The organism is Micromonospora sp. NPDC049240 (assembly GCF_040647835.1).
Lineage (GTDB): Bacteria > Actinomycetota > Actinomycetes > Mycobacteriales > Micromonosporaceae > Micromonospora.
In genome coordinates, this window is sequence record NZ_JBEZCX010000014.1 from 104,326 (window position 1) to 161,093 (window position 56,768).

At 74.4% G+C, this 56,768-nt stretch carries 52 protein-coding genes (1 of these 52 running past the window's edge); 27 read left to right on the plus strand and 25 right to left on the minus strand.

The features are described from left to right. Positions 1 to 76: 76 nt before the first annotated feature. From AB0B02_RS22135 to proC, 3 genes are all read left to right on the plus strand, one after another. Complete coding sequence (locus AB0B02_RS22135; RefSeq protein ID WP_357303028.1) at positions 77 to 580, plus strand: pyridoxamine 5'-phosphate oxidase family protein; 504 nt, start codon at positions 77 to 79, stop codon at positions 578 to 580. Between the two features lie 179 nt (positions 581 to 759). Continuing rightward, positions 760 to 1,788 carry a 6-phosphofructokinase gene (locus AB0B02_RS22140; RefSeq protein ID WP_281938502.1) on the plus strand — a complete coding sequence of 343 codons (1,029 nt, stop codon included), beginning with the start codon at positions 760 to 762 and terminating at the stop codon, positions 1,786 to 1,788. Positions 1,789 to 1,866: 78 nt separating this feature from the next. Beyond that, positions 1,867 to 2,679 (plus strand): pyrroline-5-carboxylate reductase, encoded by an 813-nt coding sequence (proC, locus tag AB0B02_RS22145; RefSeq protein ID WP_281936675.1) that lies wholly within the window; start codon positions 1,867 to 1,869, stop codon positions 2,677 to 2,679. A gap of 39 nt (positions 2,680 to 2,718) precedes the next feature. On the opposite strand, the gene AB0B02_RS22150 is transcribed toward proC, so the two are convergent. Together AB0B02_RS22150 and AB0B02_RS22155 are read right to left on the minus strand one after the other, a co-directional pair. Next, entirely contained in the window at positions 2,719 to 3,438 is a 720-nt protein-coding gene (locus AB0B02_RS22150; RefSeq protein WP_281936673.1) for a 5-formyltetrahydrofolate cyclo-ligase, read from the minus strand. Positions 3,439 to 3,447: 9 nt separating this feature from the next. Then, a complete protein-coding gene (locus AB0B02_RS22155) occupies positions 3,448 to 3,642 on the minus strand; it encodes a hypothetical protein (RefSeq protein ID WP_281936671.1) in 195 nt (64 codons plus the stop codon). Positions 3,643 to 3,817: 175 nt separating this feature from the next. On the opposite strand from AB0B02_RS22155, the gene AB0B02_RS22160 reads away from it, so the two are divergent. Then, entirely contained in the window at positions 3,818 to 4,291 is a 474-nt protein-coding gene (locus AB0B02_RS22160) for a helix-turn-helix domain-containing protein (RefSeq protein WP_357303033.1), read from the plus strand. A gap of 308 nt (positions 4,292 to 4,599) precedes the next feature. Then, positions 4,600 to 4,950 (plus strand): DUF2203 domain-containing protein, encoded by a 351-nt coding sequence (locus AB0B02_RS22165; RefSeq protein WP_281936668.1) that lies wholly within the window; start codon positions 4,600 to 4,602, stop codon positions 4,948 to 4,950. 87 nt (positions 4,951 to 5,037) lie between these two features. Here the strand turns inward: AB0B02_RS22165 and AB0B02_RS22170 are convergent, their stop codons facing one another. Further along, positions 5,038 to 5,721 carry an NADPH-dependent F420 reductase gene (locus AB0B02_RS22170; protein WP_281936666.1) on the minus strand — a complete coding sequence of 228 codons (684 nt, stop codon included), beginning with the start codon at positions 5,719 to 5,721 and terminating at the stop codon, positions 5,038 to 5,040. Between the two features lie 214 nt (positions 5,722 to 5,935). On the opposite strand from AB0B02_RS22170, the gene AB0B02_RS22175 reads away from it, so the two are divergent. Beyond that, positions 5,936 to 6,742, plus strand: coding sequence for an SGNH/GDSL hydrolase family protein (locus tag AB0B02_RS22175; RefSeq protein ID WP_107159882.1), 807 nt, complete (start codon positions 5,936 to 5,938; stop codon positions 6,740 to 6,742). Between the two features lie 56 nt (positions 6,743 to 6,798). Here the strand turns inward: AB0B02_RS22175 and AB0B02_RS22180 are convergent, their stop codons facing one another. Further along, entirely contained in the window at positions 6,799 to 7,287 is a 489-nt protein-coding gene (locus AB0B02_RS22180; RefSeq protein WP_357303038.1) for a glutathione peroxidase, read from the minus strand. Positions 7,288 to 7,431: 144 nt separating this feature from the next. Here AB0B02_RS22180 and AB0B02_RS22185 point away from each other — a divergent pair, with 144 nt between their 5' ends. Next, positions 7,432 to 9,072, plus strand: a complete 1,641-nt coding sequence (locus AB0B02_RS22185; RefSeq protein ID WP_357303041.1) for a glycosyl hydrolase family 18 protein — start codon at positions 7,432 to 7,434, stop codon at positions 9,070 to 9,072. Positions 9,073 to 9,138: 66 nt separating this feature from the next. On the opposite strand, the gene AB0B02_RS22190 is transcribed toward AB0B02_RS22185, so the two are convergent. Beyond that, a complete protein-coding gene (locus tag AB0B02_RS22190; protein ID WP_357303044.1) occupies positions 9,139 to 10,116 on the minus strand; it encodes a helix-turn-helix domain-containing protein in 978 nt (325 codons plus the stop codon). A 220-nt stretch (positions 10,117 to 10,336) separates the two neighbouring features. Between AB0B02_RS22190 and AB0B02_RS22195 the strand changes: the two genes are divergently transcribed. The 3 genes from AB0B02_RS22195 to AB0B02_RS22205 all read left to right on the plus strand — a co-directional run bounded on the left by AB0B02_RS22195 (position 10,337) and on the right by AB0B02_RS22205 (position 13,466). After that, positions 10,337 to 10,831: a hypothetical protein gene (locus AB0B02_RS22195; RefSeq protein WP_357303047.1), complete on the plus strand. Its 495-nt coding sequence runs from the start codon at positions 10,337 to 10,339 to the stop codon at positions 10,829 to 10,831. Between the two features lie 91 nt (positions 10,832 to 10,922). Then, positions 10,923 to 12,329: a class II 3-deoxy-7-phosphoheptulonate synthase gene (locus AB0B02_RS22200; protein ID WP_281936657.1), complete on the plus strand. Its 1,407-nt coding sequence runs from the start codon at positions 10,923 to 10,925 to the stop codon at positions 12,327 to 12,329. Between the two features lie 117 nt (positions 12,330 to 12,446). After that, a complete protein-coding gene (locus tag AB0B02_RS22205) occupies positions 12,447 to 13,466 on the plus strand; it encodes a GntG family PLP-dependent aldolase (protein ID WP_357303051.1) in 1,020 nt (339 codons plus the stop codon). 144 nt (positions 13,467 to 13,610) lie between these two features. Here AB0B02_RS22205 and AB0B02_RS22210 read toward each other — a convergent pair whose 3' ends face one another. Further along, complete coding sequence (locus tag AB0B02_RS22210; protein WP_357303054.1) at positions 13,611 to 14,489, minus strand: deoxyribonuclease IV; 879 nt, start codon at positions 14,487 to 14,489, stop codon at positions 13,611 to 13,613. Continuing rightward, positions 14,486 to 16,471: a Stk1 family PASTA domain-containing Ser/Thr kinase gene (gene pknB / locus AB0B02_RS22215; protein WP_357303057.1), complete on the minus strand. Its 1,986-nt coding sequence runs from the start codon at positions 16,469 to 16,471 to the stop codon at positions 14,486 to 14,488. The genes AB0B02_RS22210 and pknB overlap by 4 nt, the downstream gene beginning before the upstream one ends. 143 nt (positions 16,472 to 16,614) lie before the next feature. Between pknB and AB0B02_RS22220 the strand changes: the two genes are divergently transcribed. Next, entirely contained in the window at positions 16,615 to 16,995 is a 381-nt protein-coding gene (locus AB0B02_RS22220) for an Rv2175c family DNA-binding protein (protein ID WP_281936653.1), read from the plus strand. A gap of 142 nt (positions 16,996 to 17,137) precedes the next feature. Here the strand turns inward: AB0B02_RS22220 and AB0B02_RS22225 are convergent, their stop codons facing one another. Together AB0B02_RS22225 and AB0B02_RS22230 are read right to left on the minus strand one after the other, a co-directional pair. Then, a complete protein-coding gene (locus AB0B02_RS22225; protein ID WP_357303060.1) occupies positions 17,138 to 18,220 on the minus strand; it encodes a polyprenyl synthetase family protein in 1,083 nt (360 codons plus the stop codon). Positions 18,221 to 18,229: 9 nt separating this feature from the next. Continuing rightward, on the minus strand, positions 18,230 to 18,874 hold the full coding sequence (locus tag AB0B02_RS22230; protein WP_357303063.1) for a helix-turn-helix transcriptional regulator: 645 nt from the start codon (positions 18,872 to 18,874) through the stop codon (positions 18,230 to 18,232). A 223-nt stretch (positions 18,875 to 19,097) separates the two neighbouring features. Between AB0B02_RS22230 and metF the strand changes: the two genes are divergently transcribed. Continuing rightward, positions 19,098 to 20,015, plus strand: coding sequence for a methylenetetrahydrofolate reductase [NAD(P)H] (metF, locus tag AB0B02_RS22235; RefSeq protein ID WP_281936646.1), 918 nt, complete (start codon positions 19,098 to 19,100; stop codon positions 20,013 to 20,015). Positions 20,016 to 20,064: 49 nt separating this feature from the next. Then, positions 20,065 to 20,754, plus strand: coding sequence for a CDP-alcohol phosphatidyltransferase family protein (locus tag AB0B02_RS22240; protein ID WP_281936644.1), 690 nt, complete (start codon positions 20,065 to 20,067; stop codon positions 20,752 to 20,754). A gap of 65 nt (positions 20,755 to 20,819) precedes the next feature. Here the strand turns inward: AB0B02_RS22240 and crtI are convergent, their stop codons facing one another. Genes crtI through AB0B02_RS22290 form a run of 10 tightly spaced genes read right to left on the minus strand, consistent with a single transcriptional unit; the run spans position 20,820 to position 29,734 of the window. Continuing rightward, positions 20,820 to 22,307: a phytoene desaturase family protein gene (gene crtI, locus AB0B02_RS22245; RefSeq protein WP_281936642.1), complete on the minus strand. Its 1,488-nt coding sequence runs from the start codon at positions 22,305 to 22,307 to the stop codon at positions 20,820 to 20,822. Between the two features lie 12 nt (positions 22,308 to 22,319). Continuing rightward, positions 22,320 to 23,447, minus strand: a complete 1,128-nt coding sequence (locus tag AB0B02_RS22250) for a glycosyltransferase family A protein (protein WP_357303068.1) — start codon at positions 23,445 to 23,447, stop codon at positions 22,320 to 22,322. Beyond that, positions 23,444 to 24,250, minus strand: coding sequence for a carotenoid biosynthesis protein (locus AB0B02_RS22255; RefSeq protein ID WP_281936639.1), 807 nt, complete (start codon positions 24,248 to 24,250; stop codon positions 23,444 to 23,446). Before AB0B02_RS22255 ends, AB0B02_RS22250 begins: the two co-directional genes overlap by 4 nt. Continuing rightward, entirely contained in the window at positions 24,247 to 24,807 is a 561-nt protein-coding gene (locus tag AB0B02_RS22260) for a GNAT family N-acetyltransferase (protein ID WP_281936637.1), read from the minus strand. The genes AB0B02_RS22255 and AB0B02_RS22260 overlap by 4 nt, the downstream gene beginning before the upstream one ends. Then, positions 24,804 to 25,535 carry a monooxygenase gene (locus AB0B02_RS22265; protein ID WP_357303073.1) on the minus strand — a complete coding sequence of 244 codons (732 nt, stop codon included), beginning with the start codon at positions 25,533 to 25,535 and terminating at the stop codon, positions 24,804 to 24,806. The genes AB0B02_RS22260 and AB0B02_RS22265 overlap by 4 nt, the downstream gene beginning before the upstream one ends. Then, positions 25,532 to 26,026, minus strand: a complete 495-nt coding sequence (locus tag AB0B02_RS22270; RefSeq protein ID WP_281936633.1) for a YbaK/EbsC family protein — start codon at positions 26,024 to 26,026, stop codon at positions 25,532 to 25,534. Before AB0B02_RS22270 ends, AB0B02_RS22265 begins: the two co-directional genes overlap by 4 nt. A gap of 49 nt (positions 26,027 to 26,075) precedes the next feature. Then, the gene (locus tag AB0B02_RS22275; RefSeq protein ID WP_357303077.1) at positions 26,076 to 26,978 is read right to left on the minus strand and encodes a TetR/AcrR family transcriptional regulator C-terminal domain-containing protein; all 903 of its coding nucleotides are present in this window, start codon (positions 26,976 to 26,978) and stop codon (positions 26,076 to 26,078) included. Between the two features lie 4 nt (positions 26,979 to 26,982). Beyond that, positions 26,983 to 27,798 (minus strand): FAD:protein FMN transferase, encoded by an 816-nt coding sequence (locus AB0B02_RS22280; RefSeq protein WP_281936629.1) that lies wholly within the window; start codon positions 27,796 to 27,798, stop codon positions 26,983 to 26,985. Continuing rightward, on the minus strand, positions 27,795 to 28,316 hold the full coding sequence (locus tag AB0B02_RS22285; protein ID WP_281936627.1) for an FMN-binding protein: 522 nt from the start codon (positions 28,314 to 28,316) through the stop codon (positions 27,795 to 27,797). The genes AB0B02_RS22280 and AB0B02_RS22285 overlap by 4 nt, the downstream gene beginning before the upstream one ends. A 20-nt stretch (positions 28,317 to 28,336) precedes the next feature. Next, positions 28,337 to 29,734, minus strand: coding sequence for a ferredoxin reductase family protein (locus AB0B02_RS22290; RefSeq protein WP_357303080.1), 1,398 nt, complete (start codon positions 29,732 to 29,734; stop codon positions 28,337 to 28,339). Between the two features lie 566 nt (positions 29,735 to 30,300). Between AB0B02_RS22290 and AB0B02_RS22295 the strand changes: the two genes are divergently transcribed. The 9 genes from AB0B02_RS22295 to AB0B02_RS22335 all read left to right on the plus strand — a co-directional run bounded on the left by AB0B02_RS22295 (position 30,301) and on the right by AB0B02_RS22335 (position 41,158). Beyond that, entirely contained in the window at positions 30,301 to 30,828 is a 528-nt protein-coding gene (locus tag AB0B02_RS22295) for an SAV_6107 family HEPN domain-containing protein (protein ID WP_281936623.1), read from the plus strand. A gap of 133 nt (positions 30,829 to 30,961) precedes the next feature. Then, a complete protein-coding gene (locus AB0B02_RS22300; protein ID WP_281936621.1) occupies positions 30,962 to 31,699 on the plus strand; it encodes a hypothetical protein in 738 nt (245 codons plus the stop codon). Further along, on the plus strand, positions 31,696 to 33,456 hold the full coding sequence (locus tag AB0B02_RS22305) for a DNA polymerase Y family protein (protein ID WP_357303084.1): 1,761 nt from the start codon (positions 31,696 to 31,698) through the stop codon (positions 33,454 to 33,456). Before AB0B02_RS22300 ends, AB0B02_RS22305 begins: the two co-directional genes overlap by 4 nt. Positions 33,457 to 33,741: 285 nt before the next feature. Continuing rightward, a complete protein-coding gene (locus AB0B02_RS22310) occupies positions 33,742 to 37,122 on the plus strand; it encodes an error-prone DNA polymerase (protein WP_357303087.1) in 3,381 nt (1,126 codons plus the stop codon). 99 nt (positions 37,123 to 37,221) lie between these two features. Further along, positions 37,222 to 37,401, plus strand: coding sequence for a hypothetical protein (locus tag AB0B02_RS22315; RefSeq protein WP_107162619.1), 180 nt, complete (start codon positions 37,222 to 37,224; stop codon positions 37,399 to 37,401). A gap of 17 nt (positions 37,402 to 37,418) precedes the next feature. Beyond that, positions 37,419 to 38,150, plus strand: a complete 732-nt coding sequence (locus tag AB0B02_RS22320) for a methyltransferase domain-containing protein (RefSeq protein ID WP_281936617.1) — start codon at positions 37,419 to 37,421, stop codon at positions 38,148 to 38,150. Then, entirely contained in the window at positions 38,147 to 39,310 is a 1,164-nt protein-coding gene (locus AB0B02_RS22325; RefSeq protein WP_281936615.1) for a nucleotide pyrophosphatase/phosphodiesterase family protein, read from the plus strand. Before AB0B02_RS22320 ends, AB0B02_RS22325 begins: the two co-directional genes overlap by 4 nt. Positions 39,311 to 39,381: 71 nt before the next feature. Beyond that, the gene (locus tag AB0B02_RS22330) at positions 39,382 to 40,644 is read left to right on the plus strand and encodes a DNA polymerase IV (RefSeq protein WP_357303092.1); all 1,263 of its coding nucleotides are present in this window, start codon (positions 39,382 to 39,384) and stop codon (positions 40,642 to 40,644) included. A gap of 115 nt (positions 40,645 to 40,759) precedes the next feature. Beyond that, positions 40,760 to 41,158: a DUF3040 domain-containing protein gene (locus AB0B02_RS22335; RefSeq protein WP_107162615.1), complete on the plus strand. Its 399-nt coding sequence runs from the start codon at positions 40,760 to 40,762 to the stop codon at positions 41,156 to 41,158. 190 nt (positions 41,159 to 41,348) lie between these two features. Here AB0B02_RS22335 and AB0B02_RS22340 read toward each other — a convergent pair whose 3' ends face one another. Genes AB0B02_RS22340 through AB0B02_RS22350 form a run of 3 tightly spaced genes read right to left on the minus strand, consistent with a single transcriptional unit; the run spans position 41,349 to position 46,195 of the window. Then, entirely contained in the window at positions 41,349 to 43,814 is a 2,466-nt protein-coding gene (locus tag AB0B02_RS22340) for a DUF3488 and transglutaminase-like domain-containing protein (protein WP_281936610.1), read from the minus strand. Between the two features lie 16 nt (positions 43,815 to 43,830). After that, on the minus strand, positions 43,831 to 45,129 hold the full coding sequence (locus AB0B02_RS22345) for a DUF58 domain-containing protein (protein WP_357303096.1): 1,299 nt from the start codon (positions 45,127 to 45,129) through the stop codon (positions 43,831 to 43,833). Position 45,130: 1 nt separating this feature from the next. Then, the gene (locus AB0B02_RS22350; protein WP_357303099.1) at positions 45,131 to 46,195 is read right to left on the minus strand and encodes a MoxR family ATPase; all 1,065 of its coding nucleotides are present in this window, start codon (positions 46,193 to 46,195) and stop codon (positions 45,131 to 45,133) included. Between the two features lie 326 nt (positions 46,196 to 46,521). On the opposite strand from AB0B02_RS22350, the gene leuS reads away from it, so the two are divergent. Further along, on the plus strand, positions 46,522 to 49,362 hold the full coding sequence (gene leuS / locus AB0B02_RS22355; protein ID WP_357303102.1) for a leucine--tRNA ligase: 2,841 nt from the start codon (positions 46,522 to 46,524) through the stop codon (positions 49,360 to 49,362). A gap of 394 nt (positions 49,363 to 49,756) precedes the next feature. Here leuS and AB0B02_RS22360 read toward each other — a convergent pair whose 3' ends face one another. Genes AB0B02_RS22360 through AB0B02_RS22370 form a run of 3 tightly spaced genes read right to left on the minus strand, consistent with a single transcriptional unit; the run spans position 49,757 to position 52,429 of the window. Beyond that, complete coding sequence (locus AB0B02_RS22360; protein WP_281936602.1) at positions 49,757 to 50,473, minus strand: VTT domain-containing protein; 717 nt, start codon at positions 50,471 to 50,473, stop codon at positions 49,757 to 49,759. Then, positions 50,470 to 51,192 carry a glutamine amidotransferase gene (locus AB0B02_RS22365; RefSeq protein WP_107162608.1) on the minus strand — a complete coding sequence of 241 codons (723 nt, stop codon included), beginning with the start codon at positions 51,190 to 51,192 and terminating at the stop codon, positions 50,470 to 50,472. Before AB0B02_RS22365 ends, AB0B02_RS22360 begins: the two co-directional genes overlap by 4 nt. Continuing rightward, positions 51,182 to 52,429 carry a MurT ligase domain-containing protein gene (locus AB0B02_RS22370; RefSeq protein WP_281938499.1) on the minus strand — a complete coding sequence of 416 codons (1,248 nt, stop codon included), beginning with the start codon at positions 52,427 to 52,429 and terminating at the stop codon, positions 51,182 to 51,184. Before AB0B02_RS22370 ends, AB0B02_RS22365 begins: the two co-directional genes overlap by 11 nt. Before the next feature lie 356 nt (positions 52,430 to 52,785). On the opposite strand from AB0B02_RS22370, the gene mraZ reads away from it, so the two are divergent. The 4 genes from mraZ to AB0B02_RS22390 form a co-directional block, all read left to right on the plus strand. Further along, on the plus strand, positions 52,786 to 53,217 hold the full coding sequence (gene mraZ, locus AB0B02_RS22375; protein ID WP_281936599.1) for a division/cell wall cluster transcriptional repressor MraZ: 432 nt from the start codon (positions 52,786 to 52,788) through the stop codon (positions 53,215 to 53,217). A 204-nt stretch (positions 53,218 to 53,421) separates the two neighbouring features. Continuing rightward, entirely contained in the window at positions 53,422 to 54,480 is a 1,059-nt protein-coding gene (rsmH, locus tag AB0B02_RS22380) for a 16S rRNA (cytosine(1402)-N(4))-methyltransferase RsmH (RefSeq protein ID WP_107162627.1), read from the plus strand. Then, positions 54,477 to 55,061 (plus strand): hypothetical protein, encoded by a 585-nt coding sequence (locus AB0B02_RS22385; protein WP_281936597.1) that lies wholly within the window; start codon positions 54,477 to 54,479, stop codon positions 55,059 to 55,061. Before rsmH ends, AB0B02_RS22385 begins: the two co-directional genes overlap by 4 nt. 3 nt (positions 55,062 to 55,064) lie before the next feature. After that, positions 55,065 to 56,768: the 5' portion of a penicillin-binding protein 2 gene (locus AB0B02_RS22390; RefSeq protein ID WP_357303110.1), read on the plus strand. 504 nt of this gene lie beyond the right edge of the window; only the first 1,704 of its 2,208 coding nucleotides appear in the window; it begins with the start codon at positions 55,065 to 55,067; its stop codon lies beyond the right edge, outside the window.

Below are 56,768 nucleotides of genomic sequence, written 5' to 3' on the forward strand. Positions count from 1 at the left end.
TCGGCACGGCAGGTTTGACCCGTTCTGCCCGGGGCACCGGAGGCGGCATCACGCCGATCCGAGACAGGAGTGCCCCATGAGCAACGAACCGACCAGCGCCGCGGACGCCCGGCGCAAGGTCACCGAGCTGATCCGGGACGCCCGGATCTGCCTGCTCACCACCAGCGCCGTCGACGGGCGACTGGTCAGCCGGCCGATGGGCCTCCAGGAGGCCGACTTCGACGGCGACCTGTGGTTCTTCGCGTACGCCGACTCCGCCAAGATCCGGCAGATCCGGGTGAACCCGCAGGTCAATGTCGGCTTTTCCGACCAGAAGCACAACGCCTGGGTGTCGGTGGCCGGCACCGCCACCGAGGAGTGGGACGCCGACCGCGCGAAGGACCTGTGGAACCCGCTGCTCAAGGCGTGGTTCCCGGACGGCCTCCAGACGCCGGGGATCACCCTGATCAAGGTGCACGCCGGCTCGGCGGAGTACTGGGACTCGCCGAGCAGCACGGTGGTCAACCTGCTCGGTTTCGCCAAGGCGGCGGTGACCGGGAAGCCGCCGAAGGCGGGGGAGAACCACGAGGTCGGCTACTGACCGGTAGCCGGTCCGGCGGGCGGGACGGGCCGGGGCTCGGTGCCGGCGTACACGTGCGCCGACTACAGTTCGCAGTGACGGCCCGCCCCGGGCCGGCAATGGCGCCGATGGTCTGATCCGACACATATCCTGGGGCTTAATCCGGGCTTCACCTGATGCTTCAGGAGGATGAGCAGATCATGCGTATCGGCGTGCTCACCGGCGGCGGCGACTGCCCTGGTCTCAACGCGGTGATTCGGGCGGTGGTCCGCAAGGGCGTCGCCACCTACGGTCACGAGTTCGTGGGCTTCCGGGACGGCTGGAAGGGCCCGCTCGAGGGGCTGACCAAGCCGCTGGGCATCGCGGAGGTGCGCGGCATCCTGCCGCGCGGCGGCACCATCCTCGGCTCGTCCCGCACCAACCCGTTCAAGATTGAGAACGGCGTGGAGCGGATCAAGGAGAACCTGGCCGCGCAGGGCGTGGACGCGCTGGTCGCGATCGGCGGCGAGGACACCCTCGGCGTCGCCACCAAGCTCCACGAGCTGGGCGTCAACGTGGTCGGCGTGCCGAAGACGATCGACAACGACCTGGGTGCCACCGACTACACGTTCGGCTTCGACACCGCGGTCAACATCGCCATGGAGGCGATCGACCGGCTGCACACCACCGCGGAGAGCCACCACCGCACGCTCGTCGTCGAGGTGATGGGCCGGCACGCCGGCTGGATCGCCCTGCACGCCGGCCTCGCCGGTGGCGCCAACGTGATCCTGCTGCCGGAGCGGCAGTTCGACGTCGAGCAGGTCGCCGGCTACGTCGAGAAGCGCTTCCAGCACCAGTACGCCCCGATCGTCGTGGTCGCCGAGGGCGCCCAGCCGCTGGACGGCCAGATGGTGCTGCACAACCAGGAGCTCGACTCCTTCGGCCACGTCCGCCTCGGCGGCATCGGCCAGTGGCTCGCCGAGCAGTTGGAGGCGAAGACCGGCAAGGAGGCCCGCACCGTGGTGCTCGGCCACATCCAGCGCGGCGGCACCCCGACCGCGTTCGACCGGGTGCTCGCCACCCGGCTCGGCCTCCAGGCCATCGACGCGGTGCACGAGGGCGACTGGGGCAAGATGGTCGCGATGCAGAGCACGGACATCGTCCGCGTCCCGCTGGCCGAGGCCACCCGCGAGCTGAAGACCGTCCCGCTGGAGCGCTACGAGGAGGCCGAGGTCTTCTTCGGCAGCTGAGGTGCAAGGAGGGGCCCCTTGTTAACGCCTGGTGCATAGCAGGGGCCCCTTCTAACAGTCGTCTGACGAGGAGGCGCAGTGGGCGGGAACACGGTCGCGGTGATCGGCGCGGGCAAGATCGGCGAGTTGATGCTCTCCGGGCTGCTGCGCTCCGGCTGGCCGGTGGACCGGCTGCTCGCCACCGCGCGCCGACCGGCCCGCGCGCAGGAGCTGACCGAGCGCTACGGCGTGCGGGTGGTGGACAACCCGACCGCCGTGGACGAGGCCGATGTGCTGGCCGTCTCGGTCAAGCCGCAGGACGCCGCCGCCCTGCTCGACGAGATCGGCCCGAAGGTCCCCGCCGGCAAGCTGGTCATCTCGCTCTGCGCCGGCCTGCCCACCGGCTTCTTCAACCGGCGGCTGCCCGAGGGCACCCCGGTGGTCCGGGTGATGACCAACACCCCGGCGCTTGTCGACCAGGCGATGAGCGCGATCTCGCCCGGCGCGCACGCCACCGCGGCGCACCTGGCGCTGGCCGAGGAGATGTTCTCCCCGCTCGGCGCCACCATCCGGGTGCCCGAGTCGCAGCAGGACGCGGTGACCGCGCTCTCCGGCTCCGGCCCCGCCTACTTCTACCTGCTCGTCGAGGCCATGATCGACGCCGGCATCCTGCTCGGGTTGCCGCGTCAGGTGGCGCACGAGCTGATCGTGCAGACCGCGATCGGCTCCGCGATGATGCTGCGCGACTCCGGCGAACACCCGGTGAAGCTGCGCGAGGCGGTCACCTCGCCGGCCGGCACCACCATCTCCGCGATCCGGGAGCTGGAGAACCACGGCGTACGCGCGGCCATGTTGGCGGCGCTGGAGGCGGCCCGCGACCGCGCCCGCGAACTCGCCGCCCAGGTCGACTGAGACCGCGTGAGAGCCGCCTCCGATCTGTGATTCAGTCGATCAGCCGCCCGTCGATGATGCTTTGAGAATCGGGATGGCGTCGATCTTCCGGGCGCTGAGGTTATCCCAGTAGATGCCGGTCGGGCGTGGCCGTCGCCGGCACTCGATCACCTCATCCGGGGTGATGATCAGGTCGAGGCCGACGTCGTGCGACGACTCGGGGAGCGGCCCGTCGACGATCTGCAAGGCGTGGACCGTCGTTGCGACGATGGTGGATGGACCGACCAAGCCAGCCTCGATGAGCAGGGCGACCTCGATGTCCGAATAGCCCGCGCCCTTCCCTATCCGCACGCCGTCACGGTTGACCGCGACGCTGCCACACACCACCAGGTCCACCGGCCGCATCTCGCTGATGCTGACCTTCGGCGCGTGGTCCGCCGCGCCGCTGCCAGTCGTGACGTCGGCGGGAGCTGCGTTCAGGTTGGCGGGATCGAGCAGATAGAAGGGACGGATGTCGGCGATCTTCGGCACCGCCATGTAGAGGAGCTTGCCATCGGCAAGCGCTCGTAGCCTCACCGGCAGTTGAGCCGTGTCCGGGTTGGACTTGATGACGTTGGCACGACGCCACACCTCATGTTGCGCAAGCCGCTCGGCGGCCAGTTGGGCTCCGACGAAGTTGGGGATGCGTCCCTCAGCGCCGGGGGGAAGTGCCTGACCAGCCTGTTCCAGTCGTGACCAGACGGCCTCGCGCACCTCGCGTTTCTCCTGCTCAATGTTCATGCGCTCTCCTCAGGACGCCATCAGGGCGAGCGTCCGGTCCATGATCTCTTCGACGTCCCGCCGGCCCCGCCATGGTCGCAGCTCTCGGCCTGCGGCGAACAGGACGTTGACCGCGCCACCTCCGCGACTTTCCTCGACGGCGTCGATTGCCTGGTGCAGCGTCTCGGTCGCGCCGTCAAGGTCGCGCTGCCTAAGGCGAGCCAACGCGAGATTGCCGAGGACAATGGCATGCGATGGTGGCCGGGGCGCGGCTGCGGCTGCTCGCCGCCGGGGTGCCGGCCGAGCGCATCCACCTGCCGACCGAGCCCGTCGGCTGAGCCTATCGCTTTTTTCGTTTTGGCGGCTATCGTGGTGACGAGATCGATCCACGGAGGATCTTGTGACGGTGGTACCGGCAGGCGGGTCGGCGCCCGACGGTGACGAACTGGGGCGCTTTGCCTCGCGATCACTCCGGGGGCGGCGGCTGCAACTGATCGTCGACGGCGGAGAACCGATCGACGTGCCACCCGTGGTGGGCGAGGCCCTCGCCGAAGTCGTGTCGATCCTCGGTAGAGGGCGGCCGGTGCGGGTGATGGCGGAGAACGTCGAGCTGTCGACCGGAGAGGCCGCCGCGATTCTCGGCGTGACCCGCCCGACGGTGGTCAAGCTGATGAACGATGGCGTTCTGCCCTACACCCGTCCCAACTCCAGCCGCCGGGTCGCGTTGCACGACGTGCTGGCCTACAAGGAGCGCCGGTCGAGAGCGCGCCGCGAGGCTCTGGACGAGTTGACGGCGGACGCTATCGACATGGGCGTCTACGACGAGGCGATCAGGCGTGGCCGCCAGCCGTCGGACAACCAGCCGGACGAGTGACGATCACTGATGATCGTTGCCGTGCTGGACGCCTGCGTCCTTGTGCCCAGCGTCCTCGCCGACACCCTGCTGCGCTGCGCCGAAGCTCAGTGTGGACGACGTTCTGAGCGGCCTGGCCGGATGTCGGGCAATCCGGTTCGCGCATCGGGTCTCCCCCCGACTAGCCTCCGGTCGTTGGAACGTCCGCGGTTTGCCGCCGCCCGATTATCATGCACGGTTCTGATGATTGGGTTAGGCATCCTGCCCTGCTGGCGTCGGCCACGTCGACACGGCTACGAGAGGCAGAATGTGTGCCGCATACTGACCCGGTGTTCACTCTCGCCCAGGCGCGACACCTGGTGGCCACCCTGCGTCCCCGCGTCGACGAGCTGATCAGGTTGCGGGCCGACCTCGCCGAGCTGCGGGTCGACCTGGCCGACCACGGCGCCAGCACGCTCGGCGGGCTCGCCGAGGTGAAGGCCATCGAGGCCCGGCTGCACGCCGTGGTGGACGAGTTCCACCAACACGACATCGAGGTCAAGGGCATCGCGCCGGTGCTGCTCGACTTCCCGGGTGAGCGCGACGGCCGCGCGGTGCTCTGGTGCTGGCTGGAGGGGGACACCGACGTCCGCTGGTACCACCGGGTGGAGTGCGGCTTCGCCGGCCGCCGCCCGGTCTGAACCGGCCGCCGCCCGGTCTGAACCGGTCACCGGCGGGCCCGGCGCCGCCCGGCGGCCGGGTGTGACCGGCCGCCGGACGGACGTGCGTCAGCCGTCGGCGTAGCGGCGGGCGGCGGCGAGTGCGGCGCGCAACCGCTGCGCGCCGGCCGGCGCCGGCCGCTCCCAGTCGCCGTCGGTGGCGTAGAGACCGGCGTACGCGGTGGTGTCCCGCTGGAACCGCCAGCCCTCGGCGAGCGGCCCGACGTCGACGGCGTCGTAGCCCAGCGAGTCGAGAAACGCGGTGACGGTGGCCTTGGCGGCCTCGTCGTCGCCGGCGATCGGCAGGGCGGTCCGGTCGGCCGCGCCGGCCGGGCGGCCCAGCGTCCGCAGGTGCTCGAAGTAGATGTTGTTGAAGCCCTTGACCACACGTGACTCCGGCAGGTGCCGCTGGAGCAGCTCGCTGGTGGTGGTCGACTCGTCGTCCAGCTCGGGGACGCTGCCGTCGCGTTCCGGGTAGTAGTTGTTCGTGTCGATCACGATCTTGCCGGCGAGCGGTGCGGCCGGCACCTGGCGGTAGGCCCGCAGCGGGATCGTGACGACCACCAGGTCGCCGGCGGTCGCCGCCTCCTCGGGGGTGGCCGCCCGGGCCCGGGGGCCCAGCTCGGTCACCAGGTCCTGGAGCGTCTCCGGGCCCCGCGAGTTGCTGAGCACCACCTGGTGGCCCGCGTCCACCGCGAGCCGGGCCACGGTGCCGCCGATGTTACCGCTGCCGATCAGTCCCACAGTTGTCATGTCCGGTGCCAACCCGGTCGAGGCCCCACCACATTCCCGACCGCGAAGGTAGGTTGTTCGTCCGGCGGAAACCTTCAGGTTGCTTTCTCGGATCGGCAACGATTTGTAACGACAAGTCTCTATGGGCAGGGACAGCGAATCGATGATCTTCCCTGTTTAGTGATCTCATTGATATCAATCTCTCACCACCACTTCCCACCCCCAGGAGTGCGACGTGCGGAGATCCCGTCTTGCCACCCTCGCCCTGTCCCTGGCCGCCTCGATCGGGGTCTCGCTGTCCCTGGCCGCCGCGCCCGCCCAAGCGTCCCCGTCCGACCGGTACGTCGCGCTCGGCGACTCGTACGCCTCCGGCGTCGGCGCCGACAGCTACACCTCGGAGAGCGGCAACTGCCTACGCAGCACCAACGCCTACCCGGCGCTCTACAACGCCAACATCCGGCCGGCCTCGTACCGCTCGGTCGCCTGCTCCGGCGCCACCACGGCGGACGTGATCAACGGCCAGCTCTCCGCGCTCTCCTCGACCACCACACTGGTCAGCGTCACGATCGGCGGCAACGACGTCGGCTTCGCCAACATCATGAGCACCTGCGTGCTCCAGGGTGAGACGCAGTGCGTGTCGGCCGTGAACGCGGCCATGAACGTGGCCCGCACCCAGATGCCCGGCCGGCTCGCCAACGTCTACAACGGCATCAAGAGCCGGGCCCCCTCGGCGCGTGTCGTGGTGGTCGGCTACCCGGTCTTCTACCAGCTCGGCACCGTCTGCGTCGGGCTCACCGCCACCTCCCGGGCGAAGATCAACGAGGGCATCAACCTGCTCGACGACATCACCCGCACGGCCGCCACCTCCGCCGGCTTCACGTTCGCCGACGTCCGGTCCATCTTCGTCGGGCACCAGCTGTGCAGCTACGGCACCAAGTGGCTGCACGCGTTGAACGTGCTGAACCTGACCATCTCGTACCACCCGACGGCCGCCGGGCAGTCCGGCGGCTACTACCCGGTCTTCCGGTCCGCGGCCGGCTGACCCGCGCACCGCGAGCGGCGTGCCTCCGGCGGGAGGTACGCCGCTGCGGCGTGCGCTCAGGCCGGCAGCACCTTCTCGATCGCCGCCCGCAGCTCGGGGTCGTCGGGCGTGACCTGGGGGGCGAACCGGGCGACCACCGCGCCGTCCGGCGCGACCAGGAACTTCTCGAAGTTCCAGCGCACGTCGCCGGTGTGCCCCTCGGCGTCCGGCGTGCCCACCAGCTCGGCGTAGAGCGGGTGCCGGTCCGCGCCGTTGACGTCGGCCTTCTCCGTGAGCGGGAAGGTCACGCCGTAGTTCACCTGGCAGAACTCCTCGATCTCCGCCGCGCCGCCCGGCTCCTGGCCGGCGAACTGGTTGCACGGCACCCCGAGCACGGTGAGCCCGCGCTGCGCGTACGCGTCGGCGAGCGCCTGGAGTCCCGCGTACTGCGGGGTGAGGCCGCAGCGGGAGGCCACGTTGACCACCAGCAGGGCGCGGCCGCGGTAGCGGTCGAGGTCGGCCGGGCCGCCGGTGAGGGCGTCGATCTGCACGTCGAAAACGGTCATGCGACGAGGCTACGGGCCGTCGTCGGTCTCGCCCCGCGCCACCCGTGAAATCGACGCATCTGCATCTTGACGAACTGATGACGGCGTGAGTAGCGTCTCAGCAATCAATTTGGAAAGTTTCCTAACTGTTTGGGGAGACGCCGTATGAAGAGATCGCTCCGCCGGGCCCTCTGGGCCACCGGCGCCGTGGTCGCGCTCGCGGTCGCCGCGGTGCCCATGACCACCGCGTCGGCTGCCGGCAGCGTCACCGCCACGTTCACCAAGGTGCAGGACTGGGGGACCGGTCACGAGGGGCGGGTGACCGTCACCAACGGCACCGGCGCCAGCGTGAACGGCTGGCGCATCGAGTTCGACCTGCCCTCCGGCACCTCGATCAGCAGCTCCTGGGACGCCGACGTGACCCGCACCGGCGACCACTACGTCGCGGTCAACAAGAGCTGGGCCGGGTCGCTCGCGCCCGGAGCCAGCTTCAACTGGGGCTATAACGGCACCGGGGCGTACAAGGGGCCGCTGAACTGCACCGTCAACGGCGGCTCCTGCGCCGGTGGCGGCACCCCGACGACCGCCCCGCCGACCACCACCGCGCCGACCACCAAGCCGCCGACGACGACGGCGCCGCCCACCACGGCGCCGCCGACCACGCCGCCCCCCACCACCACGCCGCCGACCGGTGGCAAGAAGGTGGTCGGCTACTTCGCCGAGTGGGGCGTCTACGGCCGCAACTACCACGTCAAGAACATCCACACCAGCGGCTCCGCCGCCAAGCTGACCCACATCCTGTACGCCTTCGGCAACACCACCGGCGGACGGTGCAGCATCGGGGACAGCTACGCCGACTACGACAAGGCGTACACCGCGGCGGACAGCGTCGACGGCGTGGCCGACACCTGGGACCAGCCGCTGCGCGGCAGCTTCAACCAGCTCCGCAAGCTGAAGAAGATGTACCCGAACCTGAAGGTGCTCTGGTCCTTCGGCGGCTGGACCTGGTCGGCCGGCTTCACCCAGGCCGCGCAGAACCCGGCCGCGTTCGCCGACTCCTGCTACTCGCTGGTCAAGGACCCGCGCTGGGCGGACGTCTTCGACGGCATCGACGTCGACTGGGAGTACCCGAACGCCTGCGGCCTCCAGTGCGACGCCAGCGGCCCGAACGCGTTCAAGAACGTGGTCTCGGCGCTGCGGAGCAAGTTCGGCTCCAGCTTCCTGGTCACCGCGGCGATCACCGCCGACGGCAGCAACGGCGGCAAGATCGACGCGACCGACTACGCCGGCGCGGCGACCAACCTCAACTGGCTGATGCCGATGACGTACGACTACTTCGGCGCGTTCAACGCGCAGGGGCCGACCGCCCCGCACTCCCCGCTCTACTCCTACAGCGGCATCCCGCAGCAGGGCTTCTGGTCCGACGCGGCGATCCAGAAGCTCAAGACCAAGGGCGTGCCGGCCAACAAGCTGCTGCTCGGCATCGGCTTCTACGGACGCGGCTGGACCGGCGTGACCCAGACCGCACCCGGCGGCACCGCCACCGGCGCGGCCCCGGGCACCTACGAGGCCGGCATCGAGGACTACAAGGTCCTCAAGAACACCTGCCCGGCCACGGCCACGGTCGGCGGCACGGCGTACGCCAAGTGCGGCAGCAACTGGTGGAGCTACGACACCCCGGCCACCATCGGCGGGAAGATGAGCTACGCCAACACCCAGGGCCTCGGTGGCGCCTTCTTCTGGGAGCTCTCCGGAGACACCAGCAACGGTGAGCTGATCGGCGCCATCAAGGGCGGTCTCGGCTGAGCCGAGGGCCGACGCACCACCCACCCGGCGGGGAGGGGCCGCACCAGCCCCTCCCCGCCCGCGTGGTCAACCCCGGGCGGCCCGTTGCCGGTGCTCGCCCGGGGACCACCCGTAGGCGCTCCGGAACGCGCGGCTGAAGTGCGCCGGGTGCGTGAACCCGCACCGGGCGCCGATCTGCGCGACGGTCAACCGCCGCAGCGCCGGGTCGGCCAGGTCCCGGGCCGCCCGCTCCAGCCGGCCGGCGCGGATCAGGCCACCGACCGTCGTACCGGTGCCCTCGAAGAGCCGGTGCAGCGACCGCAACGACAGGTGGTGCGCCGCCGCGACGGCGGCCGGGGAGAGCCCCGGATCGGTCAGGTGCCGCCGGACGAACGCCGCCACCCGCACCCGGAGCCCGGTGACCCGGGTGTCGACCGGCAGCTCCCGCGTGACGTCCAGCCGCCCGGCCAGGGCGCCGGCGATCAGGTCCAGCGCGATCCGGTCGAGGTGCGGGACGTCGGCCGTCGCGTACTGCTCCGGGTGCGCGACGATCCGCCGCAGGAACGCGGCGAGCAGCGCGCCCATCCCGGTGCGCGCCGGGATCCCGGCGGCGAACAGCTCCGCCAGCCGGTGCGGGGCCACCGGCAACGCCCGGTGCGGCACCAGGACGGTCAACGTCTCCACCGCCGCCGACGGCGTCGCGCCGTCCGCCCGCAACCGGGAGCCGTGTGGTCGGACGGTGTCGACGAGAGTGAACGCCGACGGGTCGAGCGGCGCCTCGCGGCGCTGCTGGGTCACCACCCCGCGCCCGGACAGCGGCAGGGCGAGGTGGTACAACTCCGGATCGCCGCTGTCGATCATGCGCGCGGAGCGGATGAGTTCCAGGGGCGGGTAACGCCACACGCCGAGGCGGAGCGTGCCGAGATCGAGCACGCGGGCCGAGGCGGTGAAGTCGTCCGTGTACGCGCTCCGGATCGTGGCCGTCGTCGACTGCCGCGCGACGAGGTCCTGCCAGAAGTCGAACCGTTCGGCCGGGGGCAGCCACGCGGTGTCGACGGATGTCACGGTGAGGATGGTTCGTCACCTCCGGGAAGCGCGGTCCGGGGGCCGCCGCGCCACCCGAGACTAGTGACCGTCCGGCCGGGCCGCCGCCGGCAGGCGCGCCGCCTGGCCGAACGGGGCGATCGAGGCGAGGATGGGGGAGGCCGACGACCCGGCGCGGGTCGGTGTGACACACTCGCCGGCCGGGCACGTCACGGTGCCCCCGGCGCCGATGGGAGGATCGATGGGTCAGCAGCACCGGAGGATGGTGACCGTCGCCGTCGTGCTCGCGCTCCTGCCGGTCGCGCTGACCGCCTGCGGCGGCGACAAGAGCGCCGGGAGCGCCGAGGGCTCCGCGTCCGCGACCCAGCAGGCGCCGGCGCAGGAGGCGGCCACCAAGAGCCGGGAGCGGGTGCAGGCGTACCTCGACGCGCTGGCCGCCCGCGACGTCGCCGCCGGCCGCAGCCAGCTCTGCGCCCCGCTTCAGGCCGCCTTCGACACGGCCGCCACCGGCCCCAACGGCGACTTCGCCGACCATTTCACGGTCCCGCAGGCCACCATCACCGACGTCCGGACCGGGCCGCGTGGCCAGGAGGTGAGCGCCTCGATCACGGTCGCCGCCGGATCCGAGACGGCCACCCGTGCGCTGCTGTTCACGGTCACCCGCACCGGCGCGGACTGGTGCATCGCCGGCGAGGCCCAGGGCGGCAAATCCGCCCAGCCGGCCGGCACGCCCTGACCCGAGGCGCCGGCTGGCGTGGATCTCCCACGCACCGGAACCGTCCCCCTCGGGGTGGAGCGTCCCGGGCGGTCGCCGTACGCTTCCCTTCATGCGCCATGAGTGGCATCAGCTGAGTCACCCCGCCGTGGGCAGCACCGGTCTGCAGACCAGCCGCCCGACCGCCGACTCCGCCGAGGACGTGGCCCTCGGCCTCGACCGCTGGCGGGAGTTGCCGCGCGCGCAGACCCCGCCGTGGAACGATCCCGCGCAGGTCGCCGAGGTCTGCACCGTGCTCGACACGGTGCCGTCCGTGGTCGCGCCCTACGAGGTCGACCAGCTGCGGCGGCGACTGGCCCTGGTCTGCGAGGGCAAGGCGTTCCTGCTCCAGGGCGGCGACTGCGCGGAGACGTTCGCCGACAACACCGAGAGCCACCTGCTGGCCAACGCCCGCACCCTGCTCCAGATGGCGATCGTGCTCACCTACGGCGCGTCGTTGCCGGTGATCAAGGTGGCCCGGGTCGCCGGGCAGTACACCAAGCCCCGGTCGCTGCCCACCGACGCGCGCGGCCTGCCCGCCTACCGCGGCGACATGATCAACTCGCTGGAGGCCACGCCGGAGGCGCGGGTCGCCGACCCGCAGCGCATGATCCGGGCGTACGCGAACTCGGCCGCCGCGATGAACATGATGCGGGCCTACCTGGCCGGAGGGCTGGCCGACCTGCACGCGGTGCACGACTGGAACAAGGACTTCGTCCGGCAGTCCCCGGCCGGTGAGCGCTACGAGGCGATCGCCCGGGAGATCGACCGCGCCATCGCCTTCATCCGGGCCTGCGGGATGACCGACGAGGAGGCCCTGCGCACGGTCACGCTCTACTGCTCCCACGAGGCGCTCGCGCTGGAGTACGACCGGGCCCTCACCCGGATCTCCGACCGCCGGGCGTACGGCCTGTCCGGGCACTTCCTCTGGATCGGCGAGCGGACCCGGCAGATCGACGGGGCGCACATCGACTTCATCTCCCGGATCGCCAACCCGATCGGCGTCAAGCTCGGCCCCACCACCACGCCGGACGAGGCGATCGAGCTGTGCGAGAAGCTCAACCCGGACAATGTCCCCGGCCGGCTCACGCTGATCAGCCGGATGGGCAACCACCGGGTCCGGGACGCCCTGCCGCCGATCGTCGCCAAGGTCACCGCGACCGGCGCCAAGGTGGTCTGGCAGTGCGACCCGATGCACGGCAACACGCACGAGTCCTCCAACGGCTACAAGACCCGGCACTTCGACCGGATCGTCGACGAGGTGCTCGGCTACTTCGAGGTGCACCGCGGTCTGGAGACCCACCCGGGCGGCCTGCACGTCGAGCTGACCGGTGAGGACGTCACCGAGTGCCTGGGCGGCGCCCAGGGCATCGAGGACCTCGACCTGCCCGACCGGTACGAGACCGCCTGCGACCCGCGCCTGAACACCCAGCAGTCGCTGGAGCTGGCGTTCCTGGTGGCGGAGATGCTCCGTGGCTGACGCGAGGAGTGAGCTTGCGAGCCCCGCAGTCGGCAGCCGAAGGAATGACAGTGGCTGACGCGAGGAGTGAGCTTGCGAGCCCCGCAGTCGGCAGCCGGAGGGAATACCGTGGATAGTGTGATCGATCTTCGGACGGACACCGTGACCCGGCCGACGCCGGCGATGCGGGAGGCGATGGCCAGCGCCGAGGTGGGCGACGACGTCTACGGCGAGGACCCGACCGTCACCGCGCTCGAGGCCGAGGTTGCCGCCCGGTTCGGGCACGAGGCGGCGCTGTTCGCCCCGAGCGGCTCGATGGCCAACCAGCTCGCGCTCCAGTTGCTCGTCCCACCCGGTGACGAGCTGCTCTGCGACGCCGACGCGCACGTGGTCACGTACGAGGTCGGCGCCGCCGCCGCGTACGCCGGAATCTCCACCCGGACCTGGCCGGCGGTCGGCGCGGAGCTGGACCCCGACGTGGTCGAAGGGATGATCCGGCCGGACGGCTACTTCGCGGTGCCGACCCGGGCGATCGCGGTCGAGCAGACCCACAACCGGGGCGGCGGCGGGGTGATCCCGCTGTCGACGCTGCGGCGGATGCGCGAGGTCGCCGACGAGCACGGGGTGGCGCTGCACTGCGACGGCGCCCGGATCTGGCACGCGCACGTGGCCGACGGGGTGCCGCTGGCCGAGTACGGCGTGCTGTTCGACACGCTGTCGGTGTGTCTCTCCAAGGGGCTGGGCGCGCCGGTCGGCTCGCTGGTGGTGGGCAGCGCCGAGAAGATCGCCCGGGCCCGGTTCCTGCGCAAGCGGATGGGCGGCGGCATGCGGCAGGTCGGCGTCCTCGCCGCCGCCGGCCGGTACGCGCTGGCGCACCACGTCGAGCGGCTCGCCGACGATCACGCCAAGGCCGCCCGGCTGGCCGAGGCGGTCGCCCCGCACGGCGTGCTCGCGGCCGGGGTGCGGACCAACATCGTGCCGCTGGACCTCACCAAGCATCCGCTCGACGCGCACGCCCTCGCGGCCGCCGCCCGGGCGGAGGGTCTGTTGATCTCGATGCTCGGCCCGCGGACCGCCCGGCTGGTCACCCACCTGGACGTCACCGACGCCCAGGTTGACCGCGCCGCCGAGACCCTGACCGCCGTCCTGCGCGCCTGACGGTCGTCAGGCGCGCCTGGCCGGCACTCCGCGCCGCCTCGGTGATCAAGGAGTTCGGGTCGGTTCCGGCGCTGATCGGGACGCGAACTCCTTGATCAACGTTGGGTCGGTCGACCCCGGCCGGGCGGGTGTGTTTCGTTCCGGTCAGGGATGCAGGCGCCTGAGGGTGGCGATGTCGGCGGCGTGGCCGACGTGCTTCTCCGTGGGCGTCTCCACGAGCACCGGCACGCCGGCGGTCGCCGGATGGCGCATCAGCTCGGCGAACGCCGGCTCGCCGATGCTGCCCTTGCCGATGTTCTCGTGCCGGTCCCGGGTGGAGCCGCACAGGTCCTTCGAGTCGTTGGCGTGCACCAGCCGCAGCCGGTCGGCGCCCACGGTGGCGACCAGCGTGTCCAGCGTGGCGGTCATGCCGCCCTCGGCGGCCAGGTCGTGCCCGGCGGCCCAGGCGTGACAGGTGTCGAAGCAGACCCCGAGCATCGGATGCCGGTCCACCGCGTCCAGGTAGGGGCCGAGGTGCTCGACCCGGGAGGCCAGCGACCGGCCGCCCCCGGCGCTCGGCTCGACCAGCAGCATCGGCCCGCCGACGGCCGCGGTCTCGTCCAGCAGCGGGAGCAGCGACTCCCGGACCTGCCGCAGCGCCGCCTCCGCGTGCCCGGTGTCGACCGAGCTGCCGGCGTGGAACACCACGCCCTCGGCGCCGATGGCCCGCCCCCGGCGCAGCGCGTGGGCCAGCGTCTCGGCCGACCGGTTGACCGTCGCCGGGGTGGGGGAGCCGAGGTTGACCAGCAGCGAGGCGTGGATGAACACCGGCAGGCCACGCTCGCCGCAGCCGTCGCGGAACAACGCGTCCTGCGTCGGGTCGCCCGCCGGCAGCGCCCAGCCCCGCGAGTTGGAGACGTAGACCTGCACCACCTCGGACGCGGTGGCCTCGGCGTACGGCAGCGCCGCCCGCGCCAGCCCACCCGAGGTGGGCGTGTGGGAGCCCACCCGCCGACGCCCGCCGGTCGCCTCCGCCGGGCTCACAGGCAGGTCACCGTGACCGTGGTGCCCGGTGGCACCGGCGTGTTCTCGGCCGGGTTCTGCAGCCGGGCCACGCCGTTCGGGTTGAGCTGGATGTTGACCGGGAAGCCCTGGCTCTCCAGCGTCTGCTTGGCCTGCTGGCAGGGCATGTCGATGACGCGGGGGACGGCCACCTGGGGCGGGCCCTTGCTGATCTCCAGCTTGACCTTCGTGCCCTTCTCCACGCCGGTGCCGTCGGCCGGACTCTGGCCGAGGATCTCGTCCTTCGGCTTGTCGGAGTCCTTGTAGTTCTCCTCCGCCGTCAGCCCGAGCTTCCCGAGGATGCCCCGGGCCTCGTTGATGTTCTTGCCGACCAGGTTGGGCACGGTCACCGGGGCGCGGCCCTTGCTGAGGATCAGCGTCACCTTCGACCCGGGCTTGACCACGGTGCCCACCTTGGGGTCGGTGGCCAGCACCACCCCGGCCGGCAACGCGTCGTCGTAGCGGGAGGCGCCCTTGGCCGGTGCCAGCTTCGCGTCGGTCAGCTCGGTCTGGGCGAGTTCGAAGTCCTTGCCCACCACGTCCGGCACCGGCAGTCGCTCCGGGCCCAGGGACAGCGTCAGCGTGATGGTGCCGCCCTTGACGATCCGGGCGGCCGAGCCCGGCGCCTGCCCGAGCACGGTGTCCTTGGGCACCTTCTCGTCGTAGCGGGCGTCGGCGTAGCGCAGCGTGAAGCCGCCGCGCTGGGCCTGCGCCTCCGCCTCGGCCTTCGTCAGGCTCACCAGTTGCGGCGCGACCGTGTACCGGCCCACCCCGAACCACCAGCCGCCGACCGCGGCCACCAGGCCGAGCACCACGACCACCGCGGCGACCGCCAGCCGACCGCGCGGCGAGCCCATGATCCGGGTACGCAGGGCGGCCAGCCGGTCGCCCGGCCCCGCCGGCTCGTCGGCGCGCCGCCGGTGCGGCTGCTGTGCGCCGCCCCCCTCCGGCAGCCGCGCCCAGGCCGGCCGCTCGGCCGGGCGGACGGCGGCCACCACCTGTGTCGGCTGGCTCAACACGGCCGTGTCGTCGCTGAGCTGGCGCAGCACCGCGGTGTGCGCGTGCGGGTCGCCCAGCTCATCGCGGGCGGACCGCACCTCGGTCAGCAGCGCGCCGGCGTCGGCCGGGCGGGCCGCCGGGTCCCGTCGGGTGGCCCGGGCGACGAGCACGTCGAGGACCGGCGGCAGCGCCGGGACCAGGGTCGACGGCGCCGGCACGTCTCGGTCGACGTGCTGCCAGGCGACCTCCACCGGACGGTCGCCGTCGTAGGGCACCCGGCCGGTGAGCATCTCGAACAGCACGATGCCGGCCGAGTAGACGTCGGTGCGCGGATCGGCGTGCCCCTGGGTGACCAGCTCCGGTGCCACGTAGGCCACGGTCGCCATGAGCTGGTTGCCGTTGTCCTCCTCGGCGCTGGCCTCGACGGCCCGCGCCAGCCCGAAGTCCGCCACCTTGACCACGCTGTCGACGAGGTTGCCGCCGGCGCCGGTGGGCGCCTCGGCGACCAGGACGTTCTCCGGCTTGACGTCGCGGTGCACGAGACCGGCCCGGTGCGCGGCGGCGATCGCGGCGAGCATCTGCTCGGCGATGGCGAGTGCCTCGTCCGGGCGGAGCCGCCGCCGCTCGGCGAGCACGTCGCGCAGCGTGCGGCCACGGACGTACTCCATGACCAGGTACGGCAGGCCGGCGTGGATGCCCTGGTCGTAGACCGCGACCACGTTCGGGTGGGTGAGCCGGGCGATGGTCTTCGCCTCGTCGGTGAAACGCTCGACGAAGCCGGCCATCCGGGCCCGCGCCTGCGGCGCCTGGGTGGGATGAATGATCTTGACCGCCACGGTGCGCTCCAGGCGCTCGTCGGTGGCGGTGTACACGGTCGCCATGCCGCCACGAGCCACGCGACCGCGAATGCGGTAGCGCCCGTCGATCAGCGAGCCCAGCAACGTGTCGGCGACCTGTGTGTCCATCGGCAGGCAGTCTATGTGTCGGGAGGGTGAAGGTTGAACAGGATGCTACCGCCGGGGTACGACGCGGGTGGACCGCCACACGCCACGGGCCGGTCCGGGGGTGCCGTGCGTCGGGTGCGACGGGCACGTGGCAGGGTGTTCTGGTGACCGATTCCGTACCCGCCGAGACCGGTGCCGACCTGCCCGGACCGACCGACCCGGCCGGCTGGCTGGCGCTGCCGGACGTGGCCGAGCGCCTCGACCTGTCGATCAGCAAGGTGCACCAGATGATCCGGGACCGGGAACTGCTCGCGGTACGCCGCGACGGCGTCCGCCGGATCCCGGCCGACCTGGTGGCCAACCACATCGTGCTCAAGCACCTGCCCGGCGTGCTCAACCTGCTCGCCGACGCCGGGTACGACGACGAGGAGGCGCTGCGCTGGCTCTACCGGGAGGACCCGTCCCTCCCCGGCACGCCCGCCGCCGCCCTCTCCGGCGACCTGGCCCGCGAGGTCAAGCGCCGAGCCCAGGCCGTCGCCTTCTAACCCCACCCCACGCCCTCGTCCACCCACCCCACCCACCGGCCCCGCAGATTCACGGAAAGCGTGCCCAGTTCGCGCTCGACAGCCACGCTTTCCGTGAATCTGCGCGGATCTTGGGTGGGGGGTGAGGGACGGGGCGGGCGGGTCAGTCGGCGCGGCGGGTGGCGGCGATGGCCAGGTCGACCAGAGCCTGGCGGGCCTCGGTGTCCAGGTCGACGGCGGTCAGCGCGGCCAGCGCGCTCTCGGTCAGCGTGGCGATCCGGCGCTCGGTGCGCTCCAGCGCGCCGCTCGTGGTGATCAGCTCGCGGAGCCGGGTCACCCCGGCGGCGTCCAGACCCGGCTCGCCGAGCCCGTCCAGCAGCAGCTCCCGGCCGGCCGGGTCGAGCGTCTCCAGCGCGGCCGCCACCAGGTACGTCCGCTTGCCCTCGCGCAGGTCGTCGCCGGCCGGCTTGCCGGTGCGCTCCGGGTCGCCGAACACCCCCAGCACGTCGTCGCGGAGCTGGAACGCCTCCCCCAGCGGCAACCCGTACGCCGAATAGGCCGCGTGCACCTCGGCCGGGGCGTTGGCCAGCGCGGCGCCCAGCAGCAGCGGACGCTCGACGGTGTACTTCGCCGACTTGTACCGGGCCACCTTGCCGGCCCGCTCCAGCGAGGTGTCGCCGGTGGCCTGGGTCAGCACGTCCAGGTACTGCCCGACGGTCACCTCGGTGCGCATCTCGTCGAAGACCGGCCGGGCCCGCGCCACCGTCGCCGGGGGCAGGCCCGCGGAGTGCAGCAACTCGTCGGACCAGACCAGGCAGAGGTCACCCAGCAGGATCGCGGCGGCGTCACCGAAGGAGTCGGCGTCGCCGCCCCAGCCCGCCGCGCGGTGCCGGGCGGCGAACCGCCGGTGCACCGCCGGCTCCCCCCGCCGGGTGTCCGACCGGTCCATCAGGTCGTCGTGGATCAGCGCGCTGGCCTGGACGAACTCCAGCGCGGCCAGGGTGGCGACGACCTGGTCGGAGTCGACTCCGCCGGCCCCCCGGAAGCCCCAGTAGCCGAACGCCGGGCGCAGCCGCTTCCCGCCACCCAGCACAAATGCCTCGATCGCCTCGGCGACCGGCAGCAGACCGTCGTCGACGGTGGTCAGCCAGGCGCGCTGGCCGGCGAGGAACTCGGTGAGCGCCTTGTCGATCCGCTGGCGCAGGCCGGCACGGTCGACGGGGGAGACGGGAGCAGCGTGGGTCACGCCACGACGCTAGTCGGTTCCCGCCTGACCCGCCTCGTCGCCGCCCCGGCGCGCCGTCCGGCGCGGGACGGCCCGGGCCCGCCCCGACCCGGGCCCGCCCGGCTGCGGGGGCCGGCCGGTACGGGCGGGTGGACGCGGGCGACCCCGGCGGGCGCCGGAGTACCGAGCCGGGCAACCGGCGGCCCGGGTGCCGCCACGGGCCCGCGCGGGCCGACCGGCCGCATCGGTCGCACCGGCGGGTCCGGCGGGTCCGGCGGCCGGCTCGGGCAGGTGACCGGCGGTGTCGGTCGCACGGGCGGGTCCGGCGGCCGGCTCGGGCAGGTGACCGGCGGTGTCGGTCGCACCGGTGGAGCCGGTGGCCGGTTCGGGCCGGCGACCGGCCGGCCCGCGGCGGAGCCGGCGGCTGCGGGCCACGGCCTCGGTGATCAGCTCGCCCGGGACGCCGAGGACCCGGGCCAGCCAGACGGACCAGAAGTCGCCGGGGAGCCGGAGTTGGCGCTCCCACCGGGACACCTCGTGCCGGGTGAGCGTGGGCACGCCGGCGGCGGCGCACAGCTCGGCGGCGATCCGCTGCTGGCTCCAGCCGCGGGCGGCCCGCAACTCGGCCAGGAGCGGCCCGAGCTGGCGGGGGCCGGACGGCGGGGACGGGGACATCGGGACCTCCGGGGCGACGGCGCGGTGGCGACGCGGACGCCCGGCCGTGCCGCACCGGCGCGTCGCCGTCGGGGCGACCCCCGCGCGGGCCCCCGGGCCGGCCACCCGCCGTCCCGCCGCGCTGCCGTCGTTCCTACTCCGGGGGTGCGACGTTCCGGTATCGACCCGTTCGTGGACTGGGAAGGTTCTCGGCACAGCGGCCCGGTCCGGCTACAGTCGGTCCGTGGCGCTCGGTCTACCCTCGGTCCTCCCCAACCCCCAGCCGGCCATCGGGGAGCTGATCCGTGACGGCCAACCGACCTTCTCGTTCGAGTTCTTCCCACCGAAGACCGACGCCGGGGAGAAGCTGCTCTGGCAGGCGATCCGCGAGCTGGAGTCGCTGCGTCCCTCGTTCGTCTCGATCACCTACGGCGCCGGCGGCTCGACCCGGGACACCACGGTCGCGGTGACCGAACGGATCGCCACCGAGACCACGCTGCTGCCGATGGCGCACCTCACCGCCGTCAACCACTCGACCGCCGAGCTGCGCCACGTGATCGGTCGGCTGGCGTCGGTCGGGGTGCGCAACGTGCTCGCCGTGCGGGGCGACCCGCCGGGCGACCCGGGTGGCGAGTGGATCGCGCACCCCGAGGGCGTCCGGTACGCCGAGGACCTGGTCCGCGTGGTCCGCGACAGCGGTGACTTCAGCGTCGGTGTAGCCGCCTTCCCGTACAAGCACCCGCGCTCGCCGGACGTGGACAGCGACACCGCGCACTTCGTCCGCAAGTGCCGGGCCGGCGCCGAGTTCGCCATCACCCAGATGTTCTTCGACGCCGACGACTACCTGCGGCTGCGCGACCGGGTCGCCGCCGCCGGCTGCGACACCCCGATCCTCGCCGGGGTGATGCCGGTGACCCAGATCGGCACCATCGCGCGTTCGGTGCAGCTCTCCGGCGCGCCGTTCCCGCCCGCGCTGGCCGAGCGGTTCGAGCGGGTGGCCGACGACCCCGAGGCGGTCCGCCGGCTCGGCGTCGAGCAGGCCGGGGAGATGTGCGGGAAGCTCCTGGACGAGGGCGTGCCGGGGATCCACTTCATCACGCTCAACCGGTCCACCGCGACCCGCGAGGTGTGGCAGCGGCTGCGGGCCGACGCTCGGGTGTGACGACCACCCGCCACACACGACACCCGGGCCACCCTTCTACGGTTGATCCGTGGTGGGCACACAGCTGAACTGGGACCAGTACGCGACAGCGTGGGCGCGGCTGCACGGTGGGTTCGATCCCCGTGGCGCCGCGCCGGTGGTGCGCGCCTGGCTGCGCTTCGCCTATCACGTGGGCTTCGTGCTGGGCCGGCTGCGCGTCGGCCCGACCGCGGTGACCGTGTTCGGGGTGCTGCTCTGCTTCTGCGTACCCCTGTTGGTGGGGCGGGCCGGCGACGGGCCGTTCCTGGGCGCGTTGTTCGTGCTGCTGGCCGCCGTGGCGGACAGCGTCGACGGCGCGGTGGCGGTGGCCACCGGCCGCACCACCCGGCTGGGCTACGTCTACGACTCGGTCGCCGACCGGCTCGGCGAGGTGGCCTGGCTGGTCGCGTTCTGGCTGCTCGGTGCGCCCGGCGCGTTGGTCGCGGCGGCCGGCGGCCTGTCCTGGCTGCACGAGTACGTGCGGGCGCGGTCCGTCTCGGCCGGGATGCGGGAGATCGGCGCGGTCACCGTGGGGGAGCGGCCCACCCGGGTCTCGGTGGCCCTGGTCGGGCTGCTGGTCGCCGGGCTCACCGGGCTGATCGACGCCGACCTGACCGCCGGCACCATCACCATGGCCACCACGGTGTGGGTGCTGCTCGCCGGCTTCGGGCTCGGGCAGTTGCTCGCCGCGGTCCGCCGCGCCCTCGTCGACGCCGGCTGACCCCTGCCGAGGTGGTGAGAAGGGGCCCCTTCTCTACCGGAGGCGTTAAGAAGGTGCCCCTCCTTTCACCAGGCCGGGCCGATGGCGGTGGCGACAATCTCGGCCGAGAGGGTCACCATGGGGAGGCCGCCGCCGGGGTGGGTGGAGCCGCCGACCAGCCACAGGCCGGCGGCCGGGCCCCGGTTGGCCGGGCGCAGCAGCCCGCCCGCGGTGCCGTAGATCGCCCCGCCCGGCGCGCCGGTGGCCGCGTCCAGGTCGGCCGGGGTGCGGATCTCCGAGAACACCAGCCGGTCCCGGACGTCCACGCCGCGCTCGGCCAGCACGTCCAGGACGCGGTCCGCGTACGCCTCGGCCAGCCCCGGCCGCCGCCAGTCCACCGCGTCCGGGGCGGTGCCGTGCCGAGGTGCGTTGACCAGCACGAACCACGCCTCGTGGCCGTCCGGCCGGACCGCCGGGTCGTCGGCGGCGGTGACGAACACGGTCGGGTCGGGCGCCGGGCGGGCCCGTACGCCGCGACCGGGAGCCCCGAACACGGCGTCGAACTCGGCGTCGTAGTCGCGCGGGAAGAAGACGTTGTGGTGGGCCAGCCCGGAGTCGCCGCGCACACCGAGCAGCAGCACGAAACCGGCCAGGCTGCGGTCGGTGAGCGCGGCCAGCCGGCGCGGGTCGGGCAGCAGGTCCCGGTAGACGGTGAGCGCGTCGGTGTTGGCCACCACCACGTCGGCGGGGACCGGCGCGGCCGACCCGGCGACGCGTACCCCGTGCACCCGGCCGCCGGCCGCGTCGATGCCGGTGACCGCCGCGCCGGTGCGGATCAGCACGCCCAGGTCCAGGCAGCGCGACAGCAGCGCGTCGGCGAGCGTGCCCAGCCCGCCGCGCAGGTACCAGCCGCCGTACGCCAGCTCGGCATAGGGCACGGCGACCAGCGCGGCCGGCGCGCGGCGCGGGTCGGCGCCGGTGTAGGTGGCGTACCGGTCCAGCAGCATCCGCAGCCGCCGGTCGGACAGGTAGCTGCGGCCCAACCCGCGCAGCGTGCGGCCGGGGCCGATGGCGGCGAGGTCGCCCAGCCGCCAGGCCAGCGCGGCCAGGTCGCGCGGCGAGTCCACGGTGCGGCGCAGGATGTCCCGGTGCGAGGCCGCCCAGACCCGCTCGGCCCGGCGCCACAGCCGCCGCCAGTCGGCGGCGGACCGGTCGCCGAACACGGCGCCGATCCGCGCGGCGAACTCGTCCGGGTCGGCGCAGGAGTCCAGCGCGGGACCGCCGCCGGGGAAGACGTGCCGCACGATCGGGTCCAGCGGGACCAGGTCGAGGTACTCGTCGAGCTTCGCGCCGGTGGCCTCGAACAGGTCGGAGAAGACCTGCGGCAGGGTGACCAGGCTCGGCCCGGTGTCGAAGCGCCACGCCCCCTCCGGGGTGTGGTGCGTGTAGCGGCCGAGTTTGCCGCCGACCGTGCCGGCCCGTTCCAGGACGGTGACCTCGTGCCCGGTGACCGCGAGCCGGGCGGCGGTGGCGAGCCCGCCCACGCCGGCGCCGATGACCACGATGCGCGCCATGGGGTGCCCCTCCTAGGTGACCGGGCGACCCCGCCAGGTGAGCCGGCGTCGCTTCCGCAGATGGTACGACCGGACGGTCAGCCAACCCAGGACCACGACCGACACGGGGTGCGCCAGCGCGTCGGGCCAGGCCCGGCCGCCGGTGGCCCGGGCGCTGACCACGCGTCCCGCGACGCCGGCCAGGTAGGTGCCGAACGCCACCCCGGCCACCGTCGGCGCGCCGGCCACCAGCGCGGCCACGGCCAGCAGCGGCGGCGCGGTGTAGAGCAGGAGCAGCAGGGCCAGCACGACGGCCGCGCCGGCCGGATGCCCGAACGAGGCCCAGAGCGACTTGGTGTAGCCGTCGCGTAGCTGCGGCCAGTCCTCGTACATCCGGCAGGAGGCCAGCCGGGAGCCGTCGGCCAGCGCGATCCGCCCGCCGGACCGCTTCACCGCCCGGGCCAGCTCGATGTCCTCCAGCACCTTGTCGGCCACCGCCGCGTGCCCGCCGGCCCGCAGGTAGCCGGCCCGGTCCACGACCAGGAACTGCCCGCCGGCGGCGGCCAGCGAGGGCCGCCGCGAGCGTTCCATCGCGCGCAGCGGCAGGAACGTCAGCCACAACCACTGCAACAACGGCTGCACCAGTCGGTCGGCCGCCGTCCGCACCACGATCCGGGGGTACGGCGACAGCAGCGTCGCGCCGGCCGCGCGCAACTCGGTCACCGCCGCCGCGACCGCGTACGGGGTGAGCACCACGTCGGCGTCGACGAACGCCAGCACGGTCGGCTCCGGGTCGGCGCGGGTGGCGAGCTGCCAGCAGGCGTGCGGCTTGCCCAGCCAGCCGGGCGGCGGCGCGACGCCGGTGAGCAGCGTGACCCGACTGTCGGCGCCGGCCACCGCGCGGACCACGTCGGCGGTGCCGTCGGTGGACCCGTCGTCGAGCACCACGATTCGCAGCCCGGGCACGCCGCGTTGGGCGAGCAGCGCGCGCAGGCACGGGGTGACCCGGTCGGCCTCGTCGCGCAGCGGCAGCAGCACCGCCACCGGCTCGGTCACCTCGGCCGGGCCGCCGGTCGGGCGGCGCAGCCAGGCGACGGCGTTGACGAGCGTGTGCCCGGTGAGCGCGGCGACCGCCACCACCAGCGCGAGCGCGGCGGTCATGCCGGCGCGTCGACCCGGGGCGCGGCATCCGGGGCGGCGGCGCGGTCGCGTCGGGCCCGCCACAGCACCACCGCCAGCGGCACCGCGGCCACCGCCATGCCGGCCGCGCCCCACAGCGCGGACGCGGGCAGCCGGAGGAAGACCGCGTGCGCCAGCACGCTGGAGGCGTACGTCCAGAGGTAGAGCGCGAACATCGGGCCGTCCCGGCCGTCCACCCGGTCGACGGACGGCCCGGCGAGCGGAGGCAGCGCGGCGGCGAGCAGCACCGCGAAGCCCAGCCAGCCGAGATAGTTGCTGACCGGGATGCCGGGCAGGCCGGGCAGCGCCGGGGTGGCGTCGAGCCAGGTCCAGTAGCCCTCGGCCACCATCTGCGGGTCGAGGAACAGATCCCACGCCGCGAGCCCCACCGCCGCCAGCGCGACCCGGGCGGCGCGGGAGCGGGTGAGCCGGACCGCGGTGAGCCACGCCGGCCAGGCCATCCAGGTCCAGGCCAGCGGGATGATCAGTGGCACGCCGGCCAGCTTCGGGCCCAGCTCGCCGGAGTAGTCGTAGCTGCCGAACGGGAACCCGGTGGCCACGCCGAGCGCCTCGACCGCGAACCCGCCGCCGGTGACGAGCGCGACCAGCGCGGCGGCGACCCGGGCACCCCGGGTGAGCAGCGCGTGGCCGACGGAGAGCAGCCAGCCGAGCACCACGGTGGCCACGGTCAGCCCGGCGCGGGTCGTGCCGCCGGTGAGCGGGTAGCAGATCTGGGCGAGGACCAGCACGGCCAGCAGCGCCCAGGGCACCCGGGCGCGGCTCATGTCGTCCCCGGCTCGGGGGCGGGCAGCGGCAGGTCCCGGCCGAGCACGCCGAACGGCCGCTCGTCGCCGGGGAAGTGGAAGTGCCGCAGCACGTCGACGAAGCCGAACCGGCGGTAGAGCCGCCACGCCCGCGACGCCTGCTCGTCCGCCTCCGGGGTGGAGAGCAGGGTGGTGTCGCCCTCGGCCATGGTGAGCAGCGCGCGGAGCTGACGGGCGCCCACACCGTGCCCCTGCGCGGGCGGGCGGACGTGCAGTTCGACCACCTCGAACGGGCGGGCCAGCCAGCGTTGCCGGGCCTGCGCGTTCAACGCCCGGTACACCTGGTCGTGCCACCACTGGCCGGTGGCGCCGAGGTAGCCGTACCCGAAGCCGGCCAGGTGCCCCTCGGTGGTCAGGCTGGCGACGGCCCGGAACCCGGGTCGGCGGACGTGGGTGGCGATGTAGCCGCGCCGGGCCTCCAGCAGGTCGGCGCGGTAGCCCATCGCCTCGCCGTAGACGGCGACCACGTCGTCCAGCCGCCGGACCAGGTCGTTTGGCGTCCACCGCACCAGCCTCATGCGTTCCCTCTCGCGGAGTCGGGGTCGCCCTCGGCGGCGACCCAGCCGAGCACCGTACGGTCGCCGCGGACGTCGCCCACCGCGAACCGCGCGAACAGTTCCTCCGCGTACCAGCCCTCGGTGGGGGTACGGGTGATCGCGGCGCGGTGCTCGGGGGAACGGTACGCGAACGCGACGAGGTCCGCCGGATCACGCCACACGCTCACCGTGCCCTGCCAGCCCAGCGGCGCCTCGCCGACGCCGAACCGGGCGAGCAGCCCCGGCGCGGCGTGCAGCTCACCGGCGACCGGCGGGATGGCCCGCCAGAACGTGGCCGCCCGACGGGCCCGCAGTCGGGCCCGGGTCAGCGCCAGCACCGGCCCGGTGACCCGCCCGCCGGCCGGGGCGCCGAACGGCTCCCGGCCGGACCACCGGCCCCGGCTGGTCAGCGGGCGCAGGTCCACCCGGACGGCGGCGTCGGCGATCCGGGCCCAGGAACGGGCGACCGGGGAGGTGTCGAAGCGGGCCGCGTCGGCCGGGGAGTCCCAGACCACCAGCGCGGCCCACCGGGTCAGGTCGGCGTCGCCCGGCCCGAAGCCGGTGCCGGTCCCGGTGCCGAGCAGCTTGGCGAAGCGGACACCGGACAGCCGGCGCAGCCGCGCCGGGTGGGTCGCCATCCGGGCCAGCGCCCCGGGCACGGCCCGCCGGGGGACGCGCCACACGTGCAGTGTGACCAGGTCGGGGTTCACGCCACCCCGGCCGGGTCGCCGCCGGTGATCCGCAGCAGTTCCGCGTACGTGGTGGGGAACACCGCCTGCGGCACGCCGCCGGCCGCCCACAGCTCCGGGTACCCCTCGAGGGCGGTGTCGACCAGGGTGCGCAACGGCCCGGGGTGGCCGACCGGGGCGACCCCGCCGATCACCTGCCCGGTGTGCCGTTTGACGAAGTCGGGGGTGGCCCGGCGCAGGTGGGTCACGCCCAGCGTGGCGGCCAGCCCGGCGGTGTCCACCCGGTGCGCGCCGGAGGTGAGCACCAGCAGCGGCTTGCCGTCCGCGTCGAAGACCAGCGAGTTGGCGATGGCGCCGACGTCGACGCCGAGCGCCGCGGCCGCCGCGGCGGCGGTGTGCACCGCCTCGGGCAGCAGCCGGACGGCGCTGGCCCGGCCGGACCCGTCCCGTGCTCCCGCGTCGTCGAGCGCCCGCTGCACCGCCCGCACGTTCGGATGTGGTTGTGACTGCATGCCCCGATTCTCCCCCCACCCGGTCCCCGGCCGGACCCGGGTGTGTTGATCATGAGGTTGGCGGTGTCGCCCCTCGGCGTGTCGGGCCGTCAACCTCACGGTCGACCGGTGGGTGGCGGGTGGAGCGCGGGTGCGGGGTGCGGGTGTGGAGCAGGGCCTGGATGCCGTCGAGGATGCGGGCGAGGCCGAAGTCCAGGGTGGGGTCGGGGGTGGTGGGGGAGTCGCGGGTGGGGGCGGTGGACCGGGGGGCGGGGTCGGACAGGGCGGCGGCGAGGGCCGGGAAGCGGTCCTCGCGGCCGTGCACCAGCGCGCCGAACGCCGCCTCCCGGCCGGACCCGGGCGGGAGGCCGGCCAGGTTGCGGGCGTGCCCGACCAGCAGCGTGGCCACGTCGAGCCGCTCGGACGCGGTGAGCCCGGTGCCGGCGAGCGCGGCGACGACGCGTTCCACCCAGGCCAGCTCGTTCGGGCCGGGCAGCCGCGCGCCGACGGCTGCCGCCTGCGCCCAGGGATGCCGGCGGAACCGCTCGACCAGCCGCCGGGTCCAGTCGTCGAGCTGCCCGCGCCAGCCCGCCCCGACCGGCGCCGGGGGCGCGGCCCGGTCGGCAGTCGGGGCCGGCGTCGGCTCACCCCGCGCACCCGGCGCCGGAACGTCGGGTGCGGCCGGGTCGACGGCCGGGGCCGGAGGCGGCTCGCCCAGCGCCGCGTCCAGCATCAGGGCGACCAGCTCGGCCCGGCCCGGCACGTAGCGGTAGAGCGCCATCTTGGTCACCGCCAGCGACTCGGCGACCCGCTGCATGGTCAGCCCGTCGAGCCCGTCCGCGTCGGCGACGGCGATGCCGGCGCGGGCCACGACGGCGGGTGAGAGCGTGGGACGCGGCCCGCGCCGGGGCCCGACGGGCGTGCCCCAGAGCAACTCGAACAGCCGCTTCTTGTCGACCTCACCGGTCCCCACGAGTTCATCCTCCCCGGCATCCGTCCGTCAGCGGAGAAGATACGGCCCGGGAGCCGGGCCAGCCCGGGGTGGCCCGGACCCGGCCGGCGGCGTCCACCAGCAGGGCCGCGTACCCGTCCAGGGTGGCCAGCCAGTCCAGCGCGTCCGTGCCGCGGGCGACGGCCGCGGTCGCGTACACGTCGGCCCAGAGCAGTTCGGGACCGACCACGGTGACCGACCGGACCGCCTCGGCCGGCCGCCCGGCGCGCGGGTCGGTGATGTGCGCGCCGCGCCGCGCGGTGCCGGAGGTGGCGATTGCGCCGGCGGCCCGCTCGACCACGTCGAGCACCAGGTCCGGACGGTCGGGGTCCTCGATCCCGATCCGCCAGGCCGGCCGGCCCGGCCCGGCCCGCAGCAGCACGTCCCCGCCGGCGTTCAGGCACAGGTCGTGGTCGGCCAGGTCGGTCAGGTGCCGGGCGGCCCGTTCCACCGCCCAGCCCTTGACCAGGCCGGACGGGTCGTAGCCGGTGCCGCCCCGCGGCAGCGGCAGGCGGCGGGCGTCGAACCAGCCGCCGGTCCGCACGCGGGCCGTCTCGCAGAGCCCGGCCACCTCGCGCACCAGCGGGTCGGCGGTGGCCGCCGGACCGGGCGGCGCGCCGCGCAGGCGGCCCAGCACGCTGTCCGGCCGGTACGTGCTGAACACCGCGTCGACCGCACGCAGCTCGGCGAAGAGCCGGGCCACCCGCTCCTCGACCGCCCCGGTACGCACCCGCGGGCCGCGCAGGTGCACGCTGACCGGTAGCCCCATCACCTGGGCCACCCAGGCCCGCCGGTCGCTCATCCGAGGTGCGCCGCGTCGATGGCGGACTGGAGCGACTCCCGGTAGCCGTCGCTGGTGACGGTGGCTCCGGAGACGCTGTCGATCCGGGCGCTCTGCGCCGCGAGCGCCTCCTGCCGCAGGATCGGCACCGCGTAGTCGTTGATCTCCTGGTCCCGCCGGTTGCCGTCGGGCACCTGCACGGCGGTGACGTCGGTGATCTTCCCGCCGGAGACGGTGATCTTCACCTGCACCGGCCCCCACCGGGTCTGCGCCACCGACCCGGTGGCCGTGCCGCTGTCGCCGCCGGTGGGGCTGCCGGTGCCGCCGTCGCCGGTGCCGGTGCCGCCGTCGGTGGTGGCGCCGCCGGCGGACGGGTCGGCGCCGGTGCCGCCGTCCGTGCCGCTCCACGAGCCGCCGCCCGGGTCGGTCCCGGCCGCGACCGCGCCGCTCTCCCCGGCGCCCATGGTGCTGGTCCGGTAGCTGAACAGCAGCACCAACGCGGCCACGGTGGACAGCAGCCAGATGGTGATCCGTCGCACGGATCCTCCCTTCGCGCCTGTCACCAGGCGAAACGTTCGTGATGGACGTGCGCGTCGGGCACTCCGGCCGCGCGGGTCGCGGCGCGGACGGCGTCGACCCAGCCGTCCGGGCCGCAGAGGAAGACGTCGTGCCCGGCCACGCCGGGGGAGAGCCGGCGCAACGCCTCGGCCTCGGCGAGCCCCTCGGCGTACGCCGGCAGCCAGGACGGCCGCGCCGCCCGGGGGCCGACCAGGTGGTGCACCACCAGCCCGCGCTCCGCGACGAGCCGGTCCAGCTCGGCGGAGAAGGCCAGGTCCTCCCCGGTACGCGCGCGGTAGGCGAGCACCGCCTGCCCCGGCGCGTACGGCAGCTCCCAGAGCAACGCCAGCAGCGGGGTGAGGCCGACGCCGCAGGCCAGCATGGTGATCCCGCCGCCCCGCCAGTGCTGCCCGGTGAGCCGCCCGTACGGCCCCTCGATCAGCACCCGGGTGCCGGGGCGCAGGGCGGCCACCCGGGCGCTGTCGTCGCCCAGGTCCTTGACCGTGATCCGCATCAGGTCGCCGCGCGGCGGCGCGGACAGCGAGTACGGGTGGGCCCGGGACCAGCCCGGCCCGTCCAGGAACCGCCAGAGCAGGAACTGCCCGGCCCGGACCGGCAGCCGGTGCAGGTCCCGCCCGCGCAGCCAGACCGAGGTGACCCCGGGCGCCTCGGGCACCACCGCGGCCACCTCGATCCGGTGCCGCAGCGAGCGCCAGGCCGGCAGGCCGAGCCGCCAGATCAACACGCTGGCCAGCGCCAGCAGGTAGACCGTCCACCAGTAGGCGCGGGCGAGCGGCGAGGCGATGAAGTCGGCGCCGGTCCAGAGCTGGTGCGGCAGCGCCAGCGCGACGCCCAGGTAGGCGTAGAGGTGCAGCAGGTGCCAGGACTCGTAGCGCAGCCGCCGTCGGGCCGCGCGGACCGAGGTGACCACCACCAGCACCAGCAGCGCCAGCGCCGCGGTGGCCAACAGCATCCCCGGGTACGTGACGACCAGGTCCCAGGCTTCGGCGAGCACCCCCTGGCGGGCGGTGCCGGCGTACCCGAGGACGGTCAGCAGCACGTGCGCCAGGAGCAGGTGGAACGAGGTGAAACCGGCGAGCCGGTGCCAACGGGCGATCCGGTCCTGGCCGAAGCGACGCTCCAGCAGGGGCACCCGGGCCATCAGCACCACCTGGATCAGCATCAGGTCGGCGCTGACCAGGCCGGTGAGCCGGCCGAGCGAGGTGAGTCCGGCGGCCGCGCCGGCCAGCAGCTCCTGCACGCCACGGTCGGCGGTCCAGAGGGCGGTGACGACCAGCAGGCTGAGCGCGGCGAGGCCGCCGGCGACGTCGGCCCACCAGGCGGGAGCGGCCGGCGGGGTGCGGCGCACCGTGCGTCGGCCGGCCACGGTGGCGGTCACCGGAAGAGCTTTTCGGTACGGCTGACGTTCATGGGGGTAACCCTGGTCCGACGAGTTCCGGGCCGCCTTTGCCGCGGCTGTGCGCCGGCTGGGAATCCGGCCGCCCGCCCGGCGTGTCCCGGGCACGTCACACGTTGCGTTTTCGTCGGTGGGGAGGTGTACTGTCAGGGTAGTTAGAACGAGTGTTCGATTGGATCGCGTTTGACGCGGGTCGCGGTTGACCCGCTCCGCACGCGCTCGGGTCGCCCACCCGTTCTCCAGCTCCGGAAGCGGTGTTTCGCGGCGCCGACTTTCGGACAAGGTGCGGCTCCGCGGGCCGCACCGGGCTTCGGACAGTCGCGAGTCCGAGCCCGTCAGGCAGGTCGTCGCCCGCCGCCCACGACCCCCGGGCGGCGGGCGACGGACCCGCCGGCACGCCGGCCGGGTGTGGGTGTGGGGAAGCGTCCACATCCGGCCGGCCGCCACCTGAGGTGCGTCTTCCTCCGCACCGACCGCTCCGGGCGACCGGGCGACGGTTTCCCCCGTCGCGCGACCGCCCGCCCCGGCCACACGCGGAGGAGAGACCCATGCCGACCAGTCCGGCCCAGGCGCCCACGGTGCCCGCGCACGTGCTGCCGCACCGCACCCCCGCCCAGTTGCTCGCGGTGGCCCGCGAGGGGTTGGCCGAGGCCGCCCGCACCCGCCCCGACGGTCTCCGGTACGCCGCCGCCCACCTCGCGGCGCTGCGCGCCGCCGCCGCCGTGCTGGCCGCCCGGGCCCGGCCCGCGCCCACCCGGCGCAACCGGATCACCAGCGTCTGGGTGCTGCTCGCCACCGTCGCCCCCGAGCTGGACGAGTGGGCCGCCTACTTCGCCGCCGGCGCCGGCAAGCGAGCCGCCGCCGAGGCCGGCATCCCCCGGGTGGTCACCGCCCGGGAGGCCGACGACCTGCTCCGGGCCGCCGAACAGTTCGTGACCGTGGTGGAGACCGCACTCGGCCGGCCGCACCAGCCGGCACTCGACGGCCTGCCCCGGCCCCTGCACCTCGGCGGCTCCGACACCGCGCCGCGCTCCGGGTCGGCTGCCGCGCCGCGAGCCGGGGCGGCCGCCGCCTGAAGTCGTGGCGTCCGGCCGCCATCGGCGGGACCCGGGGGGCCGGACGCCGCACCACACGGTCCAGCGCACCACATGATCCACAGCACCAACCACGGGCCGGCCCGTGGCGAAAACACGACGGGGGGTTGGTCCGATGGCGGGCCGCATGGTGGTCGGCTCCGCCGCCCTGGCCGAACTGGTGCGTCCGGCGAGTGCGCCCGACGCGGCCGGTGGCCACCGGGTGCTCCCCGTCCGGGCCGAGCTGACCGGGCTGCTGCCCAACCGTGGGCTGCGACGCGGCAGCACCGTCGCGGTCGGCGTCGGCCGACCCCGGCACAGCGGCGCCACCTCGCTGATCCTCGCGCTGCTCGCCGAGGCGTCCCGGGCCGGCTCGTGGTGCGCCGTGGTTGGTGTGCCCACGTTCGGGGCCGGCGCGGCGGCCGAGGCCGGGATCGCCCTGGACCGGCTCGCCCTGGTGCCCGATCCCGGGCCGGAGTGGCCCACCGTCGTCGCCGCGCTCATCGACGGGGTCGACGTGGTGGTCACCGCCGTGCCGGCCTCGGTCGCCGCCTCGGTCTCCGCCCGGCTGGCCGCCCGGGCCCGGCAACGTGGCAGCGTGCTGGTCCCGTACGGCCGGTGGGACGGTGCGGACGTGACGCTCCAGGTGGTCCGGGGCGTCTGGCAGGGGCTCGGGCCGGGGCGCGGGCGGCTGCGCCGCCGCGAGGTGACCGTCTCGGCCCGTGGCCGGGGCGCCGCCGCCCGACCCAAGGAGATCAAGGTGTGGCTGCCCGGCGACGAGCTGACCCGGGTGATCCCCCGCTCGGCCGGGTCCGGCGCCCCCGCCGCCCCGGGCCGCCGGCTGCGCGTGGTCGCCCCGGTGGCCGGGCCGTGAGCGCCCCGGCGCGGGCGCTGCTGCTGTGGTGCCCGGACTGGCCCGTCCTCGCGGCCGAGATCGTCGACGGCGTGCCCGCCACCGACCCGGTCGTGGTGCTGCACGCCAACCGGGTGGTGGCCTGCTCCGAGCGGGCCCGGGCCGAGGGGATCCGGCGCGGGCTGCGCCGGCGGGAGGCCCAGGGACGCTGCCCGCAGGTCACCGTGGTCGACCACGATCCTGGGCGGGACGCGCGGGCGTTCGAGCCGGTGGTGGCCGCCGTCGAGGAGGTGGTCGCCGGCGTCGAGGTGATCCGTCCCGGCGCCTGCGCGACGGCCGCCCGGGGGCCGAGCCGCTACCTCGGCGGTGAGGAGGCGGCGGCCGAACGGATCGTCGAGCACGTGGCCCAGAGCTGCGCGGTGGAGAGCCAGGTCGGCATCGCCGACGGGGTCTTCGCGGCCGGCCTGGCCGCCCGGGAGGGGCGGATCGTGCCCCCGGGCGGCACCGCGGCGTTCCTGGCCACCCGGCCGGTGGAGGCGCTCGGCCGGCCCGCCCTGGCCGACCTGCTGCGCCGCCTCGGCGTACGCACCCTCGGTGACTTCGCCGCGCTGCCCGCCGGGGACGTCCTGGCCCGGTTCGGCTTCGACGGGGCGCTGGCGCACCGGCTCGCCGCCGGGCGGGACGACCGACCGCTCGCGGTCCGGCGACCGCCCGCCGACCTGACCGTCACCGCCGAGCACGACGAGCCGATCGACCGGGTCGACGCCGCCGCGTTCGCCGCGCGGACGCTGGCCGAGCGACTGCACGAGCGGCTCGCCGCGTACGGGCTGGCCTGTACCCGGCTCGGGATCGAGGCGGTCACCGCGCACGGTCAGGAACTGCACCGGGTCTGGCGGCACGACGGCCTGCTCACCGCCGCGGCCATCGCCGACCGGGTCCGCTGGCAGCTCGACGGGTGGCTCTCCGGCAGCAACGGCCGGGGTGGGGCCCGTCCGGCCCGCCCGACCGCCGGGATCATCCGGCTGCGGCTGGTGCCGGACGGGGTGCTCGCCCAGGCCGGCCTGCAACCGGGGCTGTGGGGGGAGACCGGCGCGGAGCGGGAGCGGGCGCACCGCGCGTTGAACCGGGTGCAGGGCATCCTCGGCCCCGAGGCGGTGGTCACCGCCGTCCTGGGTGGGGGTCGCTCCCCGGCCGACCAGGTGCGTCTGGTCCCGTGGGGCGACGAGCGGGTGCCCGCCCGTCCCGGCCCGCCACCCCTCACCGTGCCGGGGCCGGCCCCGTCCGTCGGGCCGGCCTCCTCCGTCGGGTCAGGGCTGTCCGCCGTGCCGGCTCCGGCTGCCGGGTCGGCCCTCGCACCGGTCGGGTCCTCCGATCCGGGCCGGACGGCGGTGCGGACCGGTCGCCCGGCTGGCAAAAGCGGTCGGGCTGGCCGGGTCAGGGCGGTGCCCGAGCCGCCGTGGCCGGGGCGGATCCCGCCGCCGGCGCCGGCCGTGGTGCTGCCCACCCCGCTGGCGGCCGAGGTGCACGACGCGGCGGGGGAGCCGGTCGTGGTGAGTGCCCGGCTGGCGGTCAGCGCGGCGCCGGCCCGGCTGACCGTGGGCACCGGCCGGCCGGCCGAGATCACCGGATGGGTCGGCCCGTGGCCGGTGGACGAGCGCTGGTGGGCGCCGGTCGAGGCCCGCCGTCGGGCCCGGTTCCAGGTCTGCCTGGCCGACGGCTCCGCCCTGCTGCTCGCCGTCGAGGGCGGGCAGTGGCTGGTGGAGGCCATCTATGACTGAGCAGCCCGCCCCGGTTCGGTGGCGTGCTGCCGTGCCGCGCCGACTTCTATCCGCCGGTGGCCACAAACTTGCCGGTGGCTACGAACTTGATGGCGTAAACGGATCGTGGCCCCTGACCGCTGTCGTCGTCGCCGTGATCCATCCGTGCCATCAAGTTCGTAGGCACTCGTGGGTCGACCCTCGGCCGGTGCACGTGGTTGACGCGGGAGATCTGGGAAGCCCGTGGCCCCTCTGTGGGCCGAAATCTTCCAAGATCTCGACAGATCGCGCGCGGGGGAGCGCGGCATGAGCTTCCACAACCCGAGGATGCCCTGGTCGAAGCTGGAGCAGGTGCTCTCCGGACGGGCGAAGGGTGAGGGAGCCCGCGGTGAGCGGCACCTGCACGTGGTGGAGCCGCAGGTGGTGGACCCGCTCGCGGTCGACGCCGACGGCGGCGACGCCCCGGCCTGGAGCCGCAGACGCGAGGAGTACCGGCCGCCGGAGCTGACCCGCCCGGACGGCACGGTGCCCTACGCGGAGCTGCACGCGCACTCCAACTTCAGTTTCCTCGACGGGGCCAGCCATCCCGAGGAGCTGGCCGAGGAGGCGGCCCGGCTGGGGCTCACCGCGCTCGCCGTCACCGACCACGACGGCTTCTACGGCGTGGTGCGCTTCGCCGAGGCGGCCCGCGCGCTGCGGCTGCCGACGATCTTCGGGGCGGAGCTGTCGCTCGGGCTGCCCGGCCCGCAGAACGGCGAACCCGACCCGCTCGGCCGGCACCTGCTGGTGCTCGCGCACGGCCACGAGGGGTACGCGCGCCTCGCCGCCACCATCTCGCGGGCCCAGTTGCGCGGCGGGGAGAAGGGCCGCCCGGTCTACGGCGAGCTGGAGCAGATCGCCGCCGAGCTGAGGGACCACGTGCTGGTGCTCACCGGCTGCCGCAAGGGGCACGTGCCGGCCGCGCTGCTCACCGACGGAGTCGACGCGGCGGCCCGGGAACTGGACCGGTTGACCGCGTTGTTCGGCGCGGAGACGGTGGCGGTGGAGCTGACCGACCACGGCCACCCGGTCGACGCCGACCGCAACGACGCGCTGGCCGGACTGGCCGCCGCCGCCGGGCTGCCCACGGTGGCCACCAACAACGCGCACTACGCCACGCCGGGGCGACGTCGGCTGGCCACCACCCTGGCGGCGGTGCGGGCCCGGCGCAGCCTGGATGAGATCGACGGCTGGCTGCCCGCCGCGGCCACCGCCCACCTGCGCAGCGGCGCGGAGATGGCGGCGCGGTTCGCCGCGTACCCGGGGGCGGTGGCGCGGGCCGCCGAGTTCGGCGCGGAACTCGCGTTCGACCTGCACCTGGTCGCGCCGCAACTGCCGGCGTACCCGGTACCGGCCGGGCACACGGAGATGAGCTGGCTGCGGCGGCTGACCATGGACGGCGCCCGGGAGCGCTACGGCCCGCCCGAGGCGCACCCGGAGGCGTACGCGCAGCTGGAGCACGAGCTGCGGATGATCGACGAGCTGGGCTTCCCCGGCTACTTCCTGGTGGTCTACGACATCGTCACGTTCTGCCGGCAGCAGGACATCTACTGCCAGGGGCGGGGCTCGGCGGCCAACTCGGCGGTCTGCTACGCGCTGCGCATCACCAACGTGGACGCGGTCCGGCACCGGCTGCTGTTCGAGCGGTTCCTCGCCCCGGAACGGGACGGCCCGCCCGACATCGACGTGGACATCGAGTCCGACCGGCGGGAGGAGGTGATCCAGCACGTCTACGCCCGCTATGGCCGGGAGCACACCGCCCAGGTCGCCAACGTCATCTCGTACCGGCCCCGGTCGGCGGTGCGGGACGTGGCGAAGGCGTTCGGCTTCTCGCCCGGCCAGCAGGACGCCTGGAGCAAGCAGATCGACAGGTGGGGCTCGGTCGCCGCGGTCGACGTGGCGGACATCCCCGAGCAGGTGGTCGCGTACGCGAACGAGTTGCAGACGTTCCCCCGGCACCTGGGCATCCACTCCGGCGGCATGGTGATCTGCGACCGGCCGGTGATCGAGGTGTGCCCGGTGGAGTGGGGTCGGATGCCCGGCCGCAGCGTGCTCCAGTGGGACAAGGACGACTGCGCCGCGGTCGGGCTGGTCAAGTTCGACCTGCTCGGCCTCGGCATGCTGTCCGCGCTGCACTACGGCTACGACATGATCGGGATGAGCCTGGACCTGGGCGGGATGACGCTCGACGACCCCGAGGTCTACGACATGCTCTGCCGGGCCGACTCGGTCGGCGTGTTCCAGGTGGAGAGCCGGGCCCAGATGGCCACGCTGCCCCGGCTCAAACCCCGCGAGTTCTACGACCTGGTGGTGGAGGTGGCGCTGATCCGGCCCGGCCCGATCCAGGGCGGCTCGGTGCACCCGTACATCCGGCGCAAGAACGGCCAGGAGCCGGTCACGTACGCGCACCCGCTGATGCGCAACGCGCTGGAGAAGACGCTCGGTGTGCCGCTGTTCCAGGAGCAGCTCATGCAGCTCGCCATCGACCTGGCCGGCTTCGACGCGGCCGGCGCGGACCAGTTGCGCCGGGCCATGGGCGCGAAACGCTCGGTGGAACGGATGGCCCGGATCGCCGACCGGCTCTACGCCGGGATGGCCGAGCGGGGCATCACCGGTGAGCTGGCCGACGACGTCTACCGCAAGCTCACCGCGTTCGCCAGCTACGGCTTCCCGGAGAGCCACGCGATGAGCTTCGCGTACCTGGTCTACGCCAGCTCGTGGCTGAAGCGCTACCACCCGGGCCCGTTCCTGGCCGCGCTGCTCAACGCGCAGCCGATGGGTTTCTACTCGCCGCAGACGCTGGCCGACGACGCCCGCCGGCACGGGGTGGAGGTGCGCCGGCCGGACATCAACGCCAGCGGCGCCAGGGCGGTGCTGGAGTCGACGCCGGAGACCCGGTGGGGGAGCCTGCCGGGGGAGCCGCCGCACGCCTGGGGGCTGGGTGGGCCGGCGGTCCGGCTCGGGCTGGGCAGCGTCCGTACCCTCGGCGACGACGCGGCCGAGCGGATCGAGGCGGAGCGGGCCGCGCACGGGCCGTACCGGGACATGCCGGACCTGGCCCGACGGACCGGTCTGACCGCCGGGCAGCTGGAGGCGCTGGCCACCGCGGACGCGTTCGCCGGTTTCGGGCTGACCCGGCGGCAGGCGCTCTGGGCCGCCGGCGCGGCGGCGCAGGACCGGCCCGGTCGGCTGCCCGGCACGGTGACCGGCGCGGACCCGCCCACGCTGCCCGGCATGGCGGCGGTGGACCGGCTGGTCGCCGACGTCTGGGCCACCGGCCTGTCCCCGGAGAGCCACCCGGCCCGGTTCATCCGGGGCCGGCTGGACGCGCTGGGCGCGGTGCCGATCGCCCGCCTCGGCCAGGTGCCGCCCGGGCAGCGGATCCGGGTCGGCGGGATCGTCACCCACCGGCAGCGGCCGGCGACCGCCGGCGGGGTCACGTTCCTCAACCTGGAGGACGAGACCGGCATGCTCAACGTCACGTGTTCGCCGGGGCTGTGGCAGCGCTACCGTCGAATCGCCCGCACCAGCGGCGCGCTGGTGGTGCGGGGCCGGTTGCAGCGGCACGAGGGCGTCACGAACCTCACCGCGGACCGGCTGGACGCGATCGAGCCGCCCGTCGCGCCGGCGTCCCGGGATTTCCGTTGACCGTAGTGATCCACATTACGGTTTCCCAGGGCCGGACACGGGAGACTCCCGGACAACGGGTGGGCAGAGCGGCCCACCCGGGTATGGGGGATGAACCAGATGACCTTTCACAGCACGTACCCCGGTGGCGTGGCCAACGTCCGACGGACCCGGCTCGGCGCCGGGTGGGCGCCCACCCACGAGATCGAGCCGCGCGAGCACCAGGTGACCGACGGCCCGGTGGCCAACGCCCAGCGTTCCCGCGCCGAGGAGGACCCGGCCGGCGGCGGCGAGTCCTGACCCCTAGGCTCGGCGGGGTGGAGCAGACCCGAACCCTCACCCCCCGCACCGCCGTGATCTGGTCGGTGCTCCGGGCCGAGCTGAGCCGGCGGGCCGACGAACGGCTCGCCGTGCTCGACGTCGGCGGCGGGACCGGCGGCTTCGCCGTCCCGCTCGCCGAGGCCGGCCACCGGGTCACCGTGGTCGACGCCAGCCCCGACGCGCTCGCCGCGCTGACCCGCCGGGCCGCCGAGGCCGGGGTCGCCGATCGGGTACGCGCGACGCAGGGCGACGCCGACGCGCTCGCCGGGCTGGTCGAACCGGCCTCGGTGGACCTGGTGCTCTGCCACTCCGTCCTGGAGGTGGTCGACGACCCGCAGCCGGTGACGGCGGCGCTGGTCGCCGCGCTGCGTCCCGGCGGCGCGGCCAGCGTGCTGGTCGCCGCGCGGGCCGCCGCGGTGCTCGGCCGGGCGATGAACGGGCAGCTCGACGCTGCCGCCGCGCTGGCCGCCGACCCGCACGGCACCGCCGGGGGCCGGGACACGCTGCGCCGCCGCTACGACGCCGACGGCGCGACCGCGCTGCTCACCGCCGCCGGGCTCGTCGTCGAGGAGATCCACGGCGTACGCGTGCTCGCCGACCTGTTGCCGGCCGCCGTGGCCGACGGTCAGCCGGCCGCCCTGGTGGAGTTGGAACGGGCCCTGGCCGGTCGGTCGCCGTACCGGGACCTGGCCGCCCAACTGCACCTGTTCGCCCGCCGCCCGGCATGACCGGCCCCGTCCCGGCCCCACTGGACCGGGTCGCGCCCCGATACGACGGCGGCAGCCTGGTCGACGTGCTGCCCAGCGCGCTGTCGCTGCTCGGCGTGCCCGGCGCGGTCGACCGGCTCGACCTGACTCCCCGGCTCGCCGGGGTCCGCCGGGTCGCCGTGCTGCTCGTCGACGGCCTCGGCTGGCACCAGATCCCCACCGCCGCCCGGTACGCGCCGACGCTGGCCGGGCTGGCCGCCACCACCGGCACGCCGCTCACCGTGGGTTTCCCCTCCACCACCCCGACCAGCCTGGTCGGCCTCGGCACCGGCGCCCCGTCGGGCGCGCACGGCGTGCTCGGCTTCACGGTCCGGGTGCCCGGCACCGACCGGGTGCTCACCCACGTCGACTGGGCCGGCGATCCCGACCCGTTCCGCTGGCAACCGGTCCCCACCTGGTACGAGCGGGCCCGCGCCGCCGGCGTGGCGGTGACCGTGGTGAGCCGCCCCGAGTTCGCCGGCAGCGGCCTGACGCTGGCCGCCAACCGGGGCGGCGACTACCGGGGCGCGGCCGGGATCGACGCGCTCGCCGCCCGGATGCTCACCGCGCTGGCCGCCGGCGTCGGGCCCACGCTGGTCTCCGGCTACCACCCCGACCTGGACCGGCACGGGCACCTCAGCGGCGTCGACTCCGCGCCCTGGCGGACCGCGGCCACGGAGGTGGACGCGCTGCTGGCCCGCCTGCTGGACGGGTTGCCGCCGGACGCCGCGCTGCTGGTCACCGCCGACCACGGCCAGCTCGACATTCCCGCCGGGCACCGGATCGACCTGGACGCCGACCCCCGGCTGCGGGCCGGGGTGCGGGTGGTGGCCGGCGAGCCCCGGGTCCGTTACCTGCACGTCGAGCCGGGCGCCGAGGCCGACGTGGTGGCCGCCTGGCGTGGGGTGCTGGGCGGGGCGGCCGACGTGCTGACCCGGGCGGAGGCGGTGGCCACCGGCTGGTTCGGGCCGGTGCCGGAGGCACACCTGGCCCGGATCGGCGACGTGGTGGTGGTCTGCCGGGACACGTACGCGGTGGTCGCCACCCGGTCCGAGCCGCCGATGGTGTCGCGGCTGGTGGCGTACCACGGCGCGGACACCGCCGCGGAGATGACCGTCCCGCTGCTGGTGGTCCGGGGCTGACCGGTCCGGCCGGGCCCGGCCGGACGGGGCTGACCGGTGGGGTTGTCGGACCGGCGGGCTAGCCTGCGGGCATGGGCCGCAGCCAGTCGTTGCCCCGGGGCGGCGGTGACCCGCGCTTCGGGCCGGACGCCGACGACACCGGCTGTTCCATCCTGCACGTCGACATGGACGCGTTCTTCGCCTCGGTGGAGGTGCGTCGCCGCCCCGAGCTGCGTGGCCGGCCGGTGGTGGTGGGCGGTGTCGGTCCACGCGGCGTGGTCAGCTCCGCCAGCTACGAGGCCCGGGAATTCGGGGTCCGTAGTGCGATGCCCACCGCCCGGGCGCGGGCGCTCTGCCCGGGCGCGGTCTACCTGCCGCCCGACTTCACCGCCTACTCGGCCGCGTCCCGGGCGGTCATGCAGATCTTCCGGGACGTCACCCCGCTGGTCGAGCCGCTCTCCCTGGACGAGGCGTTCCTCGACGTGGCCGGTGCCCGCCGGCTGTTCGGGCGACCGGCGACCATCGCCGCGCTGATCCGTCGCCGGGTGGCCGAGGAGCAGCGGCTGACCTGCTCGGTCGGGGTGGGGCCGACGAAGTTCGTGGCCAAGCTGGGCTCCACCCGGGCCAAGCCGGACGGCCTGCTCGTGGTGCCCGCCGACCGGGTGCTGGACTTCCTGCACCCGTTGCCGGTGTCGGCGCTGTGGGGGGTGGGGGAACGCTCGGCGGAGGCGTTGCGCCGGCTCGGCCTGCGTACGGTGCGCGACCTGGCGGAGGCGCCGGCCGGTCTGCTGCGTCGGGCGGTGGGCGAGGCGTCCGCGACGCACCTGCACGAGCTGGCCCGGGGGCGGGACCCGCGCGGGGTCTCCCCGGAGCAGGTGGAGAAGTCGATCGGGGCGGAGGTCACGTTCGACACCGACGTCACCGACCCGGTCGAGATCCGGCGCGCGCTGCTCGCCCTGGCCGAGAAGGCGGGCGCCCGGCTGCGGGCGGCCGGTCAGGTGGGTCGCACGGTGTCGCTGAAGGTCCGGTTCGCCGATTTCCGCACGATCAGTCGTTCCCGCACGCTCGGCGTGCCGACCGATACCGCACGGGAGATGTTCGACACGGTGTGGGCGCTCTGGCTCGCTCTCGCCCCTGGCGAGGCGGTTCGCCTGGTCGGCGTACGGATGGAGGGGTTGGCCGCGGCGGAGGAGACGCCGCAGCAGCTCACCCTGGGTGCGCCGGAGCGGGGGTGGCGGGAGGCGGACGCGGCGGCGGACGCGGCGGCCGCCCGTTTCGGGCGGTCCGTCATAGGTCCGGCCAGTCTTCTCGGCCGGCGCGATCCACGACAAGTCGAAAAACCGACCCGGCCGTAGGTCGTCCCGCTTTCCGACGCGCGAGCCCCCTCGTAGACTTGCGGGTAAGCAGCCGGTTGGCTGCCACGGTCTGTCGGCCCGACCGGGCCGACCAACGTGACCGGGGAGGAGTGCCGTGCCGCTCTCGGAGCACGAGCAGCGGCTGTTCGAGCAGATCGAGCGGTCGCTTGCCGAGGATCCCAAGTTCGCCTCGGCCGTGCGCGCCAGCGACCCGCGTTTCCACGCGCGGCGTCGCGTGCTCGTCGCTGCCGGCGTGGTCGTCGCTGGTCTGGCACTGTTGATCTACGGTGCCGTGATCAAGATTCCTGCGGTGGCCGTGGCGGGCTTCGTCGTCATGCTGGCCTCGTTGGGCTACGCGGTGCAGTCGCACCGCCGGTCCCAGTCGCCCGACCTGCACGTGGTGGGCGGCACAACGACAAGTCGGCGTCGTCCCCGTGGCCGCAGTGGCCGCCGGGGCTCCTTCCTCGACCGGATGGAGGACCGCTGGCGGCAGCGCCCGGAGGGCCACCGCTGACCACGCCCCGCCCCTGACCCGGGCGGGGCCGCGACGGACGCTTGCCGGCTGTGCCGGCAAGCGCATTCGCCGCGTCACCCCCCACCCCGTGCGTTGTCCCCCTGATTGACGGAAAGAGTGGTTATCCGGGCCCGGATAACCACTCTTTCCGTCAATCAGTGACGGGGGAGGGGAGAGGGAGGGGGAGGGGTCAGCGGGCGGGGCGGTTGGCCAGCAGGCGACGCGGGTTCCAGCGCAGCATCCGCTGCCGGGCCTGCCCGGTGACGGTGACCAGGCGGGCCGACCGCTCGGCCAGGGCGGTCTGCCACCGCGCCAGCACCGACGGCGGCAGCACCGCCGCCAGCAGCCGGGTCCGCCGGTCCGCCCGGGCGGCGAGCGCTCCCCGGACCGTCCGCAGGGCCGGCTGCAACTCGGCGTCGGTCAGCGGGTCACGGGCGTACCGGGCCCGCTCCTCGGCCCGACCCAGCAGCCGTACCCCGGTCACCGCGCCGGCGTCCTCGACCAGCGCCTCCCGGCTCAACCGCTCGGCAGTGGCCCGCGGCGTCTCCGTGCCGTCCACCGGCACATGGAAGTCGACAAGCGTGTCGAGCAGTTCGTCCCAGGCGGCGTGCGCGTCGGCGCGGGCCGCCTCGGCGTCCACCCCGACCACCATCTCGGGGCCGCGGCCCCGCTGCCCGGGCACGGCCATCGCGGTGGCCGCCGGCAGGGTCGCCCGGACCCGCCGCCGACGACGCAGCGCGGAGCGGCGCAGGGCCGGCGCGGCCAGCAACGCCAGCAGCGCGAGCACCCCGGCCAGCCACCACGGCCAGACCCGGTCCTGCCGGGTCGGCCCGTTGTCGCCGACCGCCAGGCCCTGGTCGGCGTCCTTGTCCAGGCGGTCCGGTTCGTTCGGGCCGGCCGACGGGTCGGTCGCGTCGGGCGCGGCGCTGCTGCCCGGCGCGGGGGTGATCTCCTCCGGGGCGTCGGTGTCCGGGGCCCAGGCCGACCGCACCGAACCCGGGATGCTCGCCGCCGGGGTGGCGTCGAACGGCACCCAGCCGATGCCGCCGAAGTAGACCTCGGTCCAGGCGTGCAGGTTCTGGTTGGTCAGCACGTAGGAGCCGTCGCCGCCGTTGCTGCCGTTGGTGAACCCCACCGCCACCCGGGCCGGTACGCCGGCCGCCCGCACCAGCCAGGCCATGGCCGCCGCGTACTGCTGGCAGTAGCCGACCTTGGTGGCCAGGAAGTCGGTGATGTCGTCCCCGCTGCTGCCGGCGCGGGTGGAGAGCGCGTAGGTGAACCCGTTCTCCACCGAGAAGTAGTCGTAGACCGCCCGGACCTTGTCGTAGTCCGTCTGCCGGCCCTTCACCAGCCGCTCGACCAGCCGGTCGACGGCCGGGACCGACGGGGTGACGGTCTGCTGGCGCAGCACCGCGCTGTCCGACGGCAGGGACGGCGCGGCGCGCAGCGCCGCCGGGCTGAACGTCGACCGCACGTAGTCGAAGGAGTAGCGCTTGCCGCGGGCGTTGTCCCGGCTGGAGAAGACGATCTGCTGCTGCGGGTCGTAGCGCCAGTTGCCGGCCAGGTCATCGGTCTTCACCGGCTCGGCGTAGACCGGCATCAGTGGCATGTTCAGGTTCTTCGTCACCTCGACGGTGGCGCGGTAGCGCTGCTGCTCGACCCCGCGGGGCGCGCGTTCGGCCGGATCGGGCAGGCCGCGGGTGACCGGCTGCCCGCTGGGCACGCGCGCCTGGAAACCGCTCGGCCGCAGATCGTCCACCACGCCGAGGCGCAGGTAGAACGGGTTCGGCTCGTTGGTGGTGACCTTGACCAGGTCGAACCGCTCGCTCTGGTTGAGCTGCCCGCTGAGCGCGGCGAACAGGTCGATCCGGCCCGTGCTGCCGCCCTGGCCGGGCCGCCCGTTGCCGTCGCCGGGGCCGCTGCCGAGGTTGCTCATCAGGCCGCCGGTCATCCCCGGCACGGCCAGTGGCAGCGCCACCGCCACCACCACCCCGACCACGGCCAGCCGGCGGCCGGCCGCGGCCAGCGGCGACGCCTCCCAGACGTCGACGTCGCGGCCCTCGCCGGTGAACCGGCGCCCGAACCGGCGCACCCGGTCGACGTTGTCGGTGACCAGCAGCCACAGGTAGCCGGCGGCGCCCACCACGAACGGGGTGGCCGGGACGCTGTCCACGTAGACCGCCACCGGCACCGAGTAGATGGCCAGCATCGGCAGCCCGGCCAGCGCCGGCCGGCGCAGCCCGACCGCGAGCACGTCCACCACCACGGCCACCGCGCCGATGCCGAGCACGGCGAGGAAGAGCAGCGAGTCGACGTCGGGCACCTTGACGCCGTAGCCGCGCATGTCCTGCAACGAGGTCTGGAGCAGGTCGCCGAAGTGGGCGAACGTGGCCGGGGTCGGCACGAACGCGAACGCCTCGGTGCCGCCCGGGAAGACCCACGTCAGGCCCAGCGTCAGGCCGGCCAGCATGGCCAGCAACTGGCCCCAGAGCGGGGCCCGCCCCAGCCGGGCCAGCGTCGCCGCGCCGGCCACCACGGCGACCACGATGGCCGCCTGGACCAGCCACGTCCAGCGTTCGAAGATCGCCGACAGCGGAGCCGCCGCCAGCAGCGTCGCCGCCGCGGCGACGAAGCCGATGTTGCGGTGCGGGATCACCGAACCACCCTTCCGGTCATCGCATGCCTCCGGCGACGGTCTCGGCCAGCGCCGCCCGCAGGGCGAAGCCCTGGGAGCCGCGCCCGGCCTGCGGCCACAACGCCGGCAGTCGGTTGCCGTGCTCCACCCCGATCACCCGCCAGCCGCTCTGCAGCAGGGCGAGCGCGGCACTGCCGTGCGCCCGCTCCGCCTCGGCCCGTGCCTTCGGCGCCAGGTTCAGCCAGGTGTTGCTGTCGAGCAGGAACGCCACGCAGGTGGCGCCGTTGCCGCGCAGCCCGGCCAGCAGCTCCGCCTCGGCGTCGCCGAGCGTGCCGAGCAGCGCGATGATCAGGCCACCGTCGGCCCGCTGCCGGACCTGCTGCACCAGCGCGGTGATCTCGCCGCGTCGGTCGAGGTGCACCTCGGCGAGGTGATCGAGGAGCACCCCCTCACCACCGGCCTCGGTGGCACCCACGTCGGCGCCGTTGCCGGTGACCAGGCGCAGCTTGTAGCCGGCCTGGCGCAGGTGCACGGCGATGCTGGCGGCGGCCGAGACGGCCCACTCGAAGCTGGCCGTCGGACCCTCGCCGCGATGCCCGGCGGCGCGGGTGTCCAACACCACCGTCGCCCGGCTCTCCCAGGGCTGCTCCTCGCGGCGCACCATCAGCTCGCCGGTGCGCGCGGTCGACTTCCAGTGCACCCGGCGCAGGTCGTCGCCCATCCGGTACTCCCGGGTGGCGGCATCGTCCTCGCCGTGCACGGCCACCGAGCGGGCCCGGCTGTCGCCGCTGCCGGCGTACTCGCCGGGCAGCCGCACCGCGGGCAGCGGGGCGACCTGGGGGATCACCGTGAGGTGGTCGGTGCTGGGGAACGAGCGGGTCAGCTCGCACAGCCCGAACGGGTCGGTCAGCCGGATCACCAGCGGGCCCACGTCGTAGCGGCCCCGCACGTCGGCCCGGACCGTGTACGCCACGGAGCTGGCCTGGTGCGCGCCGAGCCGTTCCAGCACCACCCGGGGCCGGCTGCCCAGCGCGTAGGGCAGCCGGTCCTCCAGCAGCAGCGTGCCGGTGGGCAGCCGGGACAGGTTCTGCAGCCGCAGCACCACCCGGGAGCTGGCGCCCACCGGCACCCGGTGCGGATCGAGCGTGCGGTTGCAGGCCAGCTTGTAGCGGCTGCGGCCGACGTACGCGGCGGCCAGCAGCGGCAGGACGGCGAGCAGGACGGCCACCCGGAGCAGGTCCTTCTCACCGAGGATGGCGGCGGAGAGCGCGGCGGCGACCGCGGCCGCCAGGAAGGAGCGCCCGCGGGTGGTCAGCCCGCGCAGCCCGTCGCGCACGTCACGGCCTCCGCGGCTCGTACGGCCCCCGGCCGTTGCTGTTGCCGGCGCCACCGCCGGGCCGGGTGTCGTACGGGGAGCGCTGCCGGTCGTGCGGCAACGGCAGGCGGTGCACCAACTCGGCGACGATCGCGTCGGTGGTGCGCCGGGCCAGTTGCGCGTCCGCGGTCGGGATGATCCGGTGTGCCAGCACCGGCACCGCGAGGGCCTGGAGGTCGTCCGGCAGGACGTAGTCGCGGCCCTCCAGCGCGGCCACCGCGCGGGCGGTGCGCAGCAGTTGCAGCGTGGCCCGCGGGGACGCGCCGAGTCGCAGGTCGGGCGCCTCTCGGGTGGCGGTCACCAGGGCGATCGCGTACTGCTTGACGGCGTCGGCGACGTGCACCTGGCGGACGTGCCCGATCAGCCGCCGCACGGTGGCCGCGTCGGAGACCGGGCGCAGGCCGGACAGCGGGTCGGTGGCGCCGTGTCCGTCCAGCATGGCCAGCTCGGCGTTCGGGTCCGGGTACCCCATCGCGATGCGGGCGGTGAACCGGTCCCGCTGCGCCTCGGGCAGCGGGTAGGTGCCCTCCATCTCGATCGGGTTCTGCGTCGCGATCACCATGAACGGCGTCTGGAGCTGGTAGGTCACCCCGTCGACCGTGACCTGCCGCTCCTCCATGCACTCGAGCAGGGCCGACTGGGTCTTCGGCGAGGCCCGGTTGATCTCGTCGCCGACCACCAGGTTGGCGAAGACCGCGCCGGGGCGGAACTCGAAGTCGTGGGTCTCCTGGTTGTAGACGCTGACGCCGGTGACGTCGCTGGGCAGGAGGTCGGGGGTGAACTGGATCCGGCGGACCGAGCAGTCGATGGAGCGGGCCATCGCCTTGGCCAGCTTGGTCTTGCCGACGCCGGGAACGTCCTCGATGAGCAGGTGGCCCTCGGCGAGCAGCACCGCCAGGGCGAGCCGGACGGTGGCTGTCTTGCCCTCGATGACCTGCTCGATGTTGGCCACGACGGCCTCACTGGCGGCACGGAACTCGTCGTGCGGCAGCAGACCGCCCACCTCGTCCCAGGTCTGTTGTGTCACGGGCCTCCTCCTCGTCGCCGGAACGGCAGCTCTGTATAGAGCACCTGGACCCGCCGTTGGGTTCGCGACGCCGAGCCTCGTCTGCCGCACGCATCTCACTGGCCTCTCAGGCTAACCATGTTTGCCGGGAACGCCGACTCCCGCAGGTGGTCGGTCGGTTACGCCCGGAATATTCGCCGGACGGGGGACCGGGGTACACTGCGACCCATGGCCGGAGTCTTCCTGCTTCTTACCGAGCCGTGCTGATGCGCTGAACGCGCGACAGCACGGCCGCCCCTCCTGCGCGAGGGGCTTTTTTGTGCCCCCAGCAGACCTGAGGAGACGCCATGAGTGAGGCAGCCGCACCGGCCACCGACATTCCCCCGTTCCGGTACACCGCCGCCCTGGCCGAGGAGATCGAACACCGCTGGCAGGACACCTGGGAACGGGAGGGCACCTTCCACGCCCCGAATCCGACCGGCCCGCTGGCCGACCCGGGGCACCCCCGAGCCGGCGCCGAGAAGCTGTACGTGCTGGACATGTTCCCGTACCCGTCGGGCGCGGGCCTGCACGTCGGTCACCCGCTGGGTTACATCGGCACCGACTGCTACGCCCGCTACCAGCGGATGGCCGGCCACAACGTGCTGCACGCGATGGGCTTCGACGCGTTCGGCCTGCCGGCCGAGCAGTACGCGGTGCAGACCGGCACCCACCCGCGGACCACCACGGTGGCCAACATCGAGCGGTACAAGGCGCAGCTGCGCCGGCTGGGGCTGGGCCACGACGAGCGGCGCTCGGTCGCCACCATCGACACCGAGTTCTACCGCTGGACGCAGTGGATCTTCCTGCAGGTCTACAACTCCTGGTACGACGCGGACGCGCGCCGGGCCCGCCCGGTGGCCGAGCTGATCGCCGAGTTCGAGGGCGGCACCCGGCCCACCCCGGACGGCCGCCCCTGGGCGGAGCTGACCGTGGCCGAGCGCCGCCGCGTCGTCGACGACCACCGGCTGGCGTACGTCTCGGAGGCGCCGGTGAACTGGTGCCCCGGGCTGGGCACCGTGCTGGCCAACGAGGAGGTGACCGCCGACGGTCGCTCCGAGCGGGGCAACTTCCCGGTCTTCAAGCGCAACCTGAAGCAGTGGATGATGCGGATCACCGCGTACGGCGACCGGCTGCTGGACGACCTGGACACGCTGGACTGGCCCGAGCCGATCAAGCTGATGCAGCGCAACTGGATCGGCCGGTCCACCGGTGCGCACATCGACTTCCCGACCGCCGCCGCCGCGGTGCGGGTGTTCACGACCCGGCCGGACACCATCTTCGGCGCCACCTACCTGGTGCTGGCGCCCGAGCACGAGCTGGTCGACGCGCTGGTGCCGGCGGCCTGGCCGGCGGGGACCCGGGACGCCTGGACCGGCGGACACGCCGGCCCGCGCGAGGCGGTCGAGGCGTACCGCAAGGCCGCCGCGGCCAAGACGGACATGGAGCGGCAGGCCGACACCCGGGAGAAGACCGGCGTCTTCACCGGCGCCTACGCCGACCACCCGGTCACCGGCGCGCCGGTGCCGATCTTCATCGCCGACTACGTGCTGGCCGGTTACGGCACCGGCGCGATCATGGCGGTGCCCGCCGAGGACGAGCGGGACCACGCGTTCGCCGAGGTCTTCGAGCTGCCCGTGGTGCGTACCGTGCAGCCGCCGGAGGGGTTCACCGGCGGGGCGTACACCGGGGACGGGCCGCGGATCAACAGCGCCGCACCCGCGGCCGGTCTGGACCTGAACGGCCTGGGGCTGGCCGACGCGAAGGCCCGGGCCATCGGGTGGCTGGAGGCCGAGGGGCGCGGCGTCGGCGCGACCACCTGGCGGCTGCGGGACTGGCTGTTCTCCCGGCAGCGCTACTGGGGCGAGCCGTTCCCGATCGTGTACGACGAGACCGGGGCGCCGATCGCGCTGCCGGAGTCGATGCTGCCGGTCGAGCTGCCCGAGGTGGACGACTTCTCGCCGAAGACGTTCGACCCGGAGGACGCCGCCAGCAACCCGGAGACCCCGCTGTCGCGGCGGCGCGACTGGGTCGAGGTGGAGCTGGACCTGGGTGACGGGCCGAAGCGGTACACCCGGGAGACCAACGTGATGCCGCAGTGGGCCGGCTCCTGCTGGTACGAGCTGCGCTACGTGGACCCGACCGCCGCCGACCGTTTCGCCGAGCCGGAGAACGAGGCGTACTGGATGGGCCCGCGGCGGCCCGGCGACTGCGGGGGCACCGACCTGTACGTCGGCGGCGCCGAGCACGCCGTGCTGCACCTGCTGTACGCCCGCTTCTGGCACAAGGTGCTGTTCGACCTGGGGCACGTCTCCTCGTTCGAGCCGTACCGCCGGCTGTTCAACCAGGGCTACATCCAGGCGTACGCGTTCACCGACCCGCGCGGCGCGTACGTGCCGGCCGAGGAGGTCGTCGAGGTCGACGGCCGGTGGTTCCACGGCGAGACGGAGGTCCGGCGCGAGTACGGCAAGATGGGCAAGTCGCTGCGGAACGTGGTCACCCCGGACGAGATGTGCGCGGCGTACGGCGCCGACACGTTCCGGGTGTACGAGATGTCGATGGGCCCGCTGGAGGTGTCCCGTCCGTGGGAGACCCGGGCGGTGGTCGGCTCGTACCGGTTCCTGCAGCGGGTCTGGCGCGCGGTGGTCGACGAGGGGACCGGCGCGTCGCGGGTCACCGACGCGCCCGCCGACGAGGCGACCCGGCGGCTGCTGCACAAGGTGATCGACGGGGTCCGCGCCGACATGGACGCGATCCGGTTCAACACCGCGATCGCCAAGCTGATCGAGCTGACCAACGGCCTGACGAGGCTGGCGGAGACGCCGCGCGAGGTGGCCGAGCCGCTGGTGCTGATGGTCGCCCCGTTCGCTCCGCACATCGCCGAGGAGCTGTGGCGCCGGCTGGGCCACGACACCTCGCTGACGTACGCGGACTTCCCGGTGGCCGACCCGGCCCTGCTGGTGGCCGAGTCGGTGACCTACCCGGTGCAGGTCAACGGCAAGGTCCGGGGCCGGGTCGAGGTGCCGGCCGACGCGCCCGAGGACGTGGTCCGCGCGGTCGCGCTGGAGGCGGTCGCCGGCGCGCTGGCCGGCAAGGAGCCGCGCAAGGTGATCGTGGTGAAGGGCCGGATGGTCTCGGTCGTCGCCTGACCCGAGGTCGGGGGTCGTTGCCGGTCGCCGCCCGGGACCGCAGAGGTGACTCCGCGGAGCCTACGAACTTGATGGCGTGGATGACTCGCCGGCACCACACGCCGGGAGGCGTCGTGGCTGAGCCACCTACGCCATCAAGTTCGTAGGCACTCCCAGGCGCAGGCCGCACCGGGGACGTGTCTCCACGCGACCCGGGGCCGCGGGCCGGTGGCCCGCCGCGAGTGCGCAACCGGCGCGTGCCGGGCCCTCGTAGGCGTCGCAGAGCAGCCGGCAGCGACGGCCCTGTTCGTCCACCCCGAGGTACGCGGGCGCGATCCCGGGCGCGGTCGACGCCAGGTGACCCAGCAGCGCGGCGACGAACCCGCCGGGCAGCGTCCCCCCGGTGCCGGCCACGTCAGCTCGGACCGAGCCGGCGTTGTCGCTCGGCCCGCCACCAGCGATGGATGATCAGCACGCTGGCGATCAGGCCGAGGCTGGCCGGCGCGGCGGCGTACCAGTTGATCGAACCGGGGCTGGTCACCGCCGCGCCGATCGCGGCGTAGCCGATGGCGGTCGGGGCGGAGGCGATCACGCTGCCGGCCAGGAACGGCAGCACCCGGGCCGCGGTGGTGCCGTAGCCGTAGCTGACCAACCCGAAGCCGGCGATCGGCAGCAGCCGGACGGTGATCACCCCGAACACGCTCTGCCGGGCGAACCAGCCGTCCAGCCGGGCCAGCCGGCCGCGGACCCGCTCGGCCACGAAGTCCCGGCCCAGCAGCCGGCCGACCGCGAAGCCGAGCGCCGCCGCGAGCAGCGCCGCGCCGAGCGCGTACGCGGCACCCTGCACCGGCCCGAAGATCGCGCCCGAGGCCAGCGTGACGAACGTCCGGGGCACCAGCGCGACCAGCAGCAGCGCGCCCCCGACCACGGCCGCGACCGGGGCGTACCCGCCGAGCGAGTCGGCGAGCCGCGGCAGGTCGGCCGCGTCCGGCCGGGGCACCAGCAGCAGTGTGACGCCGAACCCGGCGAGCAGCAGGAGCAGCAGCCCGAACCGGCGCGCCGACGGCTGCCCCAGTAACCCGACGAGGCGGCGGACCGCCGGTCGCCGCCCCGGCCGGGCGGCCCCGGTCATGCCCGGGCGGCGGCGGCCACCGCGGCGCGGCGCTCGGACCGGAGCCGGTCGGCCCAGGTGTCGTCGAGCGGGGGGAGCTGGTGGATGCCGGTCGCCCAGCGCAGCAGCAGGTCGGCCAGGTCCGGGTTGCGGGCCAGCGCCGGGCCGTGCGAATAGGTGCCGAGCAGCTTGCCCCGCCACGCGCCCTCGGTGGCGCCGTCGTTGCCGACCCCGGTGGTGACCCGGGCCAGCGGCGACACGCCCGGACCGAGATGGGTGCGGCCACCGTGGTTCTCGAAGCCGGTCAGGTGCGGGATGCCCAGCCGCGGGTCGACCTCGCCGGCCAGCTCGCCGACCGCCCGGGTCGGACCCCGGTCGGAGGAGAGGTCGAGCAGCTCCAGCCCCTGGCAGCGGGTGCCCTTGGCGAAGAACGAGGTGCCGAGCAGTTGGTAGCCGGCGCAGACGCCGAACACCACCGAGCCCTGGGCCACCGCCCGGTGCAGACCGCCGTCGGCGAGCAGGCGCTGGGCGCCCAACGCCTGCGGACCGTCCTCCCCGCCGCCGATCAGGTAGATGTCGGCGGTGGCGGGCAGCCGCTGGTCGGAGCGGACCTCCAGCACCTCGACCGGCATGCCGCGCAGCTGGGCCCGGCGGGCCAGGATCAGCGCGTTGCCCCGGTCGCCGTAGGTGGACAGCAGGTCGGGATAGACCCAGACGATGCGCAGGCTCTCAGTTGACACGGTCCAGCTCCGCTCGGATGTCCTGGAAGGCGGTGTAGTTGGCGATGACCTCCAGCCGGCCCGGCGGCACCGCGCGGACCGCCTCGTCGAACGTGCGCACGTGCCGGAACGGCACGCCGTTGACGTCGAGGCGCACCGCGAGGTCGTACGCCCGGTCGCCGGTGATCAGCACCTGCCGGCCGGCCAGCGGGGCGAAGTCGACGTCGAACAGCCACGACGTGTCCAGCCCGTCGGGGTCGCGCGCGTTGATGGAGAGCAGGGTCGGCGCGACGTCGGCCATGTCGAACGCCTCCAGCCAGCTCGCCGGGTTCTTGGCCAGCAGCAGCCGGATGTTGCGCCCGTCCCGGTCGACCTGGGCGTAGCGGCCGGCCACCGAGGTGACCGAGCCGAGCCGGGAGACCGCGTCCACCGGGCGGACGCCGAACTCGGCGGCGACCGCCAGTGCGGTGGCCGCGTTGCCGAGGTTGACCGTGCCGGGGAGCTGGAGCTGGATCTTGTGCCAGGCGCCGGTGGGGTCGAGCACGCCGTCGTCCTCCACCGTCCACTGCGGCTCGGGGCGGCGCAGCGGGCAGCCGGTGCACCACCACTGGCCACCGGAGCGCTGGATGGTGGAGCCGCACTCGGGGCAGACCCACGAGTCGTCGTGCCAGCGCTGGCCGGCGCTGAACCAGGTGACGTGCGGCGGCACGTGACCCTGGGCCGGGTCGGCCGGCGGGGTGGCGGCCCAGACCACCATCGGGTCGTCGGCGTTGGCCACCACCCGCACGTCGGGGTGCCGGACCAGGGCGGCACGCCAGAGCTGCGCCATCATGGCGACCTCCTTGGCGCGGTCGAGCTGGTCGCGGGAGAGGTTGAGCAGCGCCACCACGTGCGGCTCGGTCGCCTCCAGGACCTGCGCCAGGTAGTGCTCGTCCACCTCCAGCACCGCGTACGGCGTGCTGCCGGCCTTGGCCAACGCCGAGGTGTGCCCGGTGGGCATGTTGGCGCCGAAGGCGTTGGAGGCGACCCGGCCCAGCACGCCGACCGCGGCGCTGGTGAGCCGGGTGGTGGTGGTCTTGCCGTTGGTGCCGGACACCAGGGCGATGGCCCGCCCGGCCGAGAGGTGGGCGAGCAGGTCCGGGTCGATCTTGAGGCCGATCCAGCCGCCGATCACCGAGCCGTCGCCACGGCCCGCGGCCCGCGACAGCGCCGCGGCGGTGCGCGACACGGAGCTGGCCACCTTTGCCCGCAAGGGCATCTTCGCGTCCGTCACCCGAGCGAGGTTACCGGACCACGGTCTCCGCCAGATCGCCGCCGACGGCGAACCGTTCGGCCGGGGACGGCACGGCGGACGGCCGGAGCGCGCTCGGCCGGACGGGGGCGGCCGATGTCGGGTAACGGACCGCCGCCGGGGACGGTCACCCCCCTCCACTGGGCCCCACCCGCGTTGACGTGCGGTTTTGCGCGCGGAAACGCCGCGCCGACCAGGCGATTCTGGTTGCAGGTGGAGGGAAGTGGAGTAGAGTGGGGCGCGATGGTGAGGCCGGGAGGGCCACACCGGCCCGGGGGGTCAGCGGCGCCGCGAACGCCGCTCAGGGCGAGGGGGTTGGGCCGATGTTCCTCGGCACCCACACCCCGCGCCTGGACGACAAAGGCCGGTTGATCCTGCCGGCCAAGTTCCGGGACGAGCTGGCGGGGGGTGTCGTGATCACCAAAGGGCAGGAGCGCTGCCTCTACGTCTTCCCGATGCCCGAGTTCGAGCGGATCGCCGGCCAGTTGCGCGCGCAGCCGATGACCAGCAAGGCGGCCCGGGCCTACAGCCGGGTCTTCTTCGCCAGCGCGCACGACGAGGTGCCGGACAAGCAGGGTCGGGTCACGATTCCCGGGCACCTGCGGTCGTACGCGGCCCTCGACCGGGAGCTGGTCGTGATCGGGGCGAGCACCCGGGTGGAGATCTGGGACAGGGCGGCCTGGGAGGCCTACCTCGCGGAGAGCGAAGACGACTTCGCCGACATCGAGGAGGGGGTGCTGCCCGGCGGTCTGTAGGGCGTGACGGCGCCCGACGTACTGCGAGATCTCCAGCCGCTTTCGAGTTCCTGGCACCCCTTCCCCGGTGCCAGGCGCACGATCCGAGACGGAGGGCCGCGGCCTCCGGCGGGCGGGAGCGGATGGGGATCTGGCGGTATGGCGAGGCGTCGTGGCGACGACGGACACGTGCACACAGACGGTTTTCGAACGGTGGGGGTCGACATGGGGGAGCTTCGCGGCACGCACGTGCCGGTGCTGCTCGAGCGGTGTCTCGAGCTGCTGGCCCCCGCGCTGGACCGCCCCGGCCGGACCGTCCACGTCGACGCCACGCTCGGCCTGGCCGGGCACGCCGAGGCGGTGCTCACGGCACACCCGGACACGGTCCTGATCGGCCTGGACCGGGACACCGAGGCGCTCGCCCACGCGCGGGTCCGCCTGGCCCGGTTCGCCGACCGGATCCACCTGGAGCACGCCGTCTACGACGAGCTGCCCGAGGTGCTCGACCGGCTCGGCTACCCGGCGATCGACAGCGCGCTGTTCGATCTCGGCGTCTCGTCCCTGCAACTCGACGCGCCCGACCGCGGGTTCGCGTACGCGCAGGACGCGCCGCTGGACATGCGGATGGACCAGACCCGGGGGGTGACCGCCGAGGAGGTGGTCAACACCTACTCCCACCCGGATCTGGCCCGGCTGCTGCGGGTGTACGGCGAGGAGAAGTTCGCCGGGAAGGTCGCCTCGGCGATCATCCGGGAGCGGGAGCGGTCCCGGATCACGTCGTCGGCGCGGTTGGCCGAGCTGGTGCGGGACGCGATCCCGGCCCCGGCCCGACGAACCGGCGGACACCCGGCAAAGAGAACGTTTCAGGCTTTACGGATCGAGGTAAACAGAGAGCTGGCGGCGCTGGAGACGGCGCTGCCGGCCGCTCTGGACAAGCTCACCGTGGGCGGCCGCCTGGTGGTCCTGTCCTACCACTCGCTGGAGGACCGGCTCACCAAGCAGGCGCTCGCCGACCGGGTCCGCAGCAAGGGCCCGGTCGACCTCCCGGTCGAACTGCCCGGGTCGGGTCCGACGTTCCGGCTGCTGAGCCGGGGCGCGGAGCTGCCCGGGGAGGCCGAGGTGGCCGCGAACTCGCGGGCCGCCTCGGTGCGGCTGCGGGCCGCGGAACGGCTCGACCCGGAGGCGACCCGGCAGGGGCGTACCGACCGCGAACGGTACCGCCGCCGGGTGAAGGCGATGCACCAACCGGGGAACGGGACGGACGAGGAGGGGGAGGGGACATGAACGTCGAGAAGCGCGACGGCCGGGGGGCCGTCGGGCAGCGCGCACCGCGGTCGGGGGGCCGGACCACGGCGCGCACCATGCGAGACACCACGACGACCGCGGCCGACCGTCGGGAGGGGACCCGCGCCCGGGGGACGCGCGAGTACCCGACCGAGGGCAGCGCCGCGCTGCGGCCGGCCGAGCGCACCCGGGTCGCCCCGCCGACGGCGCCGCGGCTGCGGGTCGCCCCGCCGCCGCCGATCCGGGTGCCGCGGGCGCCCTTCGTCGGGCTGATCCTGGTGCTCGTGGTCGGCGGGGTGCTCGGCATCCTGGCGGTCAACACCAAGATCAACGAGAACGCCTTCCGGCTGGAGAAGCTCGAGCAGCAGCAGGCCAAGCTCGACGTGGACGAGCAGGAGCTGAAGAAGGAGATCGCCGAGCAGAAGGCGCCGGGCAACCTCACCGCCAACGCCCGCAAGCTGGGCCTGGTCGAGTCGGCGGACCCGGCCTACATCCGGCTGCCGGACGGGCGGACGATCGGCGTGCCGCACCCCGCCGAGGGTGCTCCCACCGGCGTCGGCCAGCAGGGCAACGGAGGCTGATCGGTGCCACCGAGATCGGACGAACCGCGCCGGGACCCCACGGGCTCCCGGCGCGGCTCGTCGCGTGGGGCCGAGCCGCGTGAGCCGGGCGTCGGCGGGATCTCCGACGCGCGGGCGTACACCCCGCGCGGCCGGACCATCCGCGAGGGCGGCGCGGAACAGCGGCGTACCCCCCGCAGCACCCGGTCCGGTGACCCGTTCCGGCCGGCGTTGCAGGTGCTCGACGGCGGCCGGGCCGGGCGGGCCGGCCGCCGGGAGCCGGCCGCCTCCGGCGAGGGCGCCCGCGCCGGCCGCCGGGTGGCGGCGGCCGGCGGACGCGCCGGCGTGGTGCGGACCGTCTCGGCCCGCCCGGTCGGGGAGCCGTTCGACGACGAGGAGGACGCGCCGCCGCGCCGCCGGCCCGGCCCACGTCGGCCGGCGGCCCGCCGGCCGGTCCGCAAGCCGCGCCGCCCGCCCCGGCTGGGCGACCCGCGTCGGCGGCTGCGGCTCGCCACCGTGCTGGCGCTGACGCTGTTCGCCAGCATCGGCGTCCGGCTGGTCTACCTCCAGACCGTGGACACCCCGGCGTACGCCGACGGCGGCCTGCCCAAGCGGCTCGCCGTGGTCGAGTTGCCGGCCCCGCGCGGCGCCATCCTCGACCGCACCGGCGAGCCGCTGGCGCACAGCGTGGAGGCCCGGTACGTCTTCGCCGACCCGACCCGGGTCAAGGACCGGTTCGCCACCGCGCGGGCGTTGTCCCCGCTGCTCGGCGTGCCGGCCTCCGACCTGGCCGACAAGATGAAGCCGAGCAAGCTGCCCGGCACCGACACCGACCTCCAGTTCGTCTACCTGGCCCGAGGCGTCGAGATCGGCACCGCGAAGCAGATCATGGCGCTCGACCTGGCCGGCATCGACGTGCACCGCGACGAGCGGCGCGAGGTGCCCGGCGGTGACCTGGCGGCGAACCTGCTCGGCTTCGTCAGCCAGGACATGAACGGCCTGGAGGGCCTGGAGGCGAAGTATGACGACCTGCTGCGCGGTCAGGCCGGCAAGCGGACGTACGAGGTGGGCCAGGGCGACCTGGCCGCGCCCATCCCGGGCGGCTACAGCAGCACCACCCAGCCGAGGCCGGGCAGCTCGTTGCAGCTCACCCTGGACCGGGACCTCCAGTTCATGACGCAGCGGATCCTGGCCAAGCAGGTCGCCCAGGTGAAGGGCAGCGTCGCCGCCGCCGTGATCATGGACGTCCCGACCGGTGAGGTGCTGGCCCAGGCCAGCCAGCCCACCTACGACGCGGCCGACCCCGCGAAGGTCAACTCGCCGGCCGACCGGGACGACGCGGCCACCAGCTTCGTGGTGGACCCGGGCTCGATCCACAAGGCGATCACCTACGGCGCCGCGCTCCAGGAGGGCGTGATCACGCCGAGCACCACGTTCCCGGTGGCGAACACGATCGTCCGGGGCGGCGTCACGTTCCGCGACACCCACCCGGCCGACGGCCGCACCATGAGCGTCCCCGGCATGCTCGCGTTCTCGTCCAACGTGGGCACCATCGAGATCGCCGAGAAGCTCGGCAGGGACCGGTTGATCGACTACCAGAAGCGGTTCGGGCTGGGCCAGCCGACCGGTGAGGGCCTGCCGGGCGAGGCGCCGGGCCGGATCCTCCCGGCCGACCAGTGGAGCGGGTCGGCGTACGGGTCGGTGCCGATCGGGCACAGCGTGGACGCC

Excerpts from the sequence above, each read along its gene's own strand:
- AB0B02_RS22230 (WP_357303063.1), bottom strand. The coding sequence starts at position 18,874 with ATGTCCCCGTCCCCGCCGTCCGGCCCCCGCCAGCTCGGGCCGCTCCTG.
- AB0B02_RS22180 (WP_357303038.1), bottom strand. The coding sequence starts at position 7,287 with ATGACCGTTTTCGACGTGCAGATCGACGCCCTCACCGGCGGCCCGGCC.
- AB0B02_RS22250 (WP_357303068.1), bottom strand. The coding sequence starts at position 23,447 with ATGACCGCCGCGCTCGCGCTGGTGGTGGCGGTCGCCGCGCTCACCGGG.
- AB0B02_RS22325 (WP_281936615.1), top strand. The coding sequence starts at position 38,147 with ATGACCGGCCCCGTCCCGGCCCCACTGGACCGGGTCGCGCCCCGATAC.
- AB0B02_RS22310 (WP_357303087.1), top strand. The coding sequence starts at position 33,742 with ATGAGCTTCCACAACCCGAGGATGCCCTGGTCGAAGCTGGAGCAGGTG.
- AB0B02_RS22255 (WP_281936639.1), bottom strand. The coding sequence starts at position 24,250 with ATGAGCCGCGCCCGGGTGCCCTGGGCGCTGCTGGCCGTGCTGGTCCTC.
- AB0B02_RS22330 (WP_357303092.1), top strand. The coding sequence starts at position 39,382 with ATGGGCCGCAGCCAGTCGTTGCCCCGGGGCGGCGGTGACCCGCGCTTC.
- AB0B02_RS22170 (WP_281936666.1), bottom strand. The coding sequence starts at position 5,721 with ATGACAACTGTGGGACTGATCGGCAGCGGTAACATCGGCGGCACCGTG.
- mraZ (WP_281936599.1), top strand. The coding sequence starts at position 52,786 with ATGTTCCTCGGCACCCACACCCCGCGCCTGGACGACAAAGGCCGGTTG.
- pknB (WP_357303057.1), bottom strand. The coding sequence starts at position 16,471 with ATGGACACACAGGTCGCCGACACGTTGCTGGGCTCGCTGATCGACGGG.
- leuS (WP_357303102.1), top strand. The coding sequence starts at position 46,522 with ATGAGTGAGGCAGCCGCACCGGCCACCGACATTCCCCCGTTCCGGTAC.
- rsmH (WP_107162627.1), top strand. The coding sequence starts at position 53,422 with ATGGGGGAGCTTCGCGGCACGCACGTGCCGGTGCTGCTCGAGCGGTGT.
- AB0B02_RS22280 (WP_281936629.1), bottom strand. The coding sequence starts at position 27,798 with ATGAGCGACCGGCGGGCCTGGGTGGCCCAGGTGATGGGGCTACCGGTC.
- AB0B02_RS22135 (WP_357303028.1), top strand. The coding sequence starts at position 77 with ATGAGCAACGAACCGACCAGCGCCGCGGACGCCCGGCGCAAGGTCACC.
- AB0B02_RS22300 (WP_281936621.1), top strand. The coding sequence starts at position 30,962 with ATGGCGGGCCGCATGGTGGTCGGCTCCGCCGCCCTGGCCGAACTGGTG.
- AB0B02_RS22295 (WP_281936623.1), top strand. The coding sequence starts at position 30,301 with ATGCCGACCAGTCCGGCCCAGGCGCCCACGGTGCCCGCGCACGTGCTG.
- AB0B02_RS22195 (WP_357303047.1), top strand. The coding sequence starts at position 10,337 with ATGGGTCAGCAGCACCGGAGGATGGTGACCGTCGCCGTCGTGCTCGCG.
- AB0B02_RS22200 (WP_281936657.1), top strand. The coding sequence starts at position 10,923 with ATGCGCCATGAGTGGCATCAGCTGAGTCACCCCGCCGTGGGCAGCACC.
- AB0B02_RS22185 (WP_357303041.1), top strand. The coding sequence starts at position 7,432 with ATGAAGAGATCGCTCCGCCGGGCCCTCTGGGCCACCGGCGCCGTGGTC.
- AB0B02_RS22150 (WP_281936673.1), bottom strand. The coding sequence starts at position 3,438 with ATGAACATTGAGCAGGAGAAACGCGAGGTGCGCGAGGCCGTCTGGTCA.
- AB0B02_RS22270 (WP_281936633.1), bottom strand. The coding sequence starts at position 26,026 with ATGCAGTCACAACCACATCCGAACGTGCGGGCGGTGCAGCGGGCGCTC.
- crtI (WP_281936642.1), bottom strand. The coding sequence starts at position 22,307 with ATGGCGCGCATCGTGGTCATCGGCGCCGGCGTGGGCGGGCTCGCCACC.
- AB0B02_RS22385 (WP_281936597.1), top strand. The coding sequence starts at position 54,477 with ATGAACGTCGAGAAGCGCGACGGCCGGGGGGCCGTCGGGCAGCGCGCA.
- AB0B02_RS22140 (WP_281938502.1), top strand. The coding sequence starts at position 760 with ATGCGTATCGGCGTGCTCACCGGCGGCGGCGACTGCCCTGGTCTCAAC.
- AB0B02_RS22315 (WP_107162619.1), top strand. The coding sequence starts at position 37,222 with ATGACCTTTCACAGCACGTACCCCGGTGGCGTGGCCAACGTCCGACGG.
- AB0B02_RS22360 (WP_281936602.1), bottom strand. The coding sequence starts at position 50,473 with ATGACCGGGGCCGCCCGGCCGGGGCGGCGACCGGCGGTCCGCCGCCTC.
- AB0B02_RS22370 (WP_281938499.1), bottom strand. The coding sequence starts at position 52,429 with ATGCCCTTGCGGGCAAAGGTGGCCAGCTCCGTGTCGCGCACCGCCGCG.
- AB0B02_RS22260 (WP_281936637.1), bottom strand. The coding sequence starts at position 24,807 with ATGAGGCTGGTGCGGTGGACGCCAAACGACCTGGTCCGGCGGCTGGAC.